Below are 56776 nucleotides of genomic sequence, written 5' to 3'. Positions count from 1 at the left end.
TGTTTGCCAAATCCTCTGTCATCGGCCCGAACAGCAATCCCGTTTATCAATCCCTGATGAAAGCCGGCGCACTGCCGCCTCAATGGAATTTTCACAAAATCCTGCTGGGACGCGATGGAAAAGTGATTACAAGCTATCCGTCAAAAATAACGCCTGGCGATAAAAAGCTGATTGCCGATCTTGAACAGGCGCTGGCAAAAAATAAATAACCGCTATTGCCTACGCCGGATTTCAACCCTCACAGGTATCCGGCAGCGGCACAAATAACAATTTCATTTCCCCTTGCGGCCGAACGGCCGGCTCACAAAGCGCGACCCGGCCAAACCGAAACGCCACGGCACATCGACTGCTTTCGAGATTCCGATACGCGGCCCGCTCACTACCGATACCGGCTCTGTCGCCAACAGCAGTTGAAACGGCGGCGCATCCAGCGATGCCCCATTGAGTCGATGCGTCACGCCCAGCGCCTGACATAAACGCCCGGGCCCGGAACACAGCAAACGCACATCATCCATTCCGCGCCGCTGACGCATGATATCGATACCCGTCGTCGGTTCCAGCGCACGTATCAGCACCCCGGCACCGTGGCCTTCCTCGCAGCAAACGAAATTCATGCCCCAGTGCAGGCCATACGAGCGATAAATATAGACGTGCGCAGGAGGACCGAACATGGAGCCATTGCGCAGCGTCTGTCCGTTGAAACAGTGCGACGCCGGGTCGGTGAAATCGTAAGCCTCCGTTTCGACTATGCGTCCGCCCACGCCATCAATCAAGACCGTTACACCGATCAAGCGGCGCGCCAGTTCAGACGAGGGAGAGGTAAAATCAAGCGCGGCGAGGACGGCATTCATGGGTTCGATTATCAGGGAAAATCCGAATTTATGCCGTGCAAGCCATGCATACGCTCTCCCTGACGCGAGCAACAAGCGCCGGCATGGACAAGGCCCCACCAAGTCGCCGCGCCCAAGATAGGCAATACAACATTGCTGCCGCGCAGGCATAATAACGGTGCTTATTTAATCCGCCAGCCCCAACCAGGGCCGGCCTCCAGACATAACGCTGTGATTTTCCAGAAGCAACCAAACATTAGAGAGGCAACAGGCGAGCCATCGCCTCCATGACCATGCGCATTCTGATTATTGAAGACAATGCCGATATTGTCGCAAACCTGTATGCATTTCTTGAGCCGCGCGGCTACGTGCTCGATTGCGCCGCCAACGGATATGCAGGCTTTGCACTGGCAGCACAACATGAGTACGACGCCGTCATCCTCGACATCAAGTTGCCAGGCATAGACGGCCTGACGCTATGTCGCAAGATGCGCGATGAATTGCAAAACGATACGCCCGTGCTGATGCTGACTGCACGCGATACGCTGGACGACAAAGTCGCCGGTTTTGACAGCGGCGCGGATGATTACCTGGTCAAACCATTTTCACTGCTGGAAGTGGAAGTCCGCCTGAAAGCCCTGATACGCCGCGCGCGCGGCAAAAATCAGGGGACGAATTTCCTCAGCGTCGGCGATCTGGTATTCGATACTTCGACGTATCAGGTCAAACGCGATGGCATGCCGATCACGCTGACCAAGACCGGCTTCAAGATCCTGGGCTGCCTGATGAAGGAAGCGCCCAAGGTCGTTTCGCGGGAAACGCTGGAACTGGAAGTCTGGGGCGATCATCCGCCTGACAGCGATGCCTTGCGCACGCACATCCATGCGCTGCGGCAGGCACTGGATAAATCGTATCCGTTTGCCATGCTGCGCACGGTCCAAGGCATAGGCTACCGCCTGGTCGGTTCGGATGAAGCGCTCTAGTACGCTACGGCGACGCATCGTCGTCGCCTACCTTTTATTTGCACTGGCAATCTGCACTTTCTTTGGCATCGTTGCCGCCGTTGCCATCGAGGGTACGGAAGATTTGCTGGTTGACGAGCATTTACGCAGCATTGCCGCCTGGGCCTCGCCGCGCCATGCAAACGGCATGCCGGTGGAGATGCCGCACGATGTAAGCTTCTATCACAGCACGGCCATTCCATCCGACTTGCGCGACTTGCCGCTGGGCGTCGCGAAAAAGAACTTTGAAGGAAAAAATGTTCATCTTCTGGTTGGGGAAGACGATGCCGGCATCTATGTAGTGGTCGATCGCGCCAGCGAATACAAAAATATCGAACATGTGATTTACGCCATGATCATGGCCGGCTTTCTCGGCTTTGTGGCACTGTCGCTGTTTCTCGGCAGCTTTATTGCGCGCGGCTTCGTCGATCCGATCATTGAACTGGCAGCAGCGGTCGACGAGAAAGGCAACCATGCCGATTTACCACTACTGAACAGCCACGATGAACTGGGTGTACTGGCACGCGCTTTCGCCGCCCATACCGCCGAGCTGCAGCAATTCCTGGCGCGCGAACGCTTTTTTACCGGCGATGTCAGCCACGAATTGCGCACGCCGCTGACGATCATCACCGGCGCTGCCGAACTATTGCTCGAACAAACCGTCACGCAACCGGCACTGCATGCACCGGCAGACCGCATTCTGCGTGCAGCCAAGGAAGCAAACGAGTGTGTTGAAATACTGCTGCAACTGGCACGCGCACCCGACCAGATTAATCGACCGGAAACATCGGTTACGGACGTCATTCATGCCGAAATCGCGCGCTGCCAGCACTTTGTTGAAGGCAAGCCGGTCACGCTGCATTTTGAAGAAGGTGAAGACTTTGTGGTGGCCGCTCGCAGGGAACTGCTCACGGCGGCGATCGGCAATCTGATTCGCAACGCCTGCCAATACACCGAGCAAGGCTCCGTCACTGTCAGAATCGCGGCTCACACGGTGATCGTTGAAGATACCGGCCCCGGCTTGCCGGAATCGATACAGGCGCGCCTGCAAAACAAGCAATCATCCAAACCCCTGGTCGGTTCTGCAGGCTCGGGACTGGGCCTCGCTTTGGTCGTGCGCATCTGCGAATACCTCGATGCAAAATTAATCGTAGAAAATAATCCAAAAATTGGCAGTAATTTCCGAATTGTTTTTAAGACAAGTTTAACTTAAACGTAACACATTCCTCACATCTTATTAAGTTCCTCAGCGTTAACCTGCGGCTATGCAGTGGAGTCGCGTTGCCTAGGCAATTCAACTCCTTCTAGCGGTTTTTGAGTTGTTTTATCTTGAACCGCAGACATTTCGTTTTTAACGCAATGTCGCGCATATGAATACGTAGTGGCCAAAAAAGATTTTTCAGATTTTTCTGATAATCGACAACAACATGGTCATACGTTGACCGCCACATCATCTTAATAAACCTTGAGGAAGACATGGACGTAATAAGCACCGCAGCATTCTGGGCTGCACTTGGCAACATCATCCTGATCAACATCGTACTTTCCGGCGACAACGCAGTCGTCATCGCGCTGGCCGCCAAATCCCTGCCACCCAAACAAAAGAAACTGGCTGTGATCTGGGGTAGTGCCGCGGCGATTATCCTGCGTATTGTTTTGACCATCTTTGCATTGCAATTGCTGACCCTGCCATACCTGAAGCTCATCGGTGGCGTTCTGCTGTTTTACATCGGCGTGCAATTGCTGGCGGAAGACGGCGGCGAAGAAAACATCGAAGGCTCGTCGAATCTGTGGGGTGCGATCAAAACCATTCTGATCGCCGATCTGGTGATGAGCCTGGACAACGTACTCGGCGTCGCAGCCGCAGCCGATGGCCACGTTGGCTTGCTGATTATCGGCTTGGCCATCAGCGTTCCATTGATCGTGTTCGGCAGCACGCTGGTTTTGAAGTTGATGGAGAAATTTCCTATCATCATCACTCTGGGTGCGGCATTGCTCGGCTATCTGGCTGGCGAAATGCTGTTCTCCGATACCGCGGTCGTACCCTGGATCGAAGCCAACGTACCGCATCACGAGCTCAACCTGTTCGGCAATACCCATCTGAGCATTCCAGGTCTGGTACTCGCACTCGGCGTTGTCATCGTCGGCACCTATCTGGGTAAGCGTCACCATAAAGCTGCAGCGGCGTAATCCCGGCAGGCGAGCGCCATCTGGCGTTTGTCTGCGTAGCAAAAAGGGCGAACCGGACAACCGGTTCGCCCTTTTCTTTTCCTGACTGCCCGCACTGAAAATCGCTCAGGCACCAGGCTCCGTCATCCTAATATTTTCGCACATTGAAATTATGTTCGACCACCAGCCTGGTGGTTGCAATCAGACTGCTTAATCCGAATACCAGTTGCGTCAGCCTGTCACCCGGCAAGGCCCATATTTGCGTGTTCGGTGCCTCGATCTGTGTCGCCGCTGTAATCAATGGTGCAACCCACGCTGCTTCCGGTGTCACATCCAGCAGCACATCGCCTTCCGCTGTCGTATGCATGAAAATCTCGCCACCTTCGCCCAAACCGAAGCAAATTCCCCAGCCGCTGGCCTTGCTGTTTTTGCCCAATTGCTGGATAGAGCGATTTTGATGATCGATCCATGTTTCCACATCGTAGGTGGTTTTCAAAACTATCCAGGGCCGTTCAAGCTGCTCGTCCTGATTTTTCTCGCCTTCGTCGACCATCATTTACATTTCATCGGAAAATAAGTAATTCGTGCTCACACTGTACACGCTGCAATAACATTCTTCGGCTAGCCGACAGATAAAAAACGTACAAAGCCGGCAATTCCGCGCCTTCGTGCTATCCTGCGGGCCCTAGCTCACACATTGCTCGACTGCTGTTCATGACGACCGAATCAAGCCCTAATCCGTTTCAATCCGCGCGCATCCTGCTCAAGGAACTTCAAGAAAAATTTCCCGTGTTTGGCGATTTCCAGCCGCTGGCGATCGGCATCGACAAGCAACTGATTGCACAAAACCCAGAAGTCAGCCGCAAAGCCTTGCGCACTGCACTCGGCATACACACCAATTCCCTGCGTTATCTGAAGGGAATGGAAAAAGCCACCGTACGCTTCAATCTGGATGGTTCGCACGCCGATGAAGTCACGGATGTGCATCGCACACACGCGACCACGACCTTGAAAGAACGCTTTAAAAAGAATGCCGAACAGCGCAAGGCGCAACGCCAGGCGGAAGAAAGCCAGCGCAAGCTGGAGGAAGCAGAGCGCCTGCGCGCCGAAAAGCTGAATCAGCTGGCAGAGAAATTTTCACGCAAGAGCTGACCACACTCGCACTGACTCGGTCAATGATCGTGTCAGTGCATCAGCATCACTACCAGTAAGTCCATAACATCTTGGCGGCCAGCACATACAGCAGGCAGGCGAAAATGCGCTTCAATATCGGCACTGGCAATCGATGTGCCAGCCGTGCGCCAAACGGTGCAGTGACCACACTGCCGCACACAATCCCGATCAGTGCCGTGATGGAAATAAATCCTATTGCGTCAGATGGCAAATCCGCCACGTTCCAGCCGGAAATGATGTAACCGATCGTCCCGACCACCGCCAGCGGAATTCCCATCAAGGCGCCGGTACCTATGGTTTTCTTCATCGGCACACCGCACCACAGCATGAAGGGAATCGTCAGGAACGCGCCACCGGCAGACACGAGTCCGGCAATAATTCCAATCACCATGCCGACACAGAACAGCGGTCCGGCCGCCGGCAAAGGACGCGCCGCCTTCGGCTTTTTATTCAGCATGATTTGCGTGGCGCCAAAGAACACTATGACGGCAAAACTCAAGGCCAGATGGCGTTGCGGTATCCAGGCCGAAACCGAAGTGGCCAGCAGACTGCCAATCACCAGGCCCGGCGTCATGCGTTTGACGATATCGAAATCGACCCCATCAAATTTGAGGTGTTCACGCACACTGGAACCGGAAGTAAAGGCGATGGATGCCATGCATGTCGCCAGTGCCATGTGCACCACGTGATCCGGTGCAAAATGCTGGGCAGCGAACAAGGCTGCAATAATCGGCACCAGCGTCATGCCGCCGCCTATGCCGAGCAAGCCGGCCAATACGCCGACAAACGCACCGGCCATCACATAAGCAAGAAACCACATCATGCATGCACCTCAATGATTGCGTCTGCCACGCTTGCACCAAGCAACTTCGTCACCATCGATTGCATGAGATACGCCTTGTTTGTTATCAGGGAAATAAATTGTGCCCTGATCGCATAAAAAATATCAAGGCACGGTCTCTACTATACCGATACTCGCCGCCAAAGTTTTCCGAAAAGAAAATATCCCGCTGGCAGTGTTGCCATTTCGCTCTGGATAAGGAAATCTTGCTTGAAATAGGGGATGTCAGATTTGCATTGCGCCATCATTATTGCCGCCGCCCACGCCAGTCGCCAAAACCCGCTAGACTGACGGCTGCATCAATCCGGCTTTGTCGAATTGCATAAAAATTCCGACTGGATTTTTCGCATCAAACAGCAGCATCCATTTACCCATCAATATCTTAACCGGCAGACCATCTTTGCATTCCGCATCACCCTCTCCCGTCGTCAAGAACGAACGCCTGTTTTTGCTGACCATTGCCGGCATACAGTTCACGCATATTCTCGATTTCATGATCATGATGCCGCTCGGCCCGCAACTGATTCGGGTCTTGCATATCGATACGCATCAGTTCGGCGTACTGCTGTCGTCCTACACGCTGACCGCTGCCGCATCCGGCTTGCTCGCCGCTACCTATATCGATCGCTTTGACAGACGCAAACTGATGCTCACGCTATACGCGCTGTTCATCATTGCAACGCTGTGTTGCGGCTTGGCGCCCGATTACAGCACGCTGTTGATTGCGCGCGCACTGGCCGGCGCATTCGGCGGCATTCTGGGCGCGCTGGTGCAAACCATGGTCGCAGACGTGATTCCATTCGAGCGACGCGGCAAGGCGATGGGGACGGTGATGACGGCGTTTTCCATCTCGACCGTGGCAGGCGTGCCACTGGGTCTTTTTCTGGCTTCGTATTTTTCTACTATCGGCTGGCGTGCGCCGTTCTTCTTCATTGTCTTGCTGGCGACCGGATTCTGGCTCATCGGATACAAATTGCTACCCAATCTGACCGCGCATCTGCACAGCAAACGGGTGGGCAATGTTTTCCAGCAGCTTTTCGCGGTAGCGAAAGAACCCAGCCATCTTGTCGCATTTGCGTTTATTGCGTTGCTGATGATGGCGGGTTTTACAGTAATTCCGTATATCGCCTTGTACCTGACAACCAACGTCGGCTTGCCGGAATCATTCATCACCGTGATCTATCTGTGCGGCGGCGCAGCAGCATTTTTCACTTCGCAATTGATCGGCAGGATGTCTGACCGGCACGGCAAACTAAAAGTTTTTCAGCGCGTGGCGCTGGCATCCTTTATCCCCTTGCTGGTCACCACGCATCTGGTGCCGATTGCATGGTGGCTGGTATTGATCAATTCCACACTATTCTTCATTCTCGTGCCAGGCCGCATGGTGCCGGGCATGGCGATGGTGAGCGCGGTACCGGCACCGCATGTGCGCGGCACCTTCATGAGTTTGGTTTCTTCGGTGCAGATGCTGTCCTCGGGACTGGCAACGCTGGCGGCCGGCATGATCATGACGCGTGCGCCGGACGGGCAAATCGTGCATTACGACATGGTCGGCTATATCGCCGTTGCCTGCGGCATCGCCACCATCTGGATTGCCCGCCATTTGCGCGTAGCCGCAACAACTACGACGACCGGCAAACCGCTCACCTGATTGCACGTCTTACGGTTTGGCAGGCGGTGCGCGTTTTTTGCCCGGCTTTGCGCCTGATTTGGCGGCAGTCTTTTTTGCTGCGGCAGCTGGCTTGCCTGAGCGCATTACCGGCTCGGCTTGCGTTGCCCTAGCCTCTTCCGCCATGACGCCGCGCACAGTCTGATTAAATTGTTCCTGCAGCGAATTCCACCAATCCGCCGCCACATCCGCCGCACCGGCGGCATGTACAGAATCATCAGTCCCTGTGGCTGCATGCGATGCCGGACTTGCATGTGTCTTGGCATCAAACGCTGTGGCACCCATGGCCTGCAAGGTCGAGATCGTCGCTGCCTGCACTTCCAGCGCTTGTATCGTGCCGCGCAACATATTCATATTCACACTCAACCACGACTCCACCGCCTTCAGATCGGCGATCTGCTTGTTGACTTCATCCAGTGAAAGAGTCGGCATCACCATGCCGGGAATTCCTGTCGAGGCATGCGCGCCACCCCACATTTTCTTGACGAATTCCAGCGTATCGGCCATTGCATCGAAGCCGGGAAGATGGGGCATATTGGGCTGGGTCATGTGGCACCTCCAGGATGGAAAGACAGTCTGCAAAAAGCGTGGCATAGCGCCATCATGCTTGCTTTCAGCTTAGCAGAGAATGTGATGCGCAAACGACATGCTAACGCGGCGGACGCTGCATATTGCAACGCAGCGACAAAGATTTTCCTGCCTTGAATATTCAAGATACGATTTTCCAAAAGACGCATCTTATGCGGCACTCACTGCGCCCATTCACCCAAGCCGCTGGCTTGCGTTTACACTGACACCATGACGATGGCCCCTCCCCCAACCGAATACCAACGCGGGCACTCGCGCAGCCTGTTCGTGTTGATCGCGGCGGCGCTCTTGCATCTGCTTGCCATCAGTTGGCTAGGCGGACTGCTTCGTTTTCCCGGTTCGCATCCGCCGGAAGATACTGCAGTGATAATAGCCACGCTGACAGCGCCGCCACCCAAACCCGTGATAAAAGCCGCGCCGAAGCCCGTCAGGCACAAGCCACGCCCACCAAAGCCGCGCCCCTCACCACCGCCTGCAATACCGCTCGACATGCCACCGACATTGGCTGCCAGCGAAACGACATCGACAGATATACCAGACAGCGAAAGCAACAGCGACGACATTGCCACCTCTGCAGCAACAGAGACGCCCGTTGCCGATCCAGAACAAAACAGTGTGCGCTACAACATCGATCTGCCGCCTTCTGCCGAGCTGAAATACGATGTGCAAAAAACGCCGAAGGAAGGTGCCCCCATGTATGGCAGCGGCACCATCAGCTGGCACACCGATGGCAGCAAATACAGCGTGAATGGCGATTTTGGCGTGCTTTTCATTACTGCCTTGAGCTTTCAGAGCACCGGCGCCATAGAGGACACCGGCATAGCTCCCGAGTTGTATAGCGAAAAACGCTTTCGCAAGGCGGAAACTAATACGCACTTCCATCGCGAACGCAATACCATCAGCTTTTCATCTTCCACACTATCGTATCCGCGCAGCGGCGGCGAACAGGACCGCGCCAGCATCATCTGGCAACTGGCCGGCATAGGGCGCGGAGATAGCGGAAAATTTGTCGCCGGGGCCAGCATCGATCTGTTCGTGGCTGGCACCCGCAATGCAGAAACCTGGCAGATTCTGGTGCTCGGCCTGGAAGAAATCAAAGTCGATGGCGTCAGCACGCAGGCATGGCATCTTGCACGTGCACCACGTGTTGGTTCATATGATCAAAAGCTGGATATCTGGCTGGCACCGGAACAAAACTGGTATCCGGTACGCTTGCGCTATACCGAAACCAACGGCGATTACCTCGACATGACGCTGACCAGCCTGAACGTTTCCGCAGTACATTAGTCTGATATTTTCAACCACTTATTATTTTGGTGATTCAATGAGCCGTTTTTTCTCCCGATTTTTTTTCAACTTGATCCTTGCCGGCATGACGAGCGCATCGTCGCTCGCCGCTTTCGCACAGGCGCCGGCAAAATTTACCGCCAATCCGCCTGCCTCCGCCGATCTGAACTACACCATCAACGCACATCAAAGCGGCCTGTCCTTGAATGGAACCTCCATCCTGCATTGGAGCCAGGATAAAGACCACTATTCGATCAGCACCGAGACGCGCGCCATGCTGCTGGGGAAAATTCTTGAAGCAAAAAGCGAAGGGGCTATCGATGCCTACGGCCTCGCTCCTCTCACCTCCACCGAGAAACGCCTGCGCAAGGCCCCGACCACCACCACCTTCAATCGCGAAACCCGCAGCATCACCTTTAGTGCATCCGAAGCCAGCTACCCCATCAAGGGCGGTGAACAGGATCGCAACAGCGTCGTATGGCAACTCGCAACCATGGCACGCAGCGCACCGGCAAAATTCAAGACAGGCGTCAGTATTTCCATGATGGTCGCAGGACAAAAAGATGCAGATCAGTGGACGTTCAAGGTCGGCAAATCGGAAACCATCAAAACCGCTTTGGGCAACCTGAAAACAATCAAGGTCAGCAAGCTCGTCAAAGGCAATGACAAGGGCCAGAAAATCGACATCTGGCTTGCACCTGCCAAAGAATGGTATCCGGTGCGCATACGTTTTGCCGAACCGGATGGCGATTTCATCGAACAAACCATCGTCAAGATCACTCCACAATCCTGAGTCACAGAGTCAGGCAAGGGCTTCCACGCATATAATGCGGCCACCGATTTTTGATTGTCAGGGAACAGATGAATTCTGCAGATAGCGCGCTGGTACTCTTCAGCGGCGGACAAGACTCCACCACCTGCCTGGCATGGGCACTCACGCACTATGCGCGAGTGGAAACCATAGGCTTCGACTACGGCCAGCGCCATGCCATCGAATTGGCGGTACGTCCATTTTTGCTGGAAAAAATACGCACTCTCTCACCTGAATGGAATAGCAAACTGGGTGAAGATCACATGATTGATCTTTCTCTCATCGCAAAAATTTCCGATACCGCTCTGACCAGCAATGTCGAAATTGCGATGCTGGAAAACGGCCTGCCCAATACTTTCGTACCCGGCCGCAATTTGCTCTTCATGACAGTCGCCGCAACCGTGGCGTATCGTCGCGGCTTGAATGTACTGGTAGGCGGCATGTGTGAAACCGATTTTTCCGGTTATCCGGATTGTCGCGACGACACGATGAAAGCATTGCAGACCGCACTCAATCTCGGCATGGCGACAACGCTGAAAATTGAAACGCCGTTGATGTGGATAGACAAGGCCGCTACGTGGAAAATGGCACAGGATCTGGGCGGAACGCCCTTGCTCGATCTGATACGCACAGGAACACACACCTGCTATCTCGGCGAACGCGGCGAATTGCACGACTGGGGCTATGGCTGCGGCAATTGTCCGGCGTGCAAGCTGCGCGCGCGCGGATATGCCGATTTCATTGCCGAATAAAATCGCTGTCACGCACGGTACGCGCCCAGGCTTGAAGCCCGCGTCTGCTCCGGCAGGTCGACATCGCAACCTGCCGTCAACGACTCAGATTGCCGATCAATAACGCGGGCTTGGTGCCGGCATAGATTGCGCAGGTTCCGGTTGCGGAGCAGTAATGATCGTGGTGGTTTCACGATAAATGCCGCCAGTTCCCACGCTGCCCGAAACCGTGCCTTCGCCGCGCACCCTACGTGCGCAATCCTCGCGATCTGCCGCCGGCAATGCATTGCAGCGCATGAGCGCGTTTTGCTCATACGAGGTCGAACTATCATTCAGACGACCACGTCTGGCGTCGTTAAGCGCGGCACCAGCCTCCCTCAGACAAGTCGCTCGATCCTCATAGGTTTGCCCTTTCAGGCAGGCGGCGCGCTCTTTCTGATAAGTACTGGTAGCAGTATCGGCTGCCAGTACAGTAGTCGAACCCAGGGACAGGACGGCAGCAAAAATCGATAAGGCAAGCGCCCGTTGCGATGCCTTACAAAATGCACTGTGAACAAATAACATGTTGTTCTCCTGCGTAAAAAATATCAGCCTAAAACGCAAACTCTGCCTTGTATGTGCGCTAACCGGCTTATGCAAATTCAAGTTACACAATCCCGAACATGAAAACAAGCTTGTATGCAGAGGCAGACTGCGCGACTATTTTCCCTGCACAATTTTTTGATTCAATGACATACTTGCCCAACCAATATTGCCCATCGCGCCCGCAGCCCTGATCCTGCCGCCGATTCGGCCATGAATTTATTTAAAAACTTCAAAGAGATACGCAATGCCTTCACCCAAAGCACCGCGCAAGCACTTTTCCATGTTGCGCGGCTTTCACCTCGCTGATTTTTTTACGCTCGGCAACGCAGCCTGCGGTGTCGCGGCAGTATTTTTCGCGATGCTCTATATGAACAGCCAGTCGCTTACCCATTTTTACGCGGCAGCGGCAATGGCTCCGGCCGCATTTATATTCGATGTACTGGACGGCAAGATTGCACGCTGGCGGCGCCAGCATTCGGCAATGGGACGCGAACTGGATTCGCTCGCCGATGTGATTTCATTCGGCCTCGCCCCTGTCACGCTGGGCTTCGCCGCCGGTCTGACGGCTGGCTGGGATTGGGTGGCGATGATTTATTTCGTCTGCTGCGGCGTCAGCCGTCTGGCACGTTACAACGTCACCGCAGAAGCGCTGTCCGAAGGCGCCGACAAGGTGGCGTATTTTGAAGGCACGCCCATTCCAACCAGCGTGCTGATTACCGGCATATTGGCATGGCTGGCATCGCAGGGACGCATAGGCTCAGCAATTTTCGGCGACGTCTGGACGCTGGGTCCGTGGGAACTGCACCCATTCGCCTTGCTGTTCGTCTTGTCCGGCACATTAATGATCAGCAAGACCCTGCATATCCCGAAACTGTAAAAACGGGCGCAGGCAAGAACGACGGTAGCGCTACAAACGATAAATCAATGCAGCAATCACCACTGCGGCAACCAATGCCGCAGTAATCGTATCAAGTAAATCCACGGCAATACCTCTTTGCATCCTTTTCCGCGTCCGGACTGGAATTTTTCCACCAGCCGTTTCAGATTACACATCAGGGACATCATCGCCAACGACGATTTTTACTGATGCTTATGAAGGAAACTAATACCCCATCTAAATGTAACAAGGCGTAAATGCATTGGTGCACATTGGCGAATGGCTTTCCAATACGAGTCAGCGCGCATTCCTGTCTGGCCGCGCTACTCAGGGGAAACATCATGAATATAAAATCAATCGTATTAATGACGGCTCTGCTTGGCAATGTTGCATTTTCACAACCATCCATGGCAACAGAAACACATCTGGATGCGACGCGATATTCCGCTCCGAGTGCAGGTACCTCCAGCATTGAAAGCATCACCAAGTCGCAAGCCAAAGCGGCCAAAATGTTTCGCGTGGTAGAGAATTTTGAAAAAATCGATGCCAATCGCGATGGCCGCGTGACACGCCATGAATTGCGCCTGTATGCACTTTCCACCCGACGCCATGTGCCGATGACCTGATGCGTAGCGGCGCGTGCATGCCACCATCCGAAAATACGCTCCCCCTGCCTTCCTCCCCAATTTTTCCGTCTTTCATCGCTCTGCCTTCCGGTGTTCGTACACCGTTGAAACGAGCGACACAAATATCGTATTAAATTATCAATAATCGAAAAATCAGTCGCCAGACCACGCGTCTATGGCATGCTGGAGCGATCGTCACAAAATAATGAGCCGACAAGCGCATCCATGCGCACACGGCCGCCTTAGGGGAGCACCACATGTTCTATTCTTTGCGCACGTTGATTGTCGGCCTGATTTTCGTCAATTTTCTCTGCCCCGCTTATGCGGATGACGGCGTGACCGATACCAGAATTTTGATAGGCCAGACAGTTGGCCTGACCGGCACCATCGCCGGTCCGGTAAAGGAAATGAATGAAGGCGCCAACGCCTATCTCGCCAGCGTCAACAGTCGTGGTGGCGTCAATGGCCGCAAGATTGAGTTGCTCACACTGGACGACAAGTTCGATGCCAAGCTGGCCGCTGCGAATGCAGAGCTGCTGGTCAAGAAGGAGCGCGTGTTTGCGCTGTTCCAGAATCGCGGCACACCGCTCACGGAAGCCATCGCCCCCATTCTGGCCGCCAATAAAATCCCGCTGATCGCACCCAGTACCGGTGCGATGGTTTTTCATGCGCCCGTCAATCCGCTGCTGTTCAACGTACGTGCAAAATATCAGGATGAAGTACGGAAAGGCGTCGAGCATTTCGCCACCATCGGTTCCACCAGCATAGGCCTGCTGCACGTAGACGATTCCTTTGGCAAGGATGGACTGGCGGGTTTCGTCAGCGCAATGAATGAGCGCAACATGATTCCAGCCATTGTTGCCTCTTTTCCCCGCGTCAAACCGGATTATGAGGTAACTGCCAATGCCATCGTCAAGGCGAATCCGAGCGCCTTGATCATCGTCAGCTCTTCTGCCCATACCATTGCAATCATCAAGGCAATCCGCGCCAAAGGCAGCCTGGTGCAAATCATGACGCTGTCGAACAATTCTTCGCAGTCGTTCGTGCAAGAGCTTGGTCCTGCCGGCACTGGCGTGATCGTGTCGCAAATCACACCGGCGCCCAATTCGGTGACTACCGGTCTGGGCAAGGAGTTCATGGCGCTTGCCAAGGCCAACAATGCCACCGTGTCGTACGCTGCGATGGAGGGTTTTGTCGCAGCCAAGGTATTGGTCGAGGGCTTGAAACGCGCAGGCCGCAATCTGACGCGCGAGGGTTTCGTGCGTGCACTGGACTCTATCCAGAAATTCGATCTGGGCGGCCTGATGATCAGCTATGCGCCTGCCGATCACACCGGCAGTGAATTTGTCGAAATGACGATGATCAGTAAAGACGGGCGCTTCATACGTTAAAACTTATACGCCAGAAAAAACCGGCGCAGTTGCTACACAACTGGCAACTAGTCGGACGTTTTCACTTCATTGATGGCAAGCGCCACCGCCTTCACCCGCGCCTCGCGGATCGCCTCCGGAATACGCGCAGGCTGATCCGGCCAGCGCTGCTGCATCAGAGTTGCAATCTCGCCGCCATTGACCGTTTGCACAGCAGCCAATGCCTTTTGCATATACGCATTCTGCGGGAACGGTTTGTCTGCAAAGCCGGTACGTCCGCGATGATCACACTCCGACGCCTGCAACATGTCGATGAAACGTTGCGGTTTGCGGAAGGCATCGCAACGCTCGAACAGCGTCACGATGGTTGCCGCGCGCAATTCCAGCGCGCGACCGATATTGCCGTGCTCACGCGCCGTCATGACAGACAGATCGCGGCAATCGTTGGGAATCTTCAGGCGCTGGCACACCGCCTCTACCAGCTTCGCACTCTGCATCTCGTGACCGTGATGTCGCGGCCACATTTCCGGCGGCGTGACGCCCTTGCCAAGATCATGCAATAGTGCGGCACAGCGTATCGGCAATGCCAGTTTGTGTTGTGCCGCGTAATCAACCACCATCATCACGTGCACGCCGGTATCGATTTCCGGATGATATTTTTCCGGCTGCGGCACACCCCACAAGGCATCGAGTTCCGGCAGCATTCTTTGCAGGGCACCGCAATCGCGCAATACCGCAAACATGCGCGACGGTTGCACTTCCATCAAACCGCGCGCCAGTTCCTGCCAGGTACGTTCCGGTACCAGCGCATCGACCTCGCCTGCGGCAACCATCGCCTGCATCAATGCATTGGTTTCTGCCGCCACTGAAAATTGCGGAAAGCGTGCGGCAAAGCGTGCCACGCGCAGTATGCGCACCGGATCTTCTGCAAATGCAGACGATACATGCCGAAAGATTTTTTGTTCGAGATCGCGCCTGCCGCCGAAGGGGTCAATGATTTTGCCATCGGTATCCTTGGCCATTGCGTTGACCGTCAGGTCGCGCCGGATCAAATCCTCTTCCAGAGTAACGCCGGCATCGGTATGAAACACGAAACCCTTGTAGCCGGGCGCCGTCTTGCGTTCGGTGCGCGCCAGCGCATATTCTTCATGCGTGACCGGATGCAGGAAGACCGGAAAGTCCTTGCCGACCGGCGTATAGTTCTGCGCGATCATTTGTTCGGGCGTTGCGCCAACCACCACGTAGTCGCGATCCTTGACCGCCACACCCAGCAATTCATCGCGCACCGCGCCGCCTACGATATAGGTTTTCATTTCAGCAGAATTCGATCCGGGCTCAATCGGGAATCAATCAGGATAGACATCGTATTTTGCAATACGCGCGGTTTCAGCCAGAGCACCGCTGATCCATTGCGCCACCGCCGGATGCGCCGCCACCCGTTCGACGTAGGCATCGAGCGCCGGGCCCAGTACAACGTCATAGGTACGAAAACGCATGACCACCGGTGCAAAATACGCATCGGCGATCGAGAATTCACCGAACAGAAATTCGCTGGGGCCGGACAAGGCAAGGCAGGTTTCCCATATCTCGCTGATGCGGCCGATATCCGCCTGCGCGTCTATCGTGCGCCCCTTGCCGGGAAACCTTGCGCGGATGTTCATCCACATCGCGGAGCGCACACCGGTAAAGCCGGAATGCATTTCTGCACAAATCGAACGCGCCAGTGCGCGTGCCGCCACATCTTCCGGCCACATTTTCTTTTCCGGAAACTGCTCTGCCAGATATTCACAGATCGCCAGCGAATCCCAGATCGTCGTTTCACCTGCGAGCAGGATGGGGACCCGGCCGGCGGACGAATAATGCGCAATCTGCAGCGCGGTATCCGAGCGATCAAGCAGCAGGGAAATTTCCTGGAATGGAATATTGAATGCCGTCATCGCCACCCACGGGCGCATGGACCAGGATGAGTAATTCTTGTTGGCGATGACCAGTTTCAAGCCGTTTTTCCCGGTATTGTCGAGTGTTTGCGACAGCGCTGGATCGAGTTCTGTAGTTTGCATAAATCCCGTCAAGAGAAAATATGGATGGTTTCAGCGTCGCGTACGCGCCTGACGATCAACGCATGCTGATCACGGCAAATCCGTCGGCACGAAAGAAGCCGGCGCCACATTGCCCAGACGTGCTTTCAGCGATTGCGGCTTGCCTTCAAACATCGCGGCATAGTAGGTCGCATTCGACAATACTTTTTTCACGTAGTCACGGGTTTCCGAAAACGGAATCGACTCGGCAAAGATCGCCCCTTCCACTGGCTGCGCCAGTGTCGAGCGCCAGGTGCGTGGACGTCCAGGCCCCGCATTGTAGGCGGCAGTCGCCAGCGTTTGCGAGCCTTCCAGATCGTTCAGCACCATATTCAGATAGCTGGTGCCAAGCAGAATATTGGTTTCGATTTCATTGACGCGGCCTGGCGAAAAATCGCTCAATCCTATTTTCTTGGCGACATGTCTTGCGGTCGCCGGCATCAATTGCATCAAGCCCGAAGCGCCCACATGCGAACGCGCATTCATGATGAAACGCGATTCCTGGCGAATCAAGCCATAGACCCAGGCCATTTCCATGCCCTGACGCTGCGTGGTTGCCTGCATGATATCGCGATGCGGCGTAGGGAAACGTTGCGTAAAATCGAACTCGGTTTTGGTCCGATCTGATGTATTGACCATGCGATCCAGTACATCACTGCGACGCGCAAATTCGGCAGCCGCCAGCAACTGTCGGTCATTCATCTTGCGCAACTCCCAGTTCCATTCGCGATAACCTTCAAAGCGCAGATCCAGATCGAAGAACTTGAGAGCCCGGCGGAAACCGGCGTTGCTCGTCATTGGTGCGATTTCCTCTTCAGTGACAGGCAGGGCACGCGGTGGAATCGTGATTTTCTGGCCCAGCTCTTCCAGCGCCAGCTGGCCGTAGAAACTGGTTTGCGGCGCAATCGACTGGAAGCGTGCATTCGCAGCCTCGACCTTGCCCTCTTCACGCAAGGCGCGCGCGCGCCAGTAAACCCATGCTGGATCATCTCGCAAGGATGCCGGCATCGCCTCTATGCCCTCACTCACCAGTTTCCAGTCGCCCGCGCGCAAGGCGGCACGAATTTTCCATTGATGCGCTTCCAGCGACAGTGGCGCATTACCGGCCTTGCGCCAGTATTGCGTTGCTTCCGGCGCCAGCTTCATCGACGCCTGATAGGCGATCTGTCCCCAGGCGAATCCTTCCTGCTTTTTACTCAACAGCAAAGTGTTATTCGACAGGGTATCGGCAGCCTGTGCCGGATTGCTTCTGGCGATACGCCCCAATGCAATCACATACACCTCGTGCCGGACACGGCGAAAGCCGACGCCGCGCGCCACGATAGACGCAGGTTTTTCCATAGCGGCAACCAGCGAACCGTCTTCGATGCCGGTCAGCGGTACAAAGCGGCGTACATAATCGGTAGAACCGGTATCCGATGCGAGACGGATCTGCGCCCACAGATCATTCTCGTCAAACTGTTTGGTTTCCATCAGGGTTGTAATCAGCGCCATGCAGCCTTCGCCAAAATCCTTGGGCACATGCAGCAATGCGCGCGCTTCATCAGCTACCCTGGTGCCTTTTAATGCCTTCGACATCAAGGCATAGCATTTCAATTGCGTATCGTCGTTCAACTGAAATTGCGGATACTGTTCATCGAAAGTCAGCCAGTCGCGCCGCTTGCCAAGTTCGAGCAGCCAGTCGTTGCGCAGGCGATCTGCAATGGCGCTACCGCTGTAGCGATTCAGGAAAGCCAGCACCTCGCTTGCCGATGCATCCTTCAGACGCGGTTTCAGCTGGTAATATTCAACGTAGGATGGAATGGGGTAATTACCCAGATTCGCAGCAATGTCGCTGGCGCGCGCGGCATCGTTGCGTCGCGAAGCATCGCGCAATGCCAGAAAGGCATCATCGTCGCTGGCAAAACCGTTAGGCCGTTTTTGCGCATGTGCCGCCGGCAATAACAATACTGCCGATACCGCGACCAGCAATATGCGAGAAAATAATTTATTCGAAAACATGAATTCGGCAACCCTTCTTTTGACCCGCTTTTTGACGCGCTTATACTGAACCGCAACGATAACTAGAATAGCACGCGACGCCACTGCATCCGTGTCTGTATACATGCAAAACAAGACTGAATTACGCAAAACCCTGCTCGCATCACGCAATGCCGTCACTCCCGAGCAACGTCTGCTTTGGGATAAGCAACTTGTCGAAAAAATCATGGCATGGTGGACCATTAAACGCCTCCATGTCATTGGCGTTTACTGGCCGATGCGCGGCGAACCCGATTTGAATGCTGCCTATGCAACACTCGCTGAACTGGGCGTGCAACTCGCATTGCCTGTGGTTGTGAGTGATAACGCACCTTTAAAGTTCTGTGCGTGGACACCCGGCGACCCCGTCATCAAAGATCGATACGGCGCGGCCGTGCCGGCAGATCAACATGTCGAACTGCAGCCGCAAGCACTGATCATCCCCTGCGTAGGTTTTAACACGCAACGCTTTCGGCTCGGTTATGGCGGCGGTTTTTACGACAGGACTCTGGCATCAGTCCCGCGACCACATACGATAGGCGTCGCCTACGCAAATGCAGAAACCGTTTTTTCTGCCGATCCCTACGATGTTGCGCTGGATATGGTGATGACGCCATCGATGACGCTGGCGCAAGATCACGCATAAAAAAAGCCGCATACGCGGCTTTTTTGCAATCCAAAAATCAGCGCCTGGATTACTTCTGCGACAGATTCAAACGGCTCCAGATCGCATGCGTGGCTGCCGCCTGATTCAGCGTATAGAAATGCAGGCCGGGCGCACCACCAGCCAGTAAACGCTCGCACAAATCCGTCACCACATCCAGGCCAAAGGCGCGTATAGAATCGGTATCGTCGTTGTAACTGGCCAGTTTCAGGCGTATCCAGCGCGGAATTTCCGCGCCGCACATGTCCGAGAAACGCATCAGCTGCGAATAGTTGGTGATGGGCATCACACCGGCTGTCACCGGTACATCTGCACCTGCCTTGCGCGCATCATCCACAAAACGGAAATAGGCATCCGCATTGTAGAAATACTGCGTAATGGCTGAATCCGCACCGGCCTTTACCTTGCGTGCATAGCTGGCAATATCGTCGCTGGGCGACTTGGCTTGCGGATGCATTTCCGGATAAGCGGCGACTTCGATATGAAACCAGTCGCCGGTTTCCGCCCGTATGAATTCCACCAGTTCGTTGGCGTAATGAAATTCGCTGGACGAAGCATCCATTGCGCCATAACCGCTGGGCAGATCGCCACGCAAGGCGACGATGCGTTTGATCCCGTGCGATTTGTATTCCTGCAAAATCGCACGCAGATTTTCACGTGAACTGCCCAGGCAGGAAAGATGCGGCGCCGCATCGTGACCGGCACCGCGGATTTCCAGTACCGTATCCAGCGTACCGTGTTGCGTCGAACCGCCGGCGCCGAACGTGACCGAGAAATACTTCGGATTCAGCTCGGCCAGCTTGGCGCACGTCACCCGCAGCTTCTCGACACCGAGCGGCGTCTTGGGCGGGAAAAATTCTATGCTGAAGTTTTGTTGTGTCATGGTTCTTGGAGTAAGAGCGAGGACAGTATCCACGAAATGATGCTGTACAGGATTGCACCGCCGAATGCCGACCAGAAACCGGCGACATGGAAGCCACCCACCAATTGCGATACGCCCCAGAACATCAGCGCATTGATCACAAAGATGAACAGCCCCAGCGTCAGCAAGGTGACCGGCAACGTGAGCAAGACCAGCACAGGCCGGATCAATGCATTGACCAGCCCCAGCACCAGCGCTGCAATGAGCGCCGTAGCTACGCTATCTACCCTGATCGACGTCATCAGGTAAGGAAGCGCGAACAGCGCTGCCGCATTGATCGCCCAGATTAACAATAAGCGCATGTGATTTCTCCTCTCAATCAACTACAGGAAATCGCCGCTTCACCGATACAGTGATGAAGCGGCTCGGCTACTTCTGTCAAACACCTGCCCGATATACTGCAGCGCTGTTACACGCCAATTGCTTAGTAACGATAGTGCTCTGGCTTGTACGGACCCGTTTGCGCTACGCCGATATAATCGGCTTGCTCGTTCGTCAAGGTAGTCAATTGTGCATTGAGTTTTTTCAACTGCAAACGCGCGACTTTTTCATCCAGATGTTTCGGCAAGGTGTAGACGCCGACCGGATAATTTTTCGTGTTTGCATACAACTCGATCTGCGCGATCGTCTGGTTCGCAAACGACGAACTCATCACGTAGGACGGATGGCCGGTGCCGCAACCCAGATTGACCAGACGACCTTCGGCCAGCAGGATGATGCGCTTGCCGTCAGGGAAGATGATGTGATCGACTTGCGGCTTGATGTTTTCCCATGTGTATTGTTTCAACGCAGCGACTTCGATTTCATTGTCGAAGTGACCGATGTTGCAGACAATCGCCTGATCTTTCATCTTGGCCATGTGATCATGCGTGATGACGTGGTAGTTACCGGTGCAGGTAACGAAAATGTCGCCATGTGCAGCAGCGTATTCCATCGTCACAACGCGATAACCTTCCATCGCTGCCTGCAATGCGCAGATAGGATCGATTTCGGTCACCCAGACTTGTGCCGACAAGGCACGCATCGCTTGTGCCGAACCCTTGCCGACGTCACCGTAACCGGCGATGACTGCCACTTTACCGGCGATCATGACGTCGGTTGCGCGCTTGATGCCGTCAACCAGCGATTCGCGGCAGCCGTACAGATTGTCGAACTTGGATTTGGTAACGGAGTCGTTAACGTTGATCGCAGGGAAAGCCAGCTTGCCTTCCTTGTGCATTTGGTACAAACGATGCACGCCGGTGGTGGTTTCTTCGGTCACGCCGAGGATTTGCGGCAAACGTTTCGAATACCAGGTTGCGTCCACTGCCAGATGTTTCTTGATCGAGTTGAACAGACAGATTTCTTCTTCCGAACCTGGGTTGTTCAATACCGATGCATCTTTTTCAGCACGTGTGCCGAGGTGCAGCAGCAAGGTTGCGTCGCCGCCGTCATCCAGAATCATGTTCGAGTAAACCGGCGCGCCTTTGTCGTCGTTCGGCCATTCAAAAATGCGGTGCGTGTATTCCCAGTAATCGTCCAGTGTTTCGCCTTTGACAGCGAATACTGGCGTGCCGGCAGCAGCGATAGCGGCAGCAGCGTGATCCTGTGTCGAATAGATGTTGCACGATGCCCAACGCACTTTGGCACCCAGCGCTTCCAGCGTCTGGATCAGTACGGCGGTTTGAATCGTCATGTGGATCGAGCCGGTGATGCGCGCACCCTTCAGTGGTTGCGCAGCGGCGAATTCTTCGCGAATTGCCATCAGGCCAGGCATTTCGGTTTCTGCGATCTTGATTTCCTTGTCGCCCCAGGCGGACAGGGAAAGATCAGCGATGATGTAATCAGTGAATTTGGTAGAGGTGGTCATAACTGCGGCGTTCATCACGCCCTCCTTTCGGTTAGAAAAAAAGAAACGTGAGCGCAGTTACTGGTATTGACTACATCAAGCCTGGTAGGTCTATTCATTTGAACGACCTATCGCAACGCTCCTTGATGCGGCTGCTATTTTAATCGAAAAACATGCCTGAAGCCATGTCACCTCGATGAAAATTACTTTTTCAATGGTGCGGAATTGGGCATGGATACCGAATGCACGCGGGCAGTTTCGGTGTGCGGCTCAACGTTGTCTCTTATCCAACCCAGCATATCCAGCCATATCCGTTTTACTTCAGCTTCGGAAGGCATTTTTTGCGCATTCGGCAACTCTATCGTGATCACCGGGACATTTTTATGCACGCCGCTGTAATTGCCCAAAGAGCCGGGATATACCCCTACACGATTAAGCAATAAACGACCGAAGCGACGTGGCGGCTCTGCCGGTCCATCAAAATCCAGCACGCCAAAAGGTGCATGCACGGAAATGATCACGTCAGGCCGAAAACGCAGCATTTCATCATGCACCCAGCGGCTCTCAGGCTCAGACAAAGGCGCATGACCGGGAAAGCGACGCGGATCACTTTTGGTTCTGACGGCCCAGTAGTGCGGCGCATCATGCTTCCAGCCCGGCGTCGGGAAATTGCGATTCAAATCAACGCCATTCGCATTCATGCGTCTGGCACGCGGCGCCAGCAAACCATCGGGATTGACGACCGGCACCACACTCCATTCAAAATGCTGCGCAGCCGGTGTCGGCATCAACTCCAGCCAGCGAAACACAATGGATGCAGAAGTCAGTTCATCACCGTGAATTCCACCCATCAGCAATACCCGCAGCGGCGGATGAGTATGCCCCTCGCTTTTGACGGCAGGAATCTGCCGCGCCAGCAAGGGAAATCCTTGCAGTGAATTGACGCCGGTCGGCACCAGTTCGCTACGCTTACACATCGGGTTCGTGATTCCGGGCAAGCGCACCACCAGACGCCGGCACCACTTCTCAAGTTCGGTCGGCGCCGCCACTGCAGGTACCTTGACCGCAACGCTTGTGCCGGCATTTGCCGACACGGCGCTGCCAAGCAATACCAATACTGGAAACACGATGCGACTGACGATATTCACAATAGACATTCACTTCTCAAAACAAAATGGTCGGATGAATTCTGCATGAATTTCATCCGACCACAAAGTACAACTACAACTTGGTTACAAACTGCCAATTACAGACCGGCGGCTGCACGCAATGCTGCGGCCTTATCGGTGCGTTCCCATGTGAATTCCGGCTCTTCGCGACCGAAGTGACCGTAGGCTGCGGTTTTTTGATAGATAGGGCGCAGCAAATCCAGCATTTGCACGATGCCTTTTGGACGCAGGTCGAAATGTTCGAGCACCAGTTGAGCGATTTTTTCATCGCTGATTTTGCCGGTGCCGAAAGTCGTAACCATGACCGAAGTCGGTTTTGCCACACCGATGGCGTACGAAATCTGGATTTGTGCGCGTTCAGCCAAGCCAGCTGCAACGATGTTTTTAGCGACATAACGGCCAGCGTAAGCAGCGGAACGATCGACCTTTGAAGGATCCTTGCCGGAGAATGCGCCGCCGCCATGCGGGGCTGCACCGCCGTAGGTGTCAACAATGATCTTGCGACCGGTCAAACCGCAATCGCCTTGCGGACCGCCGATGACGAAACGACCTGTCGGGTTCACCAGGAAGCGCGTGTCTTTCAGCCATTCAGCCGGTACGACTGGTTTGATAATGCTTTCGATGACAGCTTCTTCGATGTCCTTGTGTTGCATTTCCGGCGCATGTTGCGTCGACAGCACAATGGTATCGATGGAAACCGGGCGGCCATCAACATAACGCAAGGTAACTTGCGATTTTGCATCCGGACGCAGCCAAGGCAAACGACCGTCTTTGCGCAATTCCGATTGACGCTCGACGATGCGGTGCGCGTAGTGAATCGCAGCCGGCATCAGTTCCGGTGTTTCATCGCAAGCGTAACCGAACATCAAACCCTGATCGCCAGCACCCTGGTCGAGGTCGATACCGGCGCCTTCATCCACACCTTGTGCGATGTCCGGCGATTGCTTGTCATAGGCGACCAGCACTGAGCAGCTCTTGTAATCGATGCCGTAGTCGGCATTGTCGTAACCGATGCGTTTGATGGTGTCGCGCGCTACTTCGATGTAATCGACGTTGGCAAACGTGGTGATTTCACCAGCCAGTACAACCAGACCGGTGTTGCACAGCGTTTCTGCTGCAACACGTGCCTTTGGATCTTGCTGGAAAATTGCATCAAGGATCGCGTCGGAAATTTGATCGGCGACCTTGTCTGGGTGCCCTTCAGAGACGGATTCGGAGGTAAACAGAAAATCATTAGCCATCGCAGGTTCTTTCATTAAAGTTGGTTATGTCGCGGTCAACTCAGTGAACCTGCGACGCTTTAGCGAAATTTATATACCGCCTCGCAAGTTGTCATTAACTCGGCGGTTGCTTCTTTGTGCTATTTTACGCCTCTTGAAAAAATTCGGCAAAGTCTTGTAAAAAGAGGATGCTCGACGCAATGCTAGTTCTTCTTTTCCGCCTGCTGTCTTACCTGCCTTTGCCAATATTGCATGCAATGGGCAGCGCCTTCGGCTGGGTGGTTTATCTTGCCTCTCCCACCTATCGCCGGCGCCTGCAGGAAAATATCCGCCAGGCCGGCTTTGGCGAACATTTGTCGGCCGCCATTGCCGAATCCGGCAAGAATGTACTGGAACTGCCTTTCGTCTGGTGTGCGCCACCTGAACGCGTATTAAAAACCGTCCAGATCAAGAACTGGGATGTGGTGCAACAGGCCCACACGGACAAGCGCGGCATTATCTTCCTGACGCCGCATTTGGGCTGCTTTGAAATTTCCGCGCAGGCTGCTGCAGCACAAATACCGCTGACCGTGCTGTACCGTCCGCCACGGCAAGCCGCATTGAAACCCTTGATCGAAGATGCGCGTGCACGACACAACCTCGCATTGGCGCCGGCCAATCTGAGCGGCGTGCGCACTCTGTTCAAGGTATTGAAAAGAAGCGGCGCAATTGGATTGCTGCCCGATCAGGTGCCGCAAAACGGCGAAGGCGTGTGGGCCGATTTCTTTGGCAAGCCTGCCTATACGATGACCTTGCCGGCCAAGTTGCGGGAGATGAGCGGCGCGACGATGATACTTGCCTTCGCCGAACGACTGCCGCGCGGCAAGGGATACATATTGCACTTCATGCCTTTCGATATGGCGGATGACTTGGCACCGGAACAACAGGTACGCGCAATCAATGCCGCCATGGAGCAATTGATCAGCATGTGCCCGGCGCAATATTTCTGGAGTTACAACCACTACAAGATACCGGCCGGCGTCGCAGTCCCCAACGAACAGGCCCCTTCAGACGCCGGCAAGGTTGCGCAATGAGATTGCTGGTCATACTGATGTGGCTGTTGCACTGGCTGCCACTGCCGCTGCTTGCGCGCTTGGGCGAAGGTATCGGCAGTCTGCTGTTTGTTTACAAGAAGTCGCGCCGTCGCATCACGCTGATCAATCTGCGCCTGTGCTTCCCCGAATGGAGTGAAGAACAGCGCCACGCCGTCGCAAAAAAACATTTTCAGAACTATGCGCGCAGCGTGCTGGAACGCGGCATTCTGTGGTGGGCTTCCGAAGCGCGCCTGCGCCGCCTGATATTCATTGAGCCCGGCGTGCCGGTGGAAGCCATCAAGGCCAGCCCGACCATATTGCTATGCCCGCATTTCGTCAGCCTGGATGTGGCCGGCGTCGCCGTGATGCTGGAATCCTCGCTGTGTTCCATCTACACGCAGCAACTCAATCCCGTCTTCGATCAGGTACTGCGCAAAGGTCGTTCGCGTTTTCGTCCGGTCAAACTGTTTGCGCGCGAAGAAGGCGTCAAACCGATCATACGCGCCATGCGCGACGGCTTGCCCTTCTTCATGCTGCCGGATATGGATTTCGGCGCCAAGGATGCCGAGTTCATTCCGTTTTTCGGCGTACCAGCCGCTACCCTGACGGCGCCGGCGCGCATCGCTGCTGCCACCAAGGCCAAGGTGATTCCGGTCATCGCCACTTATCTGCCCGGCTATCGCGGCTGGACTGTCAAATTTTATCCGGCCTGGGAAAATTTTCCCGGGGACGACATCACTGCCGCCACCCGCACGATGAACGCATTCATCGAAGATCGCGCGCGCGAAGCGCCAGCCGAATACTTCTGGACGCACAAACGCTTCAAGACCCGTCCGCCCGGCGAAGCCAGCTTCTATGCCGCAAATACTCCGGATGAAGCGCCGCCAGCTTACTGACGCAAGCCGGATACCCCGCTTTCCAGATCCAGCTGCCGCAGCTATATAATCGCCACATGAAAATCAAATTCACAAAAATGCATGGCGCCGGTAACGATTTCGTCGTTATCGATGCCATCAATCAATCCATCAGCTTCACGCCGGCACAATGGCAACATTTGGCAGACCGGCGCTTTGGTGTGGGCGCCGATCAAATGCTGGTAGTGGAAAAGCCGCAAGCCGCAGACGTCGATTTTCGCTATCGCATTTATAACGCCGACGGCGGCGAAGTCGAGCAGTGCGGCAATGGCGCGCGCGCCTTCGTCAAATTCGTGACCGATAAAAAACTCACGAACAAGCAGGCCATCAAGGTAGAAACCATGTCTGGCGTAATCGAGCCGCGACTCGAAGCCAATGGCCAGATTACCGTCGATATGGGCGCGCCCATCCTGACACCGGAAGATGTTCCATTCGACGCCAGCGATCTGTTGTGCAAGGCGGAAGGTGCAGACACCTTGTGGCCGCTGGATATCAAGGGCGAAACCTACTGGATTTCCGTCTTGTCGATGGGCAATCCACACGCGGTGCAAATAGTCGCCGATGTAGATCATGCGCCGGTACGCGAAGATGGCGTGTTGATTGAACATCATCCGCGCTTCCCCAAACGCGTCAACGCCGGCTTCATGCAAATCATCGATACGCACCAGATCAAGTTGCGCGTGTTCGAGCGCGGTGCCGGTGAAACATTGGCCTGCGGCACTGGTGCCTGCGCGGCGGTCGTCACCGGCATACGACGCGGCTTGCTGGCGTCCCCCGTCAGGGTGCAGACGCGCGGCGGCGAATTGTCGATTGCATGGGCAGGCGATACCGCGCCCGTCCTGTTGACCGGCCCGGCTGTGACGGTATTCGAAGGCGAAATCGAACTTTGATCGACTACCGCAGAATTGCTTGCTGCCTCACGGATGTCGGTTAGAATCATGAGCCAGCATGCAGCCTCACTTTCATCTACACCGATTTTTCTATCCTATCTAGCCACATGACTTCTCCACTGGACTCCAACGCCGTCGCCGACTATTTATTGAACAACCCGCATTTCTTTGAAGAACATGCGGAAGTGTTGGCACAGGTAAAACTGTCGAGCCCGCTAGGCGGCCGCACCTTATCCTTGCAGGAACGGCAAATGGATGTGATGCGCGAGAAGTTCAAGATCATGGAACTGCGCCTGGCGGAACTGATTCGCATCGGCCAGGAAAATGACCAGATCACGCACAAGTTTCATACTTGGACGCGCTCGCTGCTGCTGGCGCGCAACGATGTGGATTTGCCGCATACGCTGACGACCGGACTGCAAGCCACCTTCGCCGTGCCGCACGTCACGCTGCGTCTGTGGGGTGTGGCGGAAGAATTTGCGCACACCTGGTTTGCTGCACCGGTTTCCGCCGATTCGCGTATTTTTTCCAACGGTTTGACGACGCCTTTCTGTGGCGGCAACAACGATTTTGAAGCGGCATCATGGCTGGAAGATGCGCCTTCGATACAATCACTGGCCTTGCTCCCCTTGCGGCTGGACGATGCACCGGAAGCTTTTGGCCTGCTGGTGCTGGGCTCGCCAGATCCACATCGATTCACCTCCGATATGGCCACCGATTTCCTGAGCAATATCGGCCAAACCGCCAGCGCTGCGCTGTCGAGTCTGCTCGACTAAACTGTCACCGTGAGTCTGGCCGGCAATCACGCTTATCTGGATGGTTATCTCGATAACCTGATCAGTCAGCGGCAATTGTCGCCCCTCACGATTACCAGCTATCGGCGCGACCTGCTGGAGCTGCTTGCGCTGGCAACCGCAAGCGATAGCAATGCAGCGCTCAGCGCCATCAGTCATTTCCAGATTCGTAAATTTGCAGCACAACTGCACGCCAAAGGCTTGAACGCACGTTCGATCGCACGCAAGCTTTCTGCCTGGCGCGGCTTTTTCAGCTGGCTGTCCGAACAAAATGCCGTCGCTTCCAATCCGGTGGATGGCATCAAGGCGCCCAAGCGCAACAAACCCTTGCCGAAAGCACTGGCGGCCGATGATGCAGTGCGCCTGGTATCGGAAACCAGCCCGGGCAAAAATGCCGACGCGTCCATGCAGTTATGCAATCATGCAATGTTTGAGTTGCTGTATTCCAGCGGTTTGCGCGTATCCGAGCTGGTCAGTCTGGATCTCAGATATGTACAGGAAAATCGCTACACATCGGCCGGCTGGATAGATTTCGATGCGCATGAAGCGATGGTCACCGGCAAAGGCAGCAAGATGCGCAGCGTGCCCATCGGCCAGCCGGCAATCGATGCACTCAAGGCCTGGCTGGCGGTACGCGATACCTTGGTCAAGCTCGATCCGCACCCGCTGTTTTTAAGTGAGCGCGGCACACGTATTTCGGCACGCGTGCTGCAGTTGCGCCTGAAAGCGCATGCACAAGCCGTCGGCCTGCCGATGGATGTACATCCACATGTGTTGCGCCACTCCTTCGCTTCGCATGTACTGCAATCATCCGGTGATTTACGCGCCGTACAGGAAATGCTCGGCCACGCATCCATCTCTGCCACACAGATCTACACCTCGCTGGACTTTCAGCGTCTGGCACAAGTCTACGACGCCGCCCATCCGCGCGCCAAAAAGAAACCCTGACCGCCTCGACACTACCGTCGCATTCCTTGTCCTGCACTATGGAAAGCATGAGCACAAACGGATAAATTGCAACTGAATTGCAAATTTACGGCATAATCAACACACTATTCATTACCTGCAGCATCATGAAGAAATCCGCCACCCCAGATTACCCGACCCTGGCCGAAAGCCAGTTGCGCGACACTTCGCTGCGCGCCACCGCTGCCCGCATCAAGGTACTGGCCGCACTGCTGGGCGCACCGTACGCGCTCTCGCATCAGGACGTGCAAGACACGCTGGTCGATATGGACAGGGTCACGCTCTACCGCGCACTGGACGCGCTGACCGATGCCGGACTGGCGCACAAGATCGCCGGCGACGATCGCGTATTCCGCTATAACGCCGGTGCCGAACATCTGGCAAACAGCGGCAAAAACCAGATGCAGCAACAGCAGCATCAACACGGCCACTTCAAATGCACGCGTTGCGCCAAGGTTTTCTGCATCGATAACGTCGATGAAAAACTGCTGGCCGTCGACAGCCAGGCGAAACTCAATCCATCGGCCGCCACCTTGCGCCAGCAATTGCAAAAGGTTCTGCAAGCCACGCTGGGCAAAGGTTTTCAAAGTCACGAAATCGAACTCACCATCAAGGGATGGTGTGCCGATTGCGCACATTAAATTCAAGGCATTATTCAAACATCATGGCACTCATCCCCACCACCATCCTGACCGGCTTTCTGGGCGCCGGCAAAACCACGCTGCTCAACCGCATTTTGCAGGAGCCGCACGGTTTCAAAATCGCAGTCATTGAAAACGAATTCGGCCAGGAAAATATCGATAACGAAATCCTGGTGCAAGACGGCACCGAACAGATAGTCGAGATGAACAACGGCTGCATCTGCTGCACTGTGCGCGGCGACCTGATCGTGGCACTGACCGCACTGGCGCAACGCCGCCATGCCGGCGAACTGCAGTTCGACCATGTCGTGATCGAAACCACCGGCCTTGCCAATCCGGGTCCGGTGGCACAAACCTTCTTCATTGATGAAGAAGTCGCCGCCGACTATCTGGTCGATGCCATCATTACCGTAGTCGATGCCAAACATGCGATGCACCAGCTGGATACCTATGAAGAAGCGCAACGTCAGATCGGCTTTGCCGACAAATTGCTGCTATCCAAAACCGATCTGGTCAGCACAGATGAATTGAGTATCCTGATCGAACGCATCAAGCGCATCAATCCACGTGCGCCTGTCAGCACCACGGATTTTGGCCGCGTGGCAATTGCCGACGTGCTGGACCTGCGCGGTTTCAACCTGAATGACAAGCTTGAGATTGATCCCGACTTCATTGCCGCAGAAGAGCATGCACACGATCATCATGATCATGCTTGCGATGCGCATTGCACGCATGATCACGAACACAATCATGACCACCATCACTCGCATCACAGCGACAATATCGCCGCCTTCGTCTTCAAGAGCGAGCGCCCGTTCAATACCGAAAAACTGGACGAATTCCTTGGCAGCATTGTGCAGGTATTCGGTCCGCGCATGCTGCGTTACAAAGGTGTGCTGTGGATGGACGGCGCCGATCGCAAGGTTGTATTCCAGGGAGTGCATCAGATCATGGGATCCGATATAGGCGGCAAATGGGGTGAAAATGAGAGCCGTTCAAGCAAAATGGTGTTTATTGGACAGAATCTGCCAAAAGAAACTTTTATTCTCGGATTGGAACAATGTTTGGTATAAACTACCGTGGTTTTGAGCTCAGGGTATAACGGCCTGGATGATGCGAGAGATGCGATTCGCACGCGGAGCACGATAAGATCTGAGGTGTGAAGGTTCATTGAGGACAAGGGACTATGAACGCAACTGCCACAAAATCTAAAAGCACAAAAAAAACAGCCTCCAAGGCAACTGCAGTTACACGTGCAAAACCTGCCGGCAAAGCAGTGGCGAAATCATCTGCGAAAACCTCGGCAGGGAAAGTCGTCAAGGCTGTAGCCAAGACGACCAAGCCCGCGCTTAAGGCAGCATCCAAAGTCGCGAAAAAAACACCGACCAAGACTGCGGTAAAATCCAACAAGGTCGCCAGCAAAACAAAAACGGTTGCGGCAAAATCCATCGCAAAAAAAATTGTGAAGCCGGCGACGAAACCTGTGGTGAAACCCGCAGTCAAAGCAAAGCTGGTTGGCAAGACAGTCGCAAAACCAATTAAAAAGGAAGCTGCTGCAAGTACCCGCAAGGTAACAACAGCAGCGGCAGCAACACCGAATAAAAGCGCATCTCGGTCAGGAGCTGGCAGCGGCAACAAGACCGCCTCCCGATCAGTAGATAAAATTGAACAACCTGTAGTTTTGAAAGTACGCGAAGTGGCAACTAAATCAAGCAAAGCAACCCCGAGCGCCGCTAATGACGGCACCCTGTTATCCGAAGCGCAAATCCTGAAGATGGGCGAAAAGGATTACATGAATCCGGCGCAACTCGCATTTTTCAAGGACCGCCTGCAACAGCTGGAAAAAGAGTTGTTGAAGAACGCGGATGAAACCACCGAGCATTTGCGCGAAACCGTGCTGGTGCCCGATCCTGCCGATCGCGCCACGATTGAAGAAGAGCACGCGCTGGAATTACGTACCCGCGATCGCGAACGCAAGCTGCTGAAAAAAGTACAGCAATCGATCGCCAGCATAGACTCCGGCGATTACGGCTGGTGCGAAGAAACCGGCGAACCTATCGGTGTACCGCGTTTGCTGGCACGCCCTACCGCCACGCTGTCACTGGAAGCGCAGCAGCGTCGCGAATTGAAACAGAAATTGTATGGCGATTGATTCCATCCGGAATTAATCTGCACCGCAGTTCACAAACAAGCGCGCGGCACCCTATTCGCGCGCTTTGTTTTTTTGTAGAATGCAATTCTGTTGCAATACAATATTTTGTACTTCGATTTGGAAACAACAAACTTGGGCTGAGACATCTTGCCGGGCAATGGTCGCTGATATCGATCGACCTGGTCTTTTGATCTGAAGACACGCACGCCGCACAAACAACGAGTAATTTTGAAACCTGCATTTTCATCACGCACACCAAGCACAACCCGACTTTGCTTCGCCGCATTGTTGGTGCTTGCCGTATTGTTCGCGCAATGGATGGGATTGCGGCATCGAATCGAGCATGCCGACAGAACAGATCGTCAGCATGCAGTGCAGACCATAGGTGCAACATCTTCCGCATCAACCGCCGGTACAACGCCTGATTCCGCTACCGAATATGCAGGCGAAAAACTGCACTCCTGTACCTTGTTCGATGGCATGGCGCTGGCGGATAGCGCACCTGCACTTCCGTTTATTCCCCTTCTGCAAACCAGCGTGCAAGTTCTGGCGCTGTGGGCTGCCCATGCTTCATGGGACGCACCTTTCCTCTGTCACTTCTCTTCCCGCGCACCGCCAACGGCGTAACTGATTTTCCCTGTTTGTGCTGCCGTGTCCGATCGCCCTGCGATCCGGCAACGGCCATTCTCATTCGTCTTATCAAGGAAGCTCATGATCGCCCAACGCACCCTGTTGGCAAGCGCCGTTCTATCTGCGCTTGCCTCCTTTTCTCATTCCGCCTTTGCGCAAGCGCAAGAACAAACCCTGCCTGCCGTGGTTGTCACATCCACGCCATTCAATAACGACGAGGGCGCACAAATTCTCGCGCCCGCCAAGGTTTTGTACGGCAACGAACTTCGTGAAAAACTCGGCAATTCGCTAGGCGATACGCTCTCGCAGGAACTCGGCGTCTCTGCTTCAGCCTTTGGCGCCGGCGCCTCGCGTCCCATCATTCGCGGTCTGGAAGGCCCGCGCGTCAAGATCCTGCAAAACGGCATGTCGGTAATGGATGCATCCAGTCTGTCCAACGATCATGCGGTCGGAGGCGAAGCATCAACCGCACGCCAGATCGAAATCCTGCGCGGTCCCGCAGCTCTGCTGTACGGCTCCGGCGCCATCGGCGGCGTGGTCAATATCATCAACGATCGCATTCCCACCGTACTCAATACCAAGCCAACCGGCGAAGCGGAACTGCGTTACGGCACTGTCGACCGCATGAAAAATACTTCGCTGTCGGTGGACGGTGCAGCCGGTGACATCGGCCTGCATATCGACGGCAATCTGCGCGATGCCGACGATTACAAGATCCCCGGCAACGTCAGCCTGAGCGATCCGGCTCTGGGTTCCGGCCGCCTGCCCAATTCCTTTGCGCGCGCCAACAGCATCGGATTCGGCGCCTCCTACATTCAGGACTGGGGCCACATAGGCGCCTCGGTCGGCGTCAATGACGATCGCTACGGCATTCCAACCGAAGAACGCTCTTTCATCACCCTGAAACAAACCCGCTTCGATCTCGACGGTTTGATCAGGGAACCATTCGGCAATATCGAATCGCTGCGCTTCAAACTGGGCCATACCGATTACAAGCACACGGAAAATCTGCAAGACGGCACGCCAGCGACCAATTTCAAGAACAATGCACTGGAAAGCCGGCTGGAACTGACGCACAAACCGCTGGCCGGATGGCGCGGCACCTTCGGCCTGCAAACTGAAAATTCGGAATTCTCGGCGCTGGCCGCCGACGGCAGCGGGCCGGAGACCGTACCGCTCACCAAGACTGATTCGATCGCCGGCTTTCTGGTGGAAGAGCGCGATTTCGGCCCTTTCCGTGCCAGCGCCGGTGCGCGCATAGAATCAGTCAAACGCAAGCCGGATGCAGTATCGGGTTTGTCGCAACGTGACTTCAATCTCGGTTCGTATTCCCTAGGCGGTCTGTGGACCTTCACGCCCGGCTATGGCTTTGGCGCTACGGCGGCGATTGCCCAGCGTGCGCCCGCAATCGAAGAACTGTATTCCAACGGCCCGCACGAATCGACCGCCACCTTCGACAGAGGCGACGCCAATCTGACCAAGGAAACTTCACGCAACTTTGAATTGAGTCTGCAAAAAACAGAAGGTCTGATCCGCTGGAAAGCCAATATTTTCCAGAACCGCGTGAAGAACTTCGTCTACGGCCGCACTGACGGCACCACTGTAGATGAAGATGGCATGCCAGGTGGCGAATTCACCCAACGCTTCTGGTCGCAAAACAGCGCCACGATACGCGGCGCCGAAGCCGAGATCAGCTACAACCTGCGCGGTGAAGGCTGGTCCTTGCGTGGCTTTGCCGATACCTCGCGCGGCAAATTGACTGGCCTCGACAATCTGCCGCTGCAGCCGGCAACGCGTTTCGGTGGCGAAGTCGGGTATCGTCAAGGCCCCTGGCGCTCGGGCGTGAAAGTCCTGCACGCGCAACAGCAAGACAAGCTGGCCAGCTTTGAAAGCTTCGTCACGCCTTCCTACACCCAGGTCGATGCAAACTTGTCCTTTACGCAAAACATCAACTCGACCCAGCTTACCTGGTTTGCCATCGTCAAAAATCTGCTGAATGAAGATATCCGGCTGGCAACGTCGGTGTTGCGTGAAGTCGCACCACTGCCAGGTCGAAACCTGATCGTTGGCGTTCGTACAAGTTTTTAAAGATAGTTGCCTGATTTTTGGCTACACTAGTGACCTGCGGGAATCTGCAGGTCGCTTTGTGCATCCTGCATGTGTTACCTTTAAGCGGAAATTTTGGCATGGTCGCGCGCGGACAAATACTCCGGGCGCAGCATTTTATAAACTTGGCGCACCCGTCTATATCTGACTGGTGCAGCCGTTGTTCACCAGGATAGACGTGGGGATTTTTTCGCTATTTGGCAAGAAGGGCCAGCAGCCGGCACGCAAGTCGACTGAGCAGGAGTCTACGCAAAAAAAACGCAGCGACAACGCAGCCCGCATCAACGCAAAAAACGAAAACGAACAAACGCAGCAAGTGCAACGCCAGGCAGCGCACGCCACGGCCATGAAGATCGATGCGATCGAGTCTGAAATGTCGTCCGAATTCGTCAAGCCGCTGCCTTTCAGCGGCAATACCCTGCCCGGCCCACCCAGCCAGTTCCTCAATACCAATGTCCGCGCACCGGATACGCGCATCCAAGCCAAACCCGACAGCGACGCCACCCCGCCGCTTGAGCAGCCATCCATGCTGCCCGATCTCATGGGCGCCAGCACCGCCTTCCTGCTGGGCGCAGAAACAGTGATGAGGCCGGTTGCCATTTCGGCTTCCGAAGCAGCGCCTGTCATTGAAGAAGCCGCCATCCTGTTTGCCAACGGCCAGACCGATCTGGTCGAACCCATATTGCTGAACGCCATTGCAGAAGATGCGCTCGGCAGCACACCGCTGACCGTCTGGGGCATGCTGTTCGATCTGTACCAGATCACCGGGCAACACACATCGTTCGAGAATCTATCGATCGAGTACGCGAACAAATTTGAAATGTCGCCGCCCGCATGGGTGGACGGCAGCAGCGCCGAACCCGCAGCGCAGGCAGCAGCGCCACGCGCCAGTACCACGCCGAGCGTGGCATTTTCCGGCAAGCTCGATGCAGGCAGCATCAAGCAGCTGGAGCGCATCAAAAATATGGCCGGGATGAGCAATGTCATCAAGCTCGAATTTGCACGCGTCAGCGAGGTCGATCCGGTAGGTTGCGGACTGCTGTTCAGCATATTGCAGAAACTGCAAAAATCCGGCCACAACCTGATTCTGGTCGGCGCACCGGAACTGGCGGAAAAAATCCGTTCCATACTGCAAGTCGGCCGCCGCGATGAAACCGAAGCGCCGTGGCTACTACTGTTGGAAATTTTGCGTTTGCTGAATCGCGAATCCGATTTTGAAGAAACCAGTATCGATTACTGCATCACCTTTGAAGTATCGCCACCATCCTTCGTCTCGCCGCAAAACAAGGTCGTCACCGCCGCCGAAGAATCTGCCGAACCGGACGACGCGGCCAGCGATCATTTCATGATGCCGGTCGTCATCGATGCCCGCACCGATACGCTGGTGCAAAACATCGCCGTGCATGCACACACGCACAATCCGGTCATACTCGATTGCAGCCGCCTGACGCGGATGGATTTCAATGCCGCCGGACGCCTGTTCGGCAGTCTGACGCCACTGATCAACAGCGGAAAAAGTATCGAATTGCACCATGCCAATCACTTCATCATCGCGCTCTGTCATGTCATGGGCGTCGCCGAACTCGTACGTATCGTGCCGCGCAAAAACTGAGGTTCTGCAATCAGGACGTAATTCCGACTTGCAATCGTAAGGTCCGTCCCCATTTTTCTGGAAATATCGTGCTTTTCGCGCGACCTGATTTCACTTTTTATTCTGTTTTTCACCACCTCAGCCACTCCTATTTCAGAGGCAAGCATGGAACAATTTCACGGCACCACGATACTCTCGGTGCGACGCGGCAACGTCGTTGCGCTCGGCGGCGACGGTCAGGTTACCCTGGGTAATATCGTCATGAAGGGCACCGCGCGCAAAGTACGCAAAGTCTATAACGGCAAGGTGCTGGTCGGTTTTGCCGGCGGTACCGCCGATGCATTCACCTTGCTGGAACGCTTTGAATCCAAACTGGAAAAACATCAAGGTCATCTGATGCGCGCCTCGGTCGAACTGGCCAAGGACTGGCGCACCGACCGCATGCTGCGCAGGCTGGAAGCCATGCTGCTGGTGGCAGACCATGAAACCACGCTGGTCATCACCGGCAATGGCGATGTGCTGGAACCAAACGACGGTATAGGCGCCATCGGTTCCGGCGGCACCTATGCGCAATCGGCCGCCAAAGCCTTGCAGGAAAACACCGAGCTGTCGCCGCTGGAAATCGTCAAGAAATCGCTGACGATAGCAGGCGAACTCTGCATCTACACCAATCTGTCGCACACGATAGAAACGCTGGATTGAGCGCAAGCGCACCAGCCCCTTTTGCGAAAAATCATTATGAACATGACACCCCAGGAAATCGTTTCGGAACTCGATAAACATGTGGTCGGCCAGGGCAATGCCAAGCGCGCGGTCGCCATCGCCCTGCGCAACCGCTGGCGCCGCCAGCAGGTTGCAGAACCGCTGCGCCACGAAATCACGCCGAAAAACATCCTGATGATAGGACCCACCGGCGTCGGCAAAACTGAAATCGCGCGCCGCCTGGCCAAGCTGGCAGACGCGCCTTTCATCAAGATCGAAGCCACCAAGTTCACCGAGGTCGGCTACGTCGGCCGCGACGTCGACACCATCATTCGCGACCTGATCGACATCGGCATCAAGCAGACGCGCGAAGCCGAGACGCGCAAGGTGCGCGCGCGCGCCGAAGATGCCGCAGAAGATCGCGTGATCGACATTCTGGTGCCGCCGGCACGCGATTTCGGCTTTCATCCATCGAATACCAGCGTTCCTGACAACAGCAGCGGCAATGCCACGCGCCAGACTTTCCGCAAGCGCCTGCGCGAAGGCGTACTGGACGATACCGAGATCGAGATCGAACTGGCCGAAGCCGGGCCGACGATGGAAATCATGGCCCCGCCCGGCATGGAAGAAATGACCGAACAGATCAAATCGATGTTTTCCGGCGCCAGCAGCAATCGCAAGAAGGCGCGCAAGATCAAGATCCGGGAAGCGATGAAGCTATTGATCGAGGAAGAAGCCGGCAAACTGGTCAACGAAGACGAACTCAAGCAAAAAGCCATCGCCAATGTGGAACAGAACGGCATCGTTTTTCTCGATGAAATCGACAAGATTGCCAACCGCTCCGAAACCGGTGGTGGCGAAGTGTCGCGCGCCGGCGTGCAGCGCGATCTGCTGCCACTGGTGGAAGGCACCACCGTCAACACCAAGTACGGCATGATCAAGACCGATCACATCCTGTTCATCGCATCGGGCGCATTTCATCTCGCCAAGCCTTCGGATCTGATACCGGAATTGCAGGGGCGCTTCCCCATCCGCGTCGAACTGGAATCACTGTCGATCGCCGATTTCGAGCGCATTCTGACCGGCACCGACGCCTGCCTGACCAAGCAGTACGAAGCCTTGCTGGCCACGGAAGGCGTTACCATTGAATTTGCGCAGGATGGCATCCAGCGGATGGCGGAAATCGCCTATTCGGTCAATGAAAAAACCGAGAACATCGGCGCGCGCCGTTTATATACGGTGATGGAAAAACTGCTGGAAGAAATTTCGTTTTCCGCCGGCAAAAGCCCGGATCAGACGCTCGCCATCGATGCCGCCTATGTGAATGAAAGACTGGGCGCCTTGTCGGTGGATGAGGATTTGTCGCGCTACGTGCTGTAATTACCTGCGGTAAGATCGATAATCATCATCGACAGGGGCCGCGCATGGCAGCATGCGCGGCGTTACCATCATGGCCAATAAAGCGCTCGCCAAACGGCAAAAACTCACCATCCGCATCGAGCCCTCGCAACAGGCGTTGAAGCCGCGCAATCATCTTGCACTGGCGGCAAAACAGCGTGTTGCCGGACCACATCAAAAATCGATTTCAGCCCAGCGCCAGGGACAAAAACGTTTGCTGAAAATCAAATTATCCGAACCTGACGAACAATAAAACGCATCCCGGCAGGCCCCGGATTGATCCGGCACGATTTGTTTGCTATAAGGAATGCAGAGCGCAGGTTTTCATGCGTTTGACGGTATTGGAATAACGTTGAGGAGAAGATGATGGCTCTACCGCACGCAAGATCCGGCCAGTTGATCGATGTCCGGCCACTAGGCGAACGAATCACCGCTTCCGTTTCAAATGCGCTTTTCAAAACACCGCAACTTGAGTTGATGCGTCTGGTGCTGCCGCACGGAAAAGGCATGCCGGAACATACCGTTCCCGGCCCGTTGACGATCCAATGCCTGGAAGGTGCGGTTGAATTGCAAGCGCACCAAACCACGCAAACCCTGCACGCCGGCGAGCTGGTTTACCTGGCAGGCGGCGAACCGCATGCCTTGCACGCACTGGAAGATTCGTCGGTTTTATTGACGCTGCTGCTGTTGCCGCATTGATTGCAGCATGGCACGCGCACTGTTTGATGCTGTGCGCACAGACTTCAGGCCATTTCATTGCGCGCATCGCGCGCGAGCAGGCGGCTGACCATTTCCAGCGGTGAATCACCATCGAACAAGACTGCCGCAACTGCATGCGTAATCGGCATATCAATACCGTGTTCAGTCGCCAGCGCACGCACTGCCTGTGCGCAACGCACGCCTTCGGCAACATGACCCAGTTCGGTCACGATCTGCTCCAGTTTTTTCCCCTGCGCCAAGCCCAGCCCTACCTTGCGGTTGCGTGACAGGTCGCCGGTACAGGTCAGAATCAGATCGCCCATGCCGGCCAGACCCATAAAGGTTTCAGTACGTCCGCCAAGTGCGACGCCGAAGCGCGTGATTTCCACCAGGCCGCGTGTAATCAGCGCCGCGCGCGCATTCAAACCGAGCTTGAGGCCGTCGATGATGCCGGTGGCAATCGCCAGTATGTTTTTTACCGCGCCGCCAACTTCGACGCCGATCACATCGTCGGTTGAATAAATGCGCATGCTCGGCCCATGCACGGCACTGACTACCAGTTCGCGCAAGGCTGCGTTATCGGAAGCGATCGCCAATGCACAAGGCAGGCCGTGCGCAACCTCTTGCGCAAAAGACGGGCCCGACAGGGCGCCGGCAGGAACATCGCTTCCCAATACTTCGCGCACGATCTGATGCGGCAGCAAATGCGTGTCCGCCTCGAAGCCCTTGCACAGCCAGACGATGTTTGGAATCGCATACGACTTCAATTGCATGGCCAACGGGCGCAATCCTGCCAGCGAAGTTGCCACCAGCAGCAGGCCATCCGTCCCGACATGTGCAAGCGCGGCAGAAAAATCCGCACTCAGGGACAGGCTGTCCGGCAAACGGAAACCGGGCAGATAGGCGGCATTTTCGCGTTGCTGCTGCATATCCCGCATCGCAGCGGCATCGCGCCCCCATAACATCACAGCATGCCGGTCAGCCAGCGACATCGCCAAGGCCGTACCCCATGCGCCTGCACCAAGTATTGTGATATTCATTCTTTGGATTTGATAGACAAGAGTGAGAATACTAACAGGAGCGCACATCGTCAGAATGTCGCGCACCAATGATGGTCAACAGAATCTGCGCGGCATCCATGAAAACTGTGCCGCCACTTCCAGCTTGCGCCGATACGCAATCTATTCCGCAGTTGTTCTGCCGTTATTCCTTACTCGCCCCACACTTCACCGATTTTTGCAAAGCCGATCGGCCCATCCCTGTGCTTCAGCTTGACCCAACCCGAAGCTGGCGGCGCCACCAATTCAAGCAGCACGCCTTTATCAACCGTCGCCACCACGGCAGAGGCATCTTCCGCCGCTGCATGCAATTTCAGGTTGGCGGTCGTCGCCACCACGGTGCGTTTCGATGTCAACGCGCTGGTTTCTATCCAGGACAAGTCGCCGGCGGCATCACGCACCTTGCTCCAGCCATTTTGCGTCAACACGATTTCCACCGGCATGCCGCGCGGTGCGACAAATATCTTGCGCCCCCGGTCTGACGGTGCGTTATACAGCACGGCAGGATTGGCACCCACCGACTTGAACTCGGCCGCGCGCACCGCGCTCATGGCCAGCGTAGGGGCCAGCAAAGCTGCAAAGACAGCGGAAGACCATTTCATGCGATCACCTTCACACATTATCGGGAACTTGCAGATGCATCGGACGACGCACCTGCAAGGAAGGACTTAGTGCTTTGCTGCCGAACCGTCAGGCATCACGATGCCGGAACCGTTGGTAGCGTGTTGCTGCGCCAACGCTTCCAGACGCTGCTGATAAAACACTTCGAAATTGATTTCCGACAGATGCACAGGCGGGAAACCGGCGCGTGTAATGGCGTCCGCGATATTGGCGCGCAGATAAGGGTAAATCGTGCTTGGGCAACCGATGCCGATCAGCGGATCCAGCTGTTCGTCCGGAATGTTGCGCGCCTCAAAAATACCTGCCTGCTTGGCTTCCACCAGGAAGGCGACCTTGTCATTGATTTTGGCCGTCACCGTAATCGTTACGGTCGACTCAAACATGCCTTCAGCCAGCTGTTCTGCGCCGACATCCACTGCCACTTCAATCACGGGAGCAGCCTGCTCAAGGAAAATTGCCGGGGAATTAGGTTGTTCCAGCGACAGATCTTTCAGATACACACGTTGGATCTGGAATACGGGTTGCAGATTTTCGTCAGCCATGAAGCACTTTCAGTCAGATTAAAAATGGAGGGCTCACCCTCCGGGCAGGTTACAGCATGAACATTGCGATGTCGCAGATGCGCACCGCTTCAGGCGCCTTGCAGCAAGGCATCCAGCTTGCCGAGACGTTCCAGCGCATTCAGATCGTCAAAGCCGCCGACGTGCGTATCGCCGACATAAATCTGCGGTACGGTGCGACGGCCGGTTTTCTGCATCATCGCGGCGCGTTGCGCAGGATCGAGATCGATGCGAATTTTTTCAATCGTTTCTATCCCCTTGGCCGTCAACAAGCGTTCCGCCATCGTGCAATACGGGCAGACGCCGGTGCTATACATCACTACATGCGCAGTCATATTGATCCTCTCTTACTTGACGACAGGCAGGCCTTGCGATTGCCATGCATCCAGTCCACCGAGTAAACTGGCCGCGTTGGCGTAACCTGCCTTCTTCAGTTGTGCGGTTGCTTTTGCCGATTGCAAGCCCTTGGTGCAGACCACAATCACCGGCCGCTCCTTGAATTTTTCCAGCTCGCCTACGCGGGTTTTCAATTCTTTCAACGGGATGTTTTTTGCATCGCGGACATGTCCGGTCGCAAAATCGTCGGCGTTACGGACATCGAGAATCAGAACTTTTCCCTGATTGATGATCTGTGTTGCCTGCAAGGCAGTCACTTTTGCACCGGTACGTTGCAAGGTATGCACGATCAGTGCGCCGCCCGACACCAGCACGATGCCGATGAGAAAAATGTTATCAATGATGAATTTCACGGTGATCCAATTAGTTGAAAGAGTGTTCGCATTATAAAATAGAAGACCGAATACAATTCGGATTCGGCATTTTGCATCAAAAAACCATTACTTACCTATCTGACTCATGTACAAAATCGTATTGATGCGCCACGGCGAGTCCACCTGGAACCTCGATAATCGCTTTACCGGCTGGGCCGATGTCGATTTGACTGAAAAAGGCTGTGCTGAAGCAAAGCACGCCGGCAAACTGTTGCGCGAAGCGGGATTTACCTTCGATCTGGCTTATTCCTCGGTATTAAAGCGCGCGATACGCACCATGTGGATCACGCTGGACGAAATGGATCTGATGTGGATACCCGTCGTCTGCGACTGGCACCTGAACGAACGCCATTACGGCGCCTTGCAAGGCATGAACAAGGCTGAAACCGCGCAGGAATACGGCGCCGATCAAGTATTGCAATGGCGTCGCAGCTACGACATTCCGCCAAAATTGCTGGCGGAAGACGATCCACGCACCATGTACAAGGATCCGCGTTACGCCGCCTTGAAGCACGAAGAAATTCCACTGGGGGAATGCCTGAAAGACACGCTGTTGCGCGTGGAGCCGTACTGGAACGACACCATCGTGCCATCCATCCGGGCCGGCAAGCAAATCATCATCTCGGCGCACGGCAACAGCCTGCGCGCCCTGATCAAGATTCTCGACGACATCAGCGATCAGGATATTGTTTCGCTGAGCATTCCGAACGGCCGCCCTATCGTGTATGAACTGGATGAAAATCTGAAACCCATTCGTCATTACTACCTGGGTGATCAGGAATCGCTGGCAGCGGCCGTCAAAGCTGCCGCCAGCCACGGGCCAGTGCTATAAACTCCGTGCAACTTCCATTTTTATCACGCATCAAACGCAACACGCGCATCCTCGCCCGGCCACATCCGCTGGCATGGCCGACGATGCGCATCATTGGCTCGGTCGTCTTGCTGGCGCTGCTGGCCGGTGTGCAGCTACAGGCGCAGGCGCAAAAAGTCACCGATCGCAGCAAGCAAAAGAAAATCGCCGAAAGCGAGCGCGCCGATCTGCGGCAAAAACTGACGACGCTCAAACGCAGCATAGACAAGACGGAAACCGCAAAAAGCTCCGCCGCCAGCGCACTCGCCAAATCGGAAGAAGCCATATCGGATGCACAACGCAATTTGCGGGATCTCTCCGAAGAACAGCAGCAAACCCAGGCGAAACTGAACGAGTTATCACAGCAGCAGGCCGCACTGCAGAAAATTGTCGAAGCGCAGCAAAGCCAGCTCGCCACATTGCTACGCGAACAATATGTCGCCGGCAATGAAGATCGCATCAAGCTGCTGCTCTCCGGCGACAATCCGAATCGCATCAATCGCGAACTGCAATACATGGGCTACATCTCGCGCGCGCAGGCAGCGCTGATCGAAGCGCTACGCACCAATCTGGCAAAGATCGAAGACAATCAGGCGGCAGTACAAAACGCCAAGGAAGAGCTGGATGAAATCGCCGCCGAAGCGCGCGACCAGCACGCCATCCTGCAAAAGGAAAAAGCCCAGCGCGCCACGCTGCTGGCGCAACTGTCGAACAAACTGGTCGCGCAGCGCAAGGAAGCCGGCAATATCGAGCGTGACGAACGACGTCTCGCCAGCCTGGTGGACAAGCTGGCTGTATTGATTCAGGAACAACGCAAGGCGGAAGCGGCAGCGGCAGAAAAACGCCGTCAGGAACGCGCGGCGCGTGCGCGCGAAGAACGTGAAAAACGTCTGGCACAGGCAAAAAAACGCGGCACGCCGGATGAGAAGGCGTCGAGCGGAAAAATCACCAATCCGAATGCGATTGAAGACGACGAACCGCCATCCAAGACCCTCGCCAGAAATGAACTCACACCCGATGCCAGCACCCAGGATGGCGCCTTCGCTGCATTGCGCGGCCGCTTGCGGCTGCCGATACGCGGCGACCTGATTGCCAAATTCGGCAGCAAACGCGGTGACGGCCCAAGCTGGAAGGGCTTGTTCATACGCGCAGACGAAGGCACGGAAGTCAAAGCCATTGCTGCAGGCCGTGTTGTTTTTGCCGAATGGCTGCGCGGTTTCGGCAATCTGATCATCGTCGATCACGGCAGCCAGTACATGACGATTTACGGCAATAATCAATCCGTATTGAAACATGCCGGCGATGCCGTCAAATCAGGCGAAGTCATTGCCAGCACAGGTAATAGCGGCGGCAATGAACAATCGGGTTTATACTTTGAAATGCGGCACCAAGGTCGCGCGTTTGACCCACTTGGCTGGGTAACTATTAGGTGAACATGGGAACGAAACTCAAGAATATCGGACTGATCGGTTTGGGCATGATTGCCGGTGCGATCGGCATGGGCACACAACTGGACGCAATGGCGCAGAAAAGTGCCGGCAATCCATTGCCACTCGAGGAATTGCGCCAGCTGGCCGATGTGTTCGGTCTCATCAAATCGGATTATGTCGAACCGGTAGAAGACAAGAAACTGCTGACGGAAGCCATTTCCGGCATGGTGTCCTCGCTCGACCCGCATTCCGCCTATCTTGATAAAAAAGCATTCAAGGAATTGCGTGAAGGCACGCAAGGCAAGTTTGTCGGCCTCGGCATCGAAGTCGGGATGGAAGACGGCTACGTCAAAGTCATTTCGCCGATAGAAGATTCACCCGCCTATCGCGCCGGCATCAAGGCTGGCGATCTGATCACGCGGCTGGATTCGACACCGGTCAAAGGCATGACGCTGGACGAGGCCGTCAAGAAAATGCGCGGCGAACCAAACACCAAGATCACGCTGACCATTGCGCGCAAGGATGAGGACAAACCCGTCGTCATCACAATCACCCGCCAGGAAATCCGCGTACAAAGCGTGAAGGCAAAAGTAGTAGAGCCGGGCTATGCGTGGTTGCGCATAGCGCAATTCCAGGAGCCGACGGTCGATGACATGGCGAAAAAAATCGCTGCGTTGTACGCCGAAGACCCGAAACTGAAAGGTCTGGTGCTCGATCTGCGCAACGATCCGGGTGGCGTATTGCCAGGTGCGATCGGCGTCTCGGCGGCCTTCCTGCCGAAAGATGTCGTCATCACTTCGACCAATGGTCAATTGCCTGATTCCAAAGCCAGCTTCTATGCACGCCGCGAATTCTACGCTGCGCGTGCTGTCGGCGATCCGCTGGCAAAACTGCCGGAAGCGATCAAGAAGATTCCTATGGTGGTGCTGGTCAATTCCGGCTCCGCCTCCGCTTCTGAAATCGTGGCCGGCGCACTGCAGGATTACAAGCGCGCCACCATCATGGGCACGCAAACTTTTGGCAAGGGCTCGGTACAAACCATACGCCAGCTGTCTGCCGATACCGCTGTCAAGCTGACCACCGCACGTTATTACACACCTAGCGGCCGTTCGATTCAGGCCAAGGGCATCGTCCCGGATCTGATGGTCGATGAAACCGCCGAAGGCGATGGCTTGAACAGCCTGCGTCTGCGGGAAGCCGATCTGCAAAAGCACCTGACCAACGACAAGGACAAGGAAGCGGAAAGCGCACGCCCCAGCCTCGATGAACTGGAAGAAGATCAGCGCATCGCCGCCCTGGAGAAAAAACGCAAACCACTGGAATTCGGCAGCAAGGACGATTTCCAGCTGGCGCAGGCCTTGAATCATTTGAAAGGTTTGCCGGTTGTGCTTTCAAAAGTGAAAGTCGAAGTGAAGAAAGAAGCCGGTATCAATCAGCCGAAAAACGGCGACAAGAAATAGTCGCAGGCAAACACAAAAAAGCCGCAGCGATGCGGCTTTTTTGATAAGTGCGATACTGTCGCCGCACAAAACGCATTACGAATCAATGCATCAAGAATTACGTCCGGATTATTTATGAACGATCAGCAATTACTACGTTATTCACGCCATATCCTGCTCGATGAAATAGATATCGAAGGGCAGGAAAAACTGCTGGCGGCGCATGCATTGATCATCGGTGCCGGCGGACTGGGTTCACCGGCGGCGTTTTACCTGGCTTCTGCCGGCATCGGCACCATCACGCTGGTGGATGACGATACAGTTGATCTGACCAACCTGCAGCGGCAAATTCTGCACACGACAGAACGCGTCGGCCAGGCCAAGGTTGTATCGGGACAAAAAACGCTGGCCGACATCAATCCCGGCATCAAGGTCGTCGCCTTGCAGGAACGCGTGACGGGCGAACGCCTGAACGAACTGGTCAGCCAGGCATCGGTCGTGCTGGATTGCAGCGACAACTTCGCGACGCGTCATGCCATCAATCGCGCCTGCGTTGCCAATCGCGTACCGCTGGTTTCCGGCGCCGCCATCAAGTTCGACGGCCAGGTCAGCGTGTTCGATACGCGCAACGACAAGGCCCCCTGCTATGCCTGTCTGTTCCCGGAAGACCAGCAGTTTGAAGAAGTCAATTGCGGCACCATGGGCGTGTTCGCACCGCTGGTCGGCATCATCGGCAGCACGCAGGCAGCGGAAGCATTGAAACTGGTGGCCGGCATAGGTGAATCGCTGGCCGGACGCCTGCTTTTGCTGGATGCACGGGCTATGGAATGGAGCAGCATCAGGATCGCTCGCAATACCAGTTGCAGCGTATGCGGACAGGCGCACTAGCCAACAAGCCGCGCATCAGCGCATGCATTAGCTCAACTGCTCGTACATCCCTGTAATTCTATCCATCGTCTCCAGAATTCTTTCGCTGGTGGTCGCTACATTGGTGGCGAAGCGAAACTTGCTCTCATTGCTGTCGGCGCTGCTTTTCAGCGCCTGGTCAAAGAAGAGCCATTGCTGTTGCGCCAGCGTGATTTCCTGCTTGATGGCTGAAGTGTTTTTTGGCGAATCCGACAACTCCTTCATCGCACGCAGAAATTCCTCGCGCGCCTTGGCCAGATTCATCAAGGCATCCGGCGATGCCACGCCCCAATTGATGGCCTGATAAAACTTTGCCATGCGCTGCGACAGCATGCGCTGACGTCCGGAAATATTGACCAGATGTGCGGCGGCAGTACCCGACGATTTTTCCAGTTGTACGGTGACTGTATGCGCCAGCGCCAGCACTTCCTCGCTGATTGCCATCACCGCCTTGGCATCCAGCCGATTCGGCGCATTGCTGATCAATGCACCCTTGTAACGCCCCCATGTCTTCCTCAGTTCGGTTAGCGTCGCCCGGCACTCCGCCGTCGGTGCAAACGCTTCCAGTTCACCCAACTGACGCTCGAACAAGGCAAGCGAGACATTGAATATCTTGCTGGAACGAGCCAGGTCTACTTCCTGACCAATCTGCAAATAGCTTTTCGCCAGGCGTTGCGACAGCATGCGCTGGCGACCGGATTTGTTGATCGCGTCGTTGATATGGACGATGGAGGAATCGGCACGGGAAAAACCGGAAAAACTTCCGCTTGCCGCCACGCCGGCCAGAAGAAAGTGACGTCTGTTCATTTTTATTCCCTGTTATTTTTTGAAACAGCCCAACGACATGCAATGCACAAGATCCGATGATATTCATCAAGTGCAAAAGCTATGCCAGAGAACTGTCCATCACGCATCTCCGCCTGCGTCACGACGGACCGTATCGATAACCAAACTGGTGCACATCCACCACCAGTCCCCCATCCATGCACCAACAACGCGTATCCCGTCCTTTACATAACTTTACCGCTCGCATGCGCTATCTCAACAGAGCACACCTAAAGTAACAACATGCCTGCACAGGCACCAACCGAAACAAAGGAGTTTCAATGAACAAGCACACCACACAATCCGTATCGTCATCCGGCTCGCGCAGCCGTCGCCTGTTGATGGCAGGAGCAAGCGCCGTCATCGTCGGCGCCATCTCGCTGGCCGGCATCAGCTATGCTGCCGACAATCAGGCCGCACCGGCCAAGGTCGAGAAGCACGAGCGCCACGATGGCAAACACGGACAAATGAATCCGGAACATGCGGAAAAACGTTTTGAGCGCATGCTGCATCGTCTGGTGCCGGATGCCACCGCGGAACAGAAAACCAGGTTGGGCGCAATCGCCAAATCTGCCTTCGCCGATCTGCAACCCTTGCGTCAGCAAGGCCGCGACCTGCATGCACAACGCAGCAAGCTGTTGTCTGCCGCCACCATCGATCGCACGGCGCTTGAGCAACTGCGCCAGACTGAGCAGCAACTGGCCGACCAGCGTTCGCGTCGGGTAACGCAGGCATTTGCCGATGCAGCAGAAGTGCTGACGCCGGCACAACGCGTCAAGGCGGTGGAAGAAATGAAAAAACATAAGCGTGGTTTCGGTCACGGCTTCAATCACGGCCCACGCTCGCATCATGGTCATGAGCACAAGCCCGCAGCTGAAGCAGCAAAAGCGCAGAAGTAAGACATTCTGCCGCCGCAGCGTTTGAAGCGATGTCGTTATATCGCTCCAAATGCTGTGCGCGGCAGTGTGCTGCACGTTCGCATGCATTGCCGCTCTTTTATTCTGCAATGCAAGTCATGGCGGCAGTGTTTCACCAGGCCCCTGTCGTTTTGCCTGCGAAATGGAATTACACTAGACAGATGAATCAACGCCTACTCATGATTGAAGACGACCAGCGCCTGGCAGCGATGGTCGCCACCTATCTTGGCCAGAACGGCTTCGATGTGCAACACAGCGCCACCGCCGCCGAGGGACTGCAGCAGTTGCAGCATGCAAGCGCGAGCGCATCTTTCGCCATCGTCCTGCTGGACCTGATGCTGCCGGATGCAGACGGGCTTGATGTGTGCCGCCAGATACGCACGTTTCCGGCGCCGCTCAATACCCTGCCCATCGTCATGCTGACCGCCAAGGGCGACCCCATGGATCGCGTGGTCGGACTTGAGCTCGGCGCCGACGATTACATTCCGAAACCGTTCGAGCCGCGCGAATTGCTGGCACGTTTGCGCGCCGTGCTGCGACGCCAGCAGGGCGCGCCAGCCACCGACGGCCACGTGCTGCGCTTCGGTCGTCTCGAAATCGACCTCGATGCGCGCGTGATTCGCCTCGACGATCAGGACAAGCCGGTTACTTCCTATCAATTCAATCTGTTGGCAGCCATGGCCGAGCGCGCCGGACGCGTACTGTCGCGCGAACAACTGATGGATGCCGTCAAGGGCGAACCGCTGGAAGCCTTCGATCGTTCCATCGATGTGCACATCGGCCGCCTGCGCGCCGCCATCGAAGACGATCCTAAACAACCCAAACGCATCATCACCGTACGCGGTGCCGGTTATGTATTTGCAAAGGCGCAAGATGTCTGAATCAAGCACGCGCGGACGTTTCAACTGGTCGCACCGTTTGTATATCCGCATTTATCTGGCGATGCTGATCAGCCTGACTGTCGCCGGCCTGCTATTCGCTGCCGCGTGGCGCATCAATGCAGACGCACGACAAATCGGCCCCAGCCTGGAATCGTTTGCCGCCATTGCCTCCGATATATTGCCGCCTCCCGAAGCCAGCAACGAAGAACAACAGCAGGCGCTTACACGCTGGCAATCGCGCATGCGCGCCGACTTGGCGCTGTATTCAGCCAAGCGTGAAAAAATCGCAACTGCCGGACGTGAGCTGCCGCCGCTGGATGCAGCGCAAACCGTCAGCGGCTGGATGGGCGGCGGGCCGCCGGTGTTCGCCGTCAAATTACCGGACGATCGCTGGCTGGTCGGCCAGCATCCGGGCCGACGCAAACCACCTTTCAGTTTTTTCACCACGCTGATCCTGATCGGGCTGGCGATAGGTATAGGCTCGTATCCGATTGTGCGGCGCCTGACGCGCCGGCTGGAGCGCCTGCAAACCAGTGTCGAAGCGCTGGGAGCCGGGCAATTGTCGACCCGTATTGCAGTGGAAGGACAGGATGAAGTAGGTCGCCTGGCAAGCAGCTTCAATCGTTCGGCGGCACGCATAGAAGCGCTGGTCGATGCGCAGAAAGCCTTGCTGGCAAATGCCTCGCATGAATTGCGCTCGCCGCTGGCACGCATACGCATGGCGATTGAATTGATGGGCCCGCAGGCGCAACCGGAAATCCGTAGCGAACTGCAGCGCAACATCGGCGAACTGGATCAATTGATCGATGAGATTTTGCTGGCCAGCCGGCTCGACGCTACCCCCGACACTGCACAGACATTTGAAACAATAGATCTGACTGCACTGGTCGCGGAAGAATGCGCGCGCATCGGTGCGCAACTGGATGCACAGGCCATCGAGTTGTCTGGCGATGCACGGCTGCTGCGTCGCCTGGTGCGCAATCTGCTGGAAAATGCCAAGCGCTACGGCAATGACACGCCGATTACCGTGACCCTGGCGACAGCACAGGACAGCACTGTTCTATTACAGGTGTGCGATGGCGGGCCCGGCGTGCCGGTGGCAGAACGGGAAAATATTTTCGAACCCTTTTATCGCGTAGCCGGTGCCAGCGAACGCGAAGGCGGGGTTGGTCTAGGCTTGAGCCTGGTACGGCAAATCGCGCGCCGGCATGGCGGCGACGTCGTGTACGTCGCCCGCGATGAAGCGGGCAGCTGCTTCAGGGTCACATTGCCGGCATAAAGCTATTGTCGGCATGTATTCGTCTCAGTCGGGCCAGACGATCCGTGCCGGCAATACGCCACGCAGGGCATTGCAGACGATCACTTCGTCTGCCGCGCGCAAGTCATCCAGCGTCAGAATCTTTTCCTGCGCATCCCATGCGGGATCATCCAGCAATACGGCACGCATGACGCCCGGCAAAACGCCGACGCTCAGGGGCGGCGTATACCAGCGGCCATCCAGTTTGACGAACACACTGCTGCGCCCGCCTTCGCTCAACTGGCCGGCGCTATTGCAGAACAATTGGTCGAACGCGCCCTGCTGTTCCGCTGCACGCCATGCAGCGTCGTATCCGCTTCGGATCGTGGTTTTGTGGCGCAGGAAAATATCGCCGGCATCGGTGCGATCTTCTGCCAGCAGAATCTTGACCGGCAGTTGCAGTGGCGCCAACGGTGCCGTTTGTATCGTGCAATTGCCATCCGCCTGCAAGGCCAGGCGCAAGCGATGCGCACTGTTTTCTGTCAGTTGTGCGCAGGTATCGCGCAATAAGGTTCCGATCTTGTTTGCGTCGAAGGCAAAACCGAAATAGCCTGCCGATCGCTGCAAACGCTGCAGGTGCCGTTCGAGATGACGGCATCCTTCATCGTGCGTGGCATATATCGTTTCAAACAATTCAAATTCGCCGCGCATGCCGGTCAAAAAGCTGGCCTTGAGCCGGCACTCTTCGTACTCTGCCTGCGCCTGGCTGTCATGCACGATGCCGGCGCCCACGCCCATTTCACCGCGACGAATATTCTGCTTATCCTGCGACTGCAATTGCAGGGTGCGGATAGGCACCGACAAACAAAAATTGCCAATTGCCTGTTCTGCCGGCAGCGGATCGAACCAGCCTATCGCGCCGGTATAAATGCCGCGCGGACTGGCTTCCAGTTCGCGGATGATTTGCATCGTCCTGTGCTTGGGTGCGCCGGTAATCGAACCGCAAGGGTACAACGCCGCGAATATCTGCGGCAGCGTCAGGCCGGCGCGCAATTGCGCATGCACGGTCGAGGTCATTTGCAGCACGCTGCTGTAACGCTGCACATCGAATAGTTTATCGACGACCACTGAACCGACTTCGGCGATCCGCCCCAGATCGTTACGCAAGAGATCGACGATCATCAGGTTTTCCGCGCGATTTTTCGGGTCAGCTGCCAGGGCATGTGCAGACGCTTCATCCTGCTGCAGATTTCCGCTGGCGGCCGCCGTGCCCTTCATCGGTCTCACTGTCAGCTTGCCATCGTCATGCCGCACGAATAATTCCGGCGACAAGGACAGCACTGCGCGGCCATCCGGCAACGCAATCAATGCACCATACGGCACCGGCTGGCGCTCATGCAGGCGGCGATACAGTGCATGCAGCGAGCCGTAGGCATCGAAGCGCAAACGGTAGGTGTAATTGACCTGATAGGTATCGCCTGCCGCGATGTAATCGTGTATCCGCGCCAGTGCGGCATCGAAGGCCGTCTGATCGATATCGGCATGCACATTGGCGATTCCTGCCGGCGTCGACGACTCCTGCTGCGCCAGCCAGCTTGCCACCTGCGATGCGGAAAGTTTTTCGCAACGATCGAACAGCAGTATTTCAGCCAGCGGCTGATCAGCTTGCTGCAGTTCTTGTTCGTGCGGTGCAATATCGTGCAGGGCCGCGCCTAATTCATAGGCAAACAGCACAAGGGCAAAGCGGCCTTGCAACAGCTGCTCCTGCATCTGTTGCAGCAAGTCCGGCAATTGATCTGCATGCCGGCATGACAAGGTGCCTGCATGCGCCGAATAAAGACGCGAACGCGGCTGGTCTGCGCTGGCGTCGCAATCGTCGAGCAGCGCAAAGCAATCGTTGGAAGAATCGGCGGGAACAAACAGGGACATAAGTCAGGAAAAACGATGCGGAGCAAGACGCTATTGTACGACCAAGCGGGATGCGCCAACCGGCGGGAAACGGCCCGCTCTCAGTGGCTGGCGGCAATCGACAGCGACTGCGCCATTTTCAAGCCAGTAGTATTGCGATCTGGGCGGCGGTATGCGCCGAAGGATTCTGCTTGAAGCCGGTCTTGGCATAACGCTGCCAGTGCCCCAGCACCGTGCTGGTAATCAGATGCGCGCGCGCGGCGACTTCCGCTTCATTCGCCTGCCCTTGCGTGACCGCCACGCGCAAGGCCTGCTTGAGCGCCAGCTCGATACGGTCGATAAACTGGTTCATGCGCAGCTGCAAACGCTCGTCTTCATTGACCAGCGCATCGCCTATCATGACGCGCGTCATGCCGGGATTGCGTTCGGCAAAATTGAGCAGCATGACGATCATTGCCTGCGCCTGCGACAAACCGTTTTCCTGCTGCTCGGAGATCTTGTTGATCAGGCCGAACACGGTGGTTTCGATGAACTCGATCAAGCCTTCAAACATTTGCGCCTTGCTGGCGAAATGCCGATACAGTGCCGCCTCCGACACTTCCACGCGCGCAGCCAGCGCTGCGGTCGTGATTTTTTCTCCCTTGGGCTGCTCCAGCATGGTTGCCAGTGTCTGAAGTATCTGCAGCTTGCGTTCGCCTGGTTTGGTCGTCGCCATGGTTTTATATTTATAGGTAGGTAAACAATCGGACTAGCGCAATCGATGCAACTGCCTGAATAGTTGCCCTACGGATTTTACTTTGACATCGACATAAATAGGGCGTTTTATATGCCCCACTGTTGCGCCGTTGCCAGTTAATGCGCCTTTGCTCGAATCGGCGGCCAGATATTGCGTGACCCACACGGTTGCCAGGCCCAGCGCTTTGGCGCCTTTCAAATGACTCACCGTGTCTTCCACCAGCACGCATCGCCCTGCCCTTATTCCTTCTTTTGCCAGCAGCTTGCGCAGCATCGGCTTCGACGGCTTGGGCCGCAAGCGGCCATGCACGCGCATCGCTTCAATCGGTACATGCTGCGCGAAGTGCTTATGCAAACCCAGATGCCGCAATACCTGATGCGAATAACGTCGTGGCGCATTTGTCAGCAGGATTTTTCGCCCCGGCAGGCGGCGCAACAATTTCCCCAGTCCGCGTTCGGCACGTATCATCGCCGCCAGATCGTCGAAACGATGCGCCTCGCGCAAGAAATCTTCAGGCCGCACCTGATGATGATTTACCATACCGAGCAAGGTCGCGCCGTAACGCTGCCAGTAGGCGACGCGCGCGGCATTCACCGCTGCCTCATCCGAAGCCGCACCAGCCTCGTTCAGCACCTGTGCGATGTAGGCATTCATGTTCAGGTTGATCGCCGGAAAAATCGCATGCGATGCGTCATGCAGCGTGTTATCCAGATCGAACAGCCAGGTCAGCTTGGGCATTGTTTTTACGTCAGGTTATCAATACAAGTTAGGGAATTGCATGCGTCGTTATGTCGTTTTTATTTTCACCGCATTGTTCAGTCTGTACGCAGCAAGTGCACACGCTGACAAGGCTGTCACACAAACAACATCGCCATCAGCAAACGGACAGAAACATGTTATTCCGCAGCGCGGAACGCTGTATCGCGCCACCCATGGCAGCAATGTCAGCTATCTGTTCGGCACTATCCACGTCGGTCAGACAGCATTCTACCCACTCGAGCCGCAAGTGACGCGCGCATTATCCGATGCAAAGAAACTGGTGATCGAAGTCGACATAAACAATACGGAAGCAATGCGCCTGGCCATCATGCGACACGGCATCTATCCCGATGGACAAACCATCAACCGGCATCTATCCGCCGACGGTAGCGTGCAATTGAGACAAGCGTTAAAACGCGTCGATATTCCATTTGAAAGCGTCGCGCGCATGAAGCCGTGGATGATTGCCAATCTTTTGCTGATACAGGAAATGGCACGCAATGGTTTCCCGACCGAGCAAGGTATCGAAAAATACTTCATCTCGATCGCACAAGAACAGAACAAGCCGATACAGGAACTGGAGACAGCCGACTATCAACTCTCGCTGTTCGACAGCATGACTGACGCAGAACAGGAAGAATATCTGAGGGAAAATCTTGCCGAACTCGCCAATGGCGACGCCATGAAAAAGGCACTGGCTTTAATCTCAGCATGGCAGAACGCGGATGCCAGGGCGCTGGATGGTGCCTTGCTTGAAATGCAAAAAGGAGAGACGGCCTCAGACAGATTTTTGCAACAGGTCTTGCTCGACAAGCGCAATCCGAATATGGCGAACAAGGTGGAAACCTTGTTGAAAACCGATAAGACAAGCTTTGTTGCGGTTGGTGCGCTGCACTTGCTGGGCGACAAAGGCGTACCCAGCCTGTTGCAAAAACGCGGTTACGAAGTGCAAAAAATATATTGAACGCCCCCTTCCCCGGGCTTCCGCCATGCCAGTGCTATGCCGTCACGCATAAGAATTTCACAACAGGAGCACAATAATTGCTTTGATAATTTTCTCATGGCAACATATATTGAAGAATCTTGTCATTGCAATATGTTCACGCACTCCGCTATTTCGTTAAGTCATATCGATTCCAGCACGCTATCCAGCAAAACGGCCATGCTTTATCCAAAAGAAAAAGCATGCCCTGATTCATGATGTTGCCTTAAGAAGGAATGTCTGATGAACACAATTCAATTATTTGAATGGCTAAGCGTACATATCCGTGCAATACGGATTGCCATGATTCCCTTGCTCGCCATTCTGATCGCCGGCATTTATGTTCTCGTCTATGCCACGGGCGGCATCAAATTCGTTTATTCGCATTCGATGTATCTGGCCATTCTGCTTTCCGGATTCATATTCGGCGTACGCGGCGGATTGATCGTGGGACTGCTTGGCGGCATCACCCTGGGGCCTTTCATGCCCATCGATGTCAGCACCGGAGAACAGCAGAACGCCATCAACTGGCTCTATCGAACCGGATTTTTTATATTGATAGGGATGGCCTGCGGCGGCGCCAGCGATAGCGCAAGATCTTACCTCCGGCACTTGAAATGGATTGCGCGTCATGATCCGGTTACCCGGCTGCCAAATCGCCATGCATTGCTGAATGCCTTATCCGATCTGCAGAAAATAAAAAACGCCACACACCTGCATGCACTTGCCGTGGTCTCGCTGCAAAATGCAATGGAGCTGAAATCAGCATTTGGCTTCGACATCACCGAAGCCGTGATCCAGCAATCGGCCGATCGTTACCAAGACATTTTGCAAGGCAATGCACGGATCTATCGCATCGATTCAGAACAATTAGGCATCCTGATAGAAAACCGGAATGCGCAAGCAATCGATGCCTTGCTCGCGGCATTGATTAAAGGCGCACAGCAGCCATACCAGTTCAACGCCATTCCTATTCATGTCGATTCCCGGCTTGGTTATGTCACCTTCAGCAAGGTGATACAAGCCCCCGAACTCTATCTGCAACGGGCTGAATCGGCCCTGATCTCTGCCAATGAAAAAGTACTGGACTGCGTTGCCTACAATCCGGAAATCAGCAATTTTGCAAAGGAAAATCTATCCATCCTCGGCAACCTGATGAGCGCCCTCGAGGAAGGCCAGCTATCCATGTATTACCAACCGAAGATCTCCATTAAAACCGGGGAAATTCACGGCGTGGAAGCGCTCATGCGCTGGAATCACCCTGAACGCGGCAACATTCCTCCCGGCATTTTTATCCCGCGTGCGGAGCAAAGCACACTCATCAATCTGATTACCGAGTTTGCCCTCGAACAGGCCATGGAACAAATTGTGAAATGGCGGGAAAACGATATTCATCTTCCAATCGCCGTCAACATCTCGCCGCGCAATCTGCTGCAACCCGGTTTCTCGGATCTGGTACTGCAGCTTCTGCAACGCCACGATGTCAGCGGCCACATGCTGGAGCTGGAAGTAACGGAAGGCGCCTTGATGACCGATATTACGCACACCATATTGGAACTGAGCCGTTTGGCAAATGCAAAAATCACCATTTCCATCGACGACTTTGGCACCGGCTATTCCTCATTGCAGTATTTGCACCAACTCCCTATTTCCCTCATCAAAATCGATCAATCTTTTGTGCGCAGACTTCCCGGCGATAAAGGTGCGGTACATATTGTAGAAGCCGCCGTGACACTGGCACACCGGATGGGAATGAGAACCATCGCCGAAGGAGTGGAAGATCAAAGTGCTTACGCACTGCTGGCAGATCTGGGATGCGATATTGCACAGGGTTTCATGATTTCTCGCCCATTACCTGCTGCAGAGTTTGAGAAATGGCTCAC

The 56776-nt window shown here is 55.3% G+C and carries 60 protein-coding genes and 1 riboswitch (1 of these 61 cut by a window edge); of the genes, 37 read left to right on the top strand and 23 right to left on the bottom strand.

What is annotated here, in order from left to right:
- Positions 1–209 carry the 3' portion of a glutathione peroxidase gene (locus ABWP27_RS00830; protein WP_353152472.1) on the top strand. 376 nt of this gene lie to the left of the window's left edge, so only the last 209 of its 585 coding nucleotides appear in the window; its start codon lies off the left edge, out of view; the stop codon is at positions 207–209.
- 63 nt (positions 210–272) lie between these two features.
- Here ABWP27_RS00830 and ABWP27_RS00825 read toward each other — a convergent pair whose 3' ends face one another.
- A complete protein-coding gene (locus tag ABWP27_RS00825; RefSeq protein ID WP_353152428.1) occupies positions 273–851 on the bottom strand; it encodes a DNA-3-methyladenine glycosylase in 579 nt (192 codons plus the stop codon).
- 272 nt (positions 852–1123) lie between these two features.
- Between ABWP27_RS00825 and ABWP27_RS00820 the strand changes: the two genes are divergently transcribed.
- From ABWP27_RS00820 to ABWP27_RS00810, 3 genes are all read left to right on the top strand, one after another.
- The gene (locus ABWP27_RS00820) at positions 1124–1813 is read left to right on the top strand and encodes a response regulator transcription factor (RefSeq protein WP_353152470.1); all 690 of its coding nucleotides are present in this window, start codon (positions 1124–1126) and stop codon (positions 1811–1813) included.
- Complete coding sequence (locus ABWP27_RS00815; protein ID WP_353152426.1) at positions 1800–3044, top strand: sensor histidine kinase; 1245 nt, start codon at positions 1800–1802, stop codon at positions 3042–3044. Before ABWP27_RS00820 ends, ABWP27_RS00815 begins: the two co-directional genes overlap by 14 nt.
- 263 nt (positions 3045–3307) lie before the next feature.
- Positions 3308–4021, top strand: coding sequence for a TerC family protein (locus ABWP27_RS00810; RefSeq protein WP_353152424.1), 714 nt, complete (start codon positions 3308–3310; stop codon positions 4019–4021).
- 127 nt (positions 4022–4148) lie between these two features.
- On the opposite strand, the gene ABWP27_RS00805 is transcribed toward ABWP27_RS00810, so the two are convergent.
- Positions 4149–4556 carry a hypothetical protein gene (locus ABWP27_RS00805; protein ID WP_353152422.1) on the bottom strand — a complete coding sequence of 136 codons (408 nt, stop codon included), beginning with the start codon at positions 4554–4556 and terminating at the stop codon, positions 4149–4151.
- 158 nt (positions 4557–4714) lie between these two features.
- Between ABWP27_RS00805 and ABWP27_RS00800 the strand changes: the two genes are divergently transcribed.
- Positions 4715–5152, top strand: a complete 438-nt coding sequence (locus tag ABWP27_RS00800; RefSeq protein WP_353152420.1) for a ProQ/FINO family protein — start codon at positions 4715–4717, stop codon at positions 5150–5152.
- 49 nt (positions 5153–5201) lie between these two features.
- On the opposite strand, the gene ABWP27_RS00795 is transcribed toward ABWP27_RS00800, so the two are convergent.
- On the bottom strand, positions 5202–5996 hold the full coding sequence (locus tag ABWP27_RS00795; protein ID WP_353152418.1) for a sulfite exporter TauE/SafE family protein: 795 nt from the start codon (positions 5994–5996) through the stop codon (positions 5202–5204).
- Positions 5997–6414: 418 nt separating this feature from the next.
- Between ABWP27_RS00795 and ABWP27_RS00790 the strand changes: the two genes are divergently transcribed.
- Positions 6415–7665, top strand: a complete 1251-nt coding sequence (locus tag ABWP27_RS00790; RefSeq protein ID WP_353152416.1) for an MFS transporter — start codon at positions 6415–6417, stop codon at positions 7663–7665.
- Between the two features lie 9 nt (positions 7666–7674).
- Here ABWP27_RS00790 and ABWP27_RS00785 read toward each other — a convergent pair whose 3' ends face one another.
- Positions 7675–8232, bottom strand: coding sequence for a PhaM family polyhydroxyalkanoate granule multifunctional regulatory protein (locus ABWP27_RS00785; RefSeq protein ID WP_353152414.1), 558 nt, complete (start codon positions 8230–8232; stop codon positions 7675–7677).
- A 249-nt stretch (positions 8233–8481) separates the two neighbouring features.
- Here ABWP27_RS00785 and ABWP27_RS00780 point away from each other — a divergent pair, with 249 nt between their 5' ends.
- From ABWP27_RS00780 to queC, 3 genes are all read left to right on the top strand, one after another.
- Entirely contained in the window at positions 8482–9558 is a 1077-nt protein-coding gene (locus ABWP27_RS00780) for a DUF3108 domain-containing protein (protein WP_353152412.1), read from the top strand.
- A gap of 37 nt (positions 9559–9595) precedes the next feature.
- Complete coding sequence (locus ABWP27_RS00775) at positions 9596–10351, top strand: DUF3108 domain-containing protein (protein WP_353152410.1); 756 nt, start codon at positions 9596–9598, stop codon at positions 10349–10351.
- A gap of 68 nt (positions 10352–10419) precedes the next feature.
- Positions 10420–11121 carry a 7-cyano-7-deazaguanine synthase QueC gene (gene queC, locus ABWP27_RS00770; RefSeq protein WP_353152408.1) on the top strand — a complete coding sequence of 234 codons (702 nt, stop codon included), beginning with the start codon at positions 10420–10422 and terminating at the stop codon, positions 11119–11121.
- A gap of 96 nt (positions 11122–11217) precedes the next feature.
- Here queC and ABWP27_RS00765 read toward each other — a convergent pair whose 3' ends face one another.
- A complete protein-coding gene (locus ABWP27_RS00765) occupies positions 11218–11664 on the bottom strand; it encodes a hypothetical protein (protein WP_353152406.1) in 447 nt (148 codons plus the stop codon).
- Positions 11665–11929: 265 nt separating this feature from the next.
- Here ABWP27_RS00765 and ABWP27_RS00760 point away from each other — a divergent pair, with 265 nt between their 5' ends.
- The 3 genes from ABWP27_RS00760 to ABWP27_RS00750 all read left to right on the top strand — a co-directional run bounded on the left by ABWP27_RS00760 (position 11930) and on the right by ABWP27_RS00750 (position 14579).
- On the top strand, positions 11930–12562 hold the full coding sequence (locus ABWP27_RS00760; RefSeq protein WP_353152404.1) for a CDP-alcohol phosphatidyltransferase family protein: 633 nt from the start codon (positions 11930–11932) through the stop codon (positions 12560–12562).
- A gap of 341 nt (positions 12563–12903) precedes the next feature.
- Positions 12904–13188, top strand: a complete 285-nt coding sequence (locus ABWP27_RS00755) for an EF-hand domain-containing protein (RefSeq protein ID WP_353152402.1) — start codon at positions 12904–12906, stop codon at positions 13186–13188.
- Positions 13189–13445: 257 nt separating this feature from the next.
- Entirely contained in the window at positions 13446–14579 is a 1134-nt protein-coding gene (locus tag ABWP27_RS00750; protein WP_353152400.1) for an ABC transporter substrate-binding protein, read from the top strand.
- A gap of 47 nt (positions 14580–14626) precedes the next feature.
- Here ABWP27_RS00750 and ABWP27_RS00745 read toward each other — a convergent pair whose 3' ends face one another.
- The 3 genes from ABWP27_RS00745 to ABWP27_RS00735 form a co-directional block, all read right to left on the bottom strand.
- Positions 14627–15871, bottom strand: coding sequence for a multifunctional CCA addition/repair protein (locus ABWP27_RS00745; protein ID WP_353152398.1), 1245 nt, complete (start codon positions 15869–15871; stop codon positions 14627–14629).
- A 33-nt stretch (positions 15872–15904) separates the two neighbouring features.
- Positions 15905–16618: a glutathione S-transferase family protein gene (locus tag ABWP27_RS00740; protein WP_353152396.1), complete on the bottom strand. Its 714-nt coding sequence runs from the start codon at positions 16616–16618 to the stop codon at positions 15905–15907.
- 69 nt (positions 16619–16687) lie between these two features.
- Positions 16688–18637, bottom strand: coding sequence for a lytic transglycosylase domain-containing protein (locus ABWP27_RS00735; RefSeq protein WP_353152394.1), 1950 nt, complete (start codon positions 18635–18637; stop codon positions 16688–16690).
- A 103-nt stretch (positions 18638–18740) separates the two neighbouring features.
- On the opposite strand from ABWP27_RS00735, the gene ABWP27_RS00730 reads away from it, so the two are divergent.
- Complete coding sequence (locus ABWP27_RS00730) at positions 18741–19301, top strand: 5-formyltetrahydrofolate cyclo-ligase (protein ID WP_353152392.1); 561 nt, start codon at positions 18741–18743, stop codon at positions 19299–19301.
- Between the two features lie 49 nt (positions 19302–19350).
- Here ABWP27_RS00730 and metF read toward each other — a convergent pair whose 3' ends face one another.
- The 5 genes from metF to metK form a co-directional block, all read right to left on the bottom strand.
- A complete protein-coding gene (metF, locus tag ABWP27_RS00725; RefSeq protein WP_353152390.1) occupies positions 19351–20202 on the bottom strand; it encodes a methylenetetrahydrofolate reductase [NAD(P)H] in 852 nt (283 codons plus the stop codon).
- Complete coding sequence (locus ABWP27_RS00720; RefSeq protein WP_353152388.1) at positions 20199–20543, bottom strand: phage holin family protein; 345 nt, start codon at positions 20541–20543, stop codon at positions 20199–20201. Before ABWP27_RS00720 ends, metF begins: the two co-directional genes overlap by 4 nt.
- Before the next feature lie 122 nt (positions 20544–20665).
- The gene (gene ahcY, locus ABWP27_RS00715) at positions 20666–22105 is read right to left on the bottom strand and encodes an adenosylhomocysteinase (RefSeq protein WP_353152386.1); all 1440 of its coding nucleotides are present in this window, start codon (positions 22103–22105) and stop codon (positions 20666–20668) included.
- Positions 22106–22132: 27 nt separating this feature from the next.
- Positions 22133–22220, bottom strand: a riboswitch (S-adenosyl-L-homocysteine riboswitch).
- 52 nt (positions 22221–22272) lie between these two features.
- Positions 22273–23226: a M14 family zinc carboxypeptidase gene (locus tag ABWP27_RS00710; RefSeq protein ID WP_353152384.1), complete on the bottom strand. Its 954-nt coding sequence runs from the start codon at positions 23224–23226 to the stop codon at positions 22273–22275.
- Positions 23227–23315: 89 nt separating this feature from the next.
- On the bottom strand, positions 23316–24479 hold the full coding sequence (metK, locus tag ABWP27_RS00705) for a methionine adenosyltransferase (protein WP_353152382.1): 1164 nt from the start codon (positions 24477–24479) through the stop codon (positions 23316–23318).
- 179 nt (positions 24480–24658) lie between these two features.
- Here metK and ABWP27_RS00700 point away from each other — a divergent pair, with 179 nt between their 5' ends.
- From ABWP27_RS00700 to ABWP27_RS00670, 7 genes are all read left to right on the top strand, one after another.
- Positions 24659–25531: a lysophospholipid acyltransferase family protein gene (locus tag ABWP27_RS00700; RefSeq protein ID WP_353152380.1), complete on the top strand. Its 873-nt coding sequence runs from the start codon at positions 24659–24661 to the stop codon at positions 25529–25531.
- Positions 25528–26427 carry an LpxL/LpxP family acyltransferase gene (locus ABWP27_RS00695; protein WP_353152378.1) on the top strand — a complete coding sequence of 300 codons (900 nt, stop codon included), beginning with the start codon at positions 25528–25530 and terminating at the stop codon, positions 26425–26427. Before ABWP27_RS00700 ends, ABWP27_RS00695 begins: the two co-directional genes overlap by 4 nt.
- 56 nt (positions 26428–26483) lie before the next feature.
- Positions 26484–27335, top strand: a complete 852-nt coding sequence (dapF, locus tag ABWP27_RS00690; RefSeq protein ID WP_353152376.1) for a diaminopimelate epimerase — start codon at positions 26484–26486, stop codon at positions 27333–27335.
- Between the two features lie 107 nt (positions 27336–27442).
- Positions 27443–28111: a DUF484 family protein gene (locus ABWP27_RS00685; protein ID WP_353152374.1), complete on the top strand. Its 669-nt coding sequence runs from the start codon at positions 27443–27445 to the stop codon at positions 28109–28111.
- A 9-nt stretch (positions 28112–28120) separates the two neighbouring features.
- A complete protein-coding gene (gene xerC, locus ABWP27_RS00680; RefSeq protein WP_353152372.1) occupies positions 28121–29077 on the top strand; it encodes a tyrosine recombinase XerC in 957 nt (318 codons plus the stop codon).
- A 125-nt stretch (positions 29078–29202) separates the two neighbouring features.
- Positions 29203–29736 (top strand): Fur family transcriptional regulator, encoded by a 534-nt coding sequence (locus tag ABWP27_RS00675; protein WP_353152370.1) that lies wholly within the window; start codon positions 29203–29205, stop codon positions 29734–29736.
- Positions 29737–29759: 23 nt separating this feature from the next.
- Positions 29760–30809: a CobW family GTP-binding protein gene (locus tag ABWP27_RS00670; protein WP_353152368.1), complete on the top strand. Its 1050-nt coding sequence runs from the start codon at positions 29760–29762 to the stop codon at positions 30807–30809.
- A 94-nt stretch (positions 30810–30903) separates the two neighbouring features.
- Here the strand turns inward: ABWP27_RS00670 and ABWP27_RS00665 are convergent, their stop codons facing one another.
- A complete protein-coding gene (locus ABWP27_RS00665; protein WP_353152366.1) occupies positions 30904–31374 on the bottom strand; it encodes a hypothetical protein in 471 nt (156 codons plus the stop codon).
- A gap of 58 nt (positions 31375–31432) precedes the next feature.
- Here ABWP27_RS00665 and dksA point away from each other — a divergent pair, with 58 nt between their 5' ends.
- From dksA to ABWP27_RS00625, 8 genes are all read left to right on the top strand, one after another.
- Positions 31433–31888, top strand: a complete 456-nt coding sequence (gene dksA / locus ABWP27_RS00660; RefSeq protein WP_353152364.1) for an RNA polymerase-binding protein DksA — start codon at positions 31433–31435, stop codon at positions 31886–31888.
- 291 nt (positions 31889–32179) lie between these two features.
- Positions 32180–32515, top strand: coding sequence for a hypothetical protein (locus ABWP27_RS00655; RefSeq protein WP_353152362.1), 336 nt, complete (start codon positions 32180–32182; stop codon positions 32513–32515).
- An 84-nt stretch (positions 32516–32599) separates the two neighbouring features.
- A complete protein-coding gene (locus tag ABWP27_RS00650) occupies positions 32600–34606 on the top strand; it encodes a TonB-dependent receptor (protein WP_353152360.1) in 2007 nt (668 codons plus the stop codon).
- A gap of 169 nt (positions 34607–34775) precedes the next feature.
- Positions 34776–36236 (top strand): hypothetical protein, encoded by a 1461-nt coding sequence (locus tag ABWP27_RS00645; RefSeq protein WP_353152358.1) that lies wholly within the window; start codon positions 34776–34778, stop codon positions 36234–36236.
- Between the two features lie 144 nt (positions 36237–36380).
- Positions 36381–36917 carry an ATP-dependent protease subunit HslV gene (gene hslV / locus ABWP27_RS00640; RefSeq protein WP_353152356.1) on the top strand — a complete coding sequence of 179 codons (537 nt, stop codon included), beginning with the start codon at positions 36381–36383 and terminating at the stop codon, positions 36915–36917.
- A 36-nt stretch (positions 36918–36953) separates the two neighbouring features.
- Positions 36954–38297, top strand: a complete 1344-nt coding sequence (gene hslU / locus ABWP27_RS00635; protein WP_353152354.1) for an ATP-dependent protease ATPase subunit HslU — start codon at positions 36954–36956, stop codon at positions 38295–38297.
- 70 nt (positions 38298–38367) lie between these two features.
- Positions 38368–38568, top strand: a complete 201-nt coding sequence (locus ABWP27_RS00630; protein ID WP_353152352.1) for a hypothetical protein — start codon at positions 38368–38370, stop codon at positions 38566–38568.
- A gap of 113 nt (positions 38569–38681) precedes the next feature.
- Complete coding sequence (locus ABWP27_RS00625; protein ID WP_353152350.1) at positions 38682–39014, top strand: cupin domain-containing protein; 333 nt, start codon at positions 38682–38684, stop codon at positions 39012–39014.
- Between the two features lie 44 nt (positions 39015–39058).
- Here the strand turns inward: ABWP27_RS00625 and ABWP27_RS00620 are convergent, their stop codons facing one another.
- The 5 genes from ABWP27_RS00620 to ABWP27_RS00600 all read right to left on the bottom strand — a co-directional run bounded on the left by ABWP27_RS00620 (position 39059) and on the right by ABWP27_RS00600 (position 42002).
- Positions 39059–40054 (bottom strand): NAD(P)H-dependent glycerol-3-phosphate dehydrogenase, encoded by a 996-nt coding sequence (locus ABWP27_RS00620; protein WP_353152348.1) that lies wholly within the window; start codon positions 40052–40054, stop codon positions 39059–39061.
- Positions 40055–40224: 170 nt separating this feature from the next.
- Positions 40225–40674, bottom strand: coding sequence for an SH3 domain-containing protein (locus ABWP27_RS00615; RefSeq protein WP_353152346.1), 450 nt, complete (start codon positions 40672–40674; stop codon positions 40225–40227).
- A gap of 66 nt (positions 40675–40740) precedes the next feature.
- On the bottom strand, positions 40741–41235 hold the full coding sequence (secB, locus tag ABWP27_RS00610) for a protein-export chaperone SecB (protein ID WP_353152345.1): 495 nt from the start codon (positions 41233–41235) through the stop codon (positions 40741–40743).
- An 89-nt stretch (positions 41236–41324) separates the two neighbouring features.
- Positions 41325–41588 carry a glutaredoxin 3 gene (grxC, locus tag ABWP27_RS00605; protein WP_353152343.1) on the bottom strand — a complete coding sequence of 88 codons (264 nt, stop codon included), beginning with the start codon at positions 41586–41588 and terminating at the stop codon, positions 41325–41327.
- 12 nt (positions 41589–41600) lie between these two features.
- Positions 41601–42002, bottom strand: coding sequence for a rhodanese-like domain-containing protein (locus ABWP27_RS00600; protein WP_353152341.1), 402 nt, complete (start codon positions 42000–42002; stop codon positions 41601–41603).
- Positions 42003–42108: 106 nt separating this feature from the next.
- On the opposite strand from ABWP27_RS00600, the gene gpmA reads away from it, so the two are divergent.
- The 4 genes from gpmA to ABWP27_RS00580 all read left to right on the top strand — a co-directional run bounded on the left by gpmA (position 42109) and on the right by ABWP27_RS00580 (position 46630).
- Positions 42109–42855, top strand: coding sequence for a 2,3-diphosphoglycerate-dependent phosphoglycerate mutase (gene gpmA, locus ABWP27_RS00595; protein WP_353152339.1), 747 nt, complete (start codon positions 42109–42111; stop codon positions 42853–42855).
- An 83-nt stretch (positions 42856–42938) separates the two neighbouring features.
- Positions 42939–44306, top strand: a complete 1368-nt coding sequence (locus ABWP27_RS00590; protein ID WP_353152468.1) for a murein hydrolase activator EnvC family protein — start codon at positions 42939–42941, stop codon at positions 44304–44306.
- Positions 44307–44308: 2 nt separating this feature from the next.
- Positions 44309–45763 carry a S41 family peptidase gene (locus tag ABWP27_RS00585; protein ID WP_353152337.1) on the top strand — a complete coding sequence of 485 codons (1455 nt, stop codon included), beginning with the start codon at positions 44309–44311 and terminating at the stop codon, positions 45761–45763.
- A gap of 114 nt (positions 45764–45877) precedes the next feature.
- Positions 45878–46630, top strand: a complete 753-nt coding sequence (locus ABWP27_RS00580) for a HesA/MoeB/ThiF family protein (protein ID WP_353152335.1) — start codon at positions 45878–45880, stop codon at positions 46628–46630.
- 27 nt (positions 46631–46657) lie between these two features.
- On the opposite strand, the gene ABWP27_RS00575 is transcribed toward ABWP27_RS00580, so the two are convergent.
- The gene (locus tag ABWP27_RS00575) at positions 46658–47455 is read right to left on the bottom strand and encodes a type IV pili methyl-accepting chemotaxis transducer N-terminal domain-containing protein (protein ID WP_353152333.1); all 798 of its coding nucleotides are present in this window, start codon (positions 47453–47455) and stop codon (positions 46658–46660) included.
- Between the two features lie 299 nt (positions 47456–47754).
- Between ABWP27_RS00575 and ABWP27_RS00570 the strand changes: the two genes are divergently transcribed.
- From ABWP27_RS00570 to ABWP27_RS00560, 3 genes are all read left to right on the top strand, one after another.
- A complete protein-coding gene (locus ABWP27_RS00570; protein ID WP_353152331.1) occupies positions 47755–48372 on the top strand; it encodes a Spy/CpxP family protein refolding chaperone in 618 nt (205 codons plus the stop codon).
- 179 nt (positions 48373–48551) lie between these two features.
- Positions 48552–49271, top strand: a complete 720-nt coding sequence (locus ABWP27_RS00565; protein WP_353152329.1) for a response regulator — start codon at positions 48552–48554, stop codon at positions 49269–49271.
- The gene (locus ABWP27_RS00560; RefSeq protein WP_353152327.1) at positions 49264–50550 is read left to right on the top strand and encodes a sensor histidine kinase; all 1287 of its coding nucleotides are present in this window, start codon (positions 49264–49266) and stop codon (positions 50548–50550) included. Before ABWP27_RS00565 ends, ABWP27_RS00560 begins: the two co-directional genes overlap by 8 nt.
- A gap of 24 nt (positions 50551–50574) precedes the next feature.
- Here ABWP27_RS00560 and pabB read toward each other — a convergent pair whose 3' ends face one another.
- The 3 genes from pabB to ABWP27_RS00545 all read right to left on the bottom strand — a co-directional run bounded on the left by pabB (position 50575) and on the right by ABWP27_RS00545 (position 53890).
- Positions 50575–52437, bottom strand: a complete 1863-nt coding sequence (pabB, locus tag ABWP27_RS00555; RefSeq protein WP_353152325.1) for an aminodeoxychorismate synthase component I — start codon at positions 52435–52437, stop codon at positions 50575–50577.
- A 118-nt stretch (positions 52438–52555) separates the two neighbouring features.
- A complete protein-coding gene (gene slmA / locus ABWP27_RS00550; RefSeq protein ID WP_353152323.1) occupies positions 52556–53131 on the bottom strand; it encodes a nucleoid occlusion factor SlmA in 576 nt (191 codons plus the stop codon).
- 33 nt (positions 53132–53164) lie between these two features.
- A complete protein-coding gene (locus ABWP27_RS00545) occupies positions 53165–53890 on the bottom strand; it encodes a pyrimidine 5'-nucleotidase (RefSeq protein WP_353152321.1) in 726 nt (241 codons plus the stop codon).
- Positions 53891–53930: 40 nt separating this feature from the next.
- Between ABWP27_RS00545 and ABWP27_RS00540 the strand changes: the two genes are divergently transcribed.
- Positions 53931–54875 (top strand): TraB/GumN family protein, encoded by a 945-nt coding sequence (locus tag ABWP27_RS00540; RefSeq protein WP_353152319.1) that lies wholly within the window; start codon positions 53931–53933, stop codon positions 54873–54875.
- A gap of 261 nt (positions 54876–55136) precedes the next feature.
- Positions 55137–56776: putative bifunctional diguanylate cyclase/phosphodiesterase (locus tag ABWP27_RS00535; RefSeq protein ID WP_353152317.1), on the top strand; the 1640-nt coding region annotated here is incomplete at its 3' end.

Source organism: Herminiimonas fonticola, from assembly GCF_040395855.1.
Lineage (GTDB): Bacteria > Pseudomonadota > Gammaproteobacteria > Burkholderiales > Burkholderiaceae_D > Oxalicibacterium > Oxalicibacterium fonticola_A.
This window is presented reverse-complemented; position numbering and strand designations above follow the sequence as displayed.

Excerpts from the sequence above, each read along its gene's own strand:
- ABWP27_RS00795 (WP_353152418.1), bottom strand. The coding sequence starts at position 5,996 with ATGATGTGGTTTCTTGCTTATGTGATGGCCGGTGCGTTTGTCGGCGTA.
- ABWP27_RS00765 (WP_353152406.1), bottom strand. The coding sequence starts at position 11,664 with ATGTTATTTGTTCACAGTGCATTTTGTAAGGCATCGCAACGGGCGCTT.
- ABWP27_RS00755 (WP_353152402.1), top strand. The coding sequence starts at position 12,904 with ATGAATATAAAATCAATCGTATTAATGACGGCTCTGCTTGGCAATGTT.
- ABWP27_RS00570 (WP_353152331.1), top strand. The coding sequence starts at position 47,755 with ATGAACAAGCACACCACACAATCCGTATCGTCATCCGGCTCGCGCAGC.
- pabB (WP_353152325.1), bottom strand. The coding sequence starts at position 52,437 with ATGTCCCTGTTTGTTCCCGCCGATTCTTCCAACGATTGCTTTGCGCTG.
- ABWP27_RS00750 (WP_353152400.1), top strand. The coding sequence starts at position 13,446 with ATGTTCTATTCTTTGCGCACGTTGATTGTCGGCCTGATTTTCGTCAAT.
- ABWP27_RS00810 (WP_353152424.1), top strand. The coding sequence starts at position 3,308 with ATGGACGTAATAAGCACCGCAGCATTCTGGGCTGCACTTGGCAACATC.
- slmA (WP_353152323.1), bottom strand. The coding sequence starts at position 53,131 with ATGGCGACGACCAAACCAGGCGAACGCAAGCTGCAGATACTTCAGACA.
- ABWP27_RS00735 (WP_353152394.1), bottom strand. The coding sequence starts at position 18,637 with ATGTTTTCGAATAAATTATTTTCTCGCATATTGCTGGTCGCGGTATCG.
- ABWP27_RS00650 (WP_353152360.1), top strand. The coding sequence starts at position 32,600 with ATGATCGCCCAACGCACCCTGTTGGCAAGCGCCGTTCTATCTGCGCTT.
- ABWP27_RS00615 (WP_353152346.1), bottom strand. The coding sequence starts at position 40,674 with ATGAAATGGTCTTCCGCTGTCTTTGCAGCTTTGCTGGCCCCTACGCTG.
- ABWP27_RS00775 (WP_353152410.1), top strand. The coding sequence starts at position 9,596 with ATGAGCCGTTTTTTCTCCCGATTTTTTTTCAACTTGATCCTTGCCGGC.
- ABWP27_RS00565 (WP_353152329.1), top strand. The coding sequence starts at position 48,552 with ATGAATCAACGCCTACTCATGATTGAAGACGACCAGCGCCTGGCAGCG.
- ABWP27_RS00685 (WP_353152374.1), top strand. The coding sequence starts at position 27,443 with ATGACTTCTCCACTGGACTCCAACGCCGTCGCCGACTATTTATTGAAC.
- ABWP27_RS00575 (WP_353152333.1), bottom strand. The coding sequence starts at position 47,455 with ATGAACAGACGTCACTTTCTTCTGGCCGGCGTGGCGGCAAGCGGAAGT.
- metF (WP_353152390.1), bottom strand. The coding sequence starts at position 20,202 with ATGACACAACAAAACTTCAGCATAGAATTTTTCCCGCCCAAGACGCCG.
- ABWP27_RS00560 (WP_353152327.1), top strand. The coding sequence starts at position 49,264 with ATGTCTGAATCAAGCACGCGCGGACGTTTCAACTGGTCGCACCGTTTG.
- ABWP27_RS00785 (WP_353152414.1), bottom strand. The coding sequence starts at position 8,232 with ATGACCCAGCCCAATATGCCCCATCTTCCCGGCTTCGATGCAATGGCC.
- ABWP27_RS00590 (WP_353152468.1), top strand. The coding sequence starts at position 42,939 with ATGCGCATCATTGGCTCGGTCGTCTTGCTGGCGCTGCTGGCCGGTGTG.
- ABWP27_RS00695 (WP_353152378.1), top strand. The coding sequence starts at position 25,528 with ATGAGATTGCTGGTCATACTGATGTGGCTGTTGCACTGGCTGCCACTG.
- ABWP27_RS00730 (WP_353152392.1), top strand. The coding sequence starts at position 18,741 with ATGCAAAACAAGACTGAATTACGCAAAACCCTGCTCGCATCACGCAAT.
- hslV (WP_353152356.1), top strand. The coding sequence starts at position 36,381 with ATGGAACAATTTCACGGCACCACGATACTCTCGGTGCGACGCGGCAAC.
- ABWP27_RS00675 (WP_353152370.1), top strand. The coding sequence starts at position 29,203 with ATGAAGAAATCCGCCACCCCAGATTACCCGACCCTGGCCGAAAGCCAG.
- ABWP27_RS00670 (WP_353152368.1), top strand. The coding sequence starts at position 29,760 with ATGGCACTCATCCCCACCACCATCCTGACCGGCTTTCTGGGCGCCGGC.
- queC (WP_353152408.1), top strand. The coding sequence starts at position 10,420 with ATGAATTCTGCAGATAGCGCGCTGGTACTCTTCAGCGGCGGACAAGAC.
- ABWP27_RS00800 (WP_353152420.1), top strand. The coding sequence starts at position 4,715 with ATGACGACCGAATCAAGCCCTAATCCGTTTCAATCCGCGCGCATCCTG.
- ABWP27_RS00700 (WP_353152380.1), top strand. The coding sequence starts at position 24,659 with ATGCTAGTTCTTCTTTTCCGCCTGCTGTCTTACCTGCCTTTGCCAATA.
- ABWP27_RS00745 (WP_353152398.1), bottom strand. The coding sequence starts at position 15,871 with ATGAAAACCTATATCGTAGGCGGCGCGGTGCGCGATGAATTGCTGGGT.
- ABWP27_RS00815 (WP_353152426.1), top strand. The coding sequence starts at position 1,800 with ATGAAGCGCTCTAGTACGCTACGGCGACGCATCGTCGTCGCCTACCTT.
- ABWP27_RS00545 (WP_353152321.1), bottom strand. The coding sequence starts at position 53,890 with ATGCCCAAGCTGACCTGGCTGTTCGATCTGGATAACACGCTGCATGAC.
- ABWP27_RS00720 (WP_353152388.1), bottom strand. The coding sequence starts at position 20,543 with ATGCGCTTATTGTTAATCTGGGCGATCAATGCGGCAGCGCTGTTCGCG.
- dapF (WP_353152376.1), top strand. The coding sequence starts at position 26,484 with ATGAAAATCAAATTCACAAAAATGCATGGCGCCGGTAACGATTTCGTC.
- ahcY (WP_353152386.1), bottom strand. The coding sequence starts at position 22,105 with ATGAACGCCGCAGTTATGACCACCTCTACCAAATTCACTGATTACATC.
- ABWP27_RS00820 (WP_353152470.1), top strand. The coding sequence starts at position 1,124 with ATGCGCATTCTGATTATTGAAGACAATGCCGATATTGTCGCAAACCTG.
- grxC (WP_353152343.1), bottom strand. The coding sequence starts at position 41,588 with ATGACTGCGCATGTAGTGATGTATAGCACCGGCGTCTGCCCGTATTGC.
- ABWP27_RS00585 (WP_353152337.1), top strand. The coding sequence starts at position 44,309 with ATGGGAACGAAACTCAAGAATATCGGACTGATCGGTTTGGGCATGATT.
- hslU (WP_353152354.1), top strand. The coding sequence starts at position 36,954 with ATGAACATGACACCCCAGGAAATCGTTTCGGAACTCGATAAACATGTG.
- ABWP27_RS00760 (WP_353152404.1), top strand. The coding sequence starts at position 11,930 with ATGCCTTCACCCAAAGCACCGCGCAAGCACTTTTCCATGTTGCGCGGC.
- ABWP27_RS00580 (WP_353152335.1), top strand. The coding sequence starts at position 45,878 with ATGAACGATCAGCAATTACTACGTTATTCACGCCATATCCTGCTCGAT.
- ABWP27_RS00825 (WP_353152428.1), bottom strand. The coding sequence starts at position 851 with ATGAATGCCGTCCTCGCCGCGCTTGATTTTACCTCTCCCTCGTCTGAA.
- gpmA (WP_353152339.1), top strand. The coding sequence starts at position 42,109 with ATGTACAAAATCGTATTGATGCGCCACGGCGAGTCCACCTGGAACCTC.
- ABWP27_RS00805 (WP_353152422.1), bottom strand. The coding sequence starts at position 4,556 with ATGATGGTCGACGAAGGCGAGAAAAATCAGGACGAGCAGCTTGAACGG.
- ABWP27_RS00710 (WP_353152384.1), bottom strand. The coding sequence starts at position 23,226 with ATGTCTATTGTGAATATCGTCAGTCGCATCGTGTTTCCAGTATTGGTA.
- metK (WP_353152382.1), bottom strand. The coding sequence starts at position 24,479 with ATGGCTAATGATTTTCTGTTTACCTCCGAATCCGTCTCTGAAGGGCAC.
- secB (WP_353152345.1), bottom strand. The coding sequence starts at position 41,235 with ATGGCTGACGAAAATCTGCAACCCGTATTCCAGATCCAACGTGTGTAT.
- ABWP27_RS00630 (WP_353152352.1), top strand. The coding sequence starts at position 38,368 with ATGGCCAATAAAGCGCTCGCCAAACGGCAAAAACTCACCATCCGCATC.
- ABWP27_RS00780 (WP_353152412.1), top strand. The coding sequence starts at position 8,482 with ATGACGATGGCCCCTCCCCCAACCGAATACCAACGCGGGCACTCGCGC.
- ABWP27_RS00740 (WP_353152396.1), bottom strand. The coding sequence starts at position 16,618 with ATGCAAACTACAGAACTCGATCCAGCGCTGTCGCAAACACTCGACAAT.
- ABWP27_RS00620 (WP_353152348.1), bottom strand. The coding sequence starts at position 40,054 with ATGAATATCACAATACTTGGTGCAGGCGCATGGGGTACGGCCTTGGCG.
- ABWP27_RS00625 (WP_353152350.1), top strand. The coding sequence starts at position 38,682 with ATGGCTCTACCGCACGCAAGATCCGGCCAGTTGATCGATGTCCGGCCA.
- ABWP27_RS00540 (WP_353152319.1), top strand. The coding sequence starts at position 53,931 with ATGCGTCGTTATGTCGTTTTTATTTTCACCGCATTGTTCAGTCTGTAC.